Origin of the sequence: Citrobacter sp. HN-141 (assembly GCF_033341895.1) — a bacterium.
In the GTDB taxonomy this organism is placed as follows: Bacteria; Pseudomonadota; Gammaproteobacteria; order Enterobacterales; family Enterobacteriaceae; genus Citrobacter.
Window position 1 is genome coordinate 172,804 of record NZ_JAWPBF010000007.1, and the last position, 56,758, is coordinate 229,561.

Annotated in this window: 53 protein-coding genes and 1 riboswitch (2 of these 54 running past the window's edge); of the genes, 26 read left to right on the forward strand and 27 right to left on the reverse strand. The window is 53.7% G+C overall.

The features are described 5' to 3' along the window. Positions 1-954: the 5' portion of a putative acyl-CoA thioester hydrolase gene (locus RYZ59_RS10920; protein WP_318047765.1), read on the reverse strand. Its footprint begins 330 nt before the window's first position; the window shows 954 of its 1,284 coding nt (coding positions 1-954); it begins with the start codon at positions 952-954; its stop codon lies beyond the left edge, outside the window. A gap of 224 nt (positions 955-1,178) precedes the next feature. On the opposite strand from RYZ59_RS10920, the gene hutI reads away from it, so the two are divergent. From hutI to hutH, 5 genes are all read left to right on the forward strand, one after another. Beyond that, positions 1,179-2,402: an imidazolonepropionase gene (hutI, locus tag RYZ59_RS10925; RefSeq protein WP_318047763.1), complete on the forward strand. Its 1,224-nt coding sequence runs from the start codon at positions 1,179-1,181 to the stop codon at positions 2,400-2,402. Beyond that, on the forward strand, positions 2,399-3,340 hold the full coding sequence (hutG, locus tag RYZ59_RS10930; RefSeq protein ID WP_318047761.1) for a formimidoylglutamase: 942 nt from the start codon (positions 2,399-2,401) through the stop codon (positions 3,338-3,340). Before hutI ends, hutG begins: the two co-directional genes overlap by 4 nt. Before the next feature lie 87 nt (positions 3,341-3,427). Continuing rightward, positions 3,428-4,153: a histidine utilization repressor gene (locus tag RYZ59_RS10935; RefSeq protein WP_318047760.1), complete on the forward strand. Its 726-nt coding sequence runs from the start codon at positions 3,428-3,430 to the stop codon at positions 4,151-4,153. 136 nt (positions 4,154-4,289) lie between these two features. Beyond that, positions 4,290-5,975, forward strand: a complete 1,686-nt coding sequence (gene hutU / locus RYZ59_RS10940; protein WP_318047758.1) for a urocanate hydratase — start codon at positions 4,290-4,292, stop codon at positions 5,973-5,975. A gap of 1 nt (position 5,976) precedes the next feature. Continuing rightward, positions 5,977-7,497, forward strand: a complete 1,521-nt coding sequence (gene hutH / locus RYZ59_RS10945) for a histidine ammonia-lyase (RefSeq protein ID WP_318047756.1) — start codon at positions 5,977-5,979, stop codon at positions 7,495-7,497. Between the two features lie 90 nt (positions 7,498-7,587). Here the strand turns inward: hutH and RYZ59_RS10950 are convergent, their stop codons facing one another. Continuing rightward, on the reverse strand, positions 7,588-8,064 hold the full coding sequence (locus RYZ59_RS10950) for a kinase inhibitor (protein WP_318047754.1): 477 nt from the start codon (positions 8,062-8,064) through the stop codon (positions 7,588-7,590). 57 nt (positions 8,065-8,121) lie between these two features. Beyond that, positions 8,122-9,411, reverse strand: coding sequence for an adenosylmethionine--8-amino-7-oxononanoate transaminase (gene bioA / locus RYZ59_RS10955; protein ID WP_202039090.1), 1,290 nt, complete (start codon positions 9,409-9,411; stop codon positions 8,122-8,124). Positions 9,412-9,487: 76 nt separating this feature from the next. Between bioA and bioB the strand changes: the two genes are divergently transcribed. The 4 genes from bioB to bioD are packed head-to-tail and all read left to right on the forward strand — an operon-like array spanning position 9,488 to position 13,112. Beyond that, entirely contained in the window at positions 9,488-10,528 is a 1,041-nt protein-coding gene (gene bioB, locus RYZ59_RS10960) for a biotin synthase BioB (RefSeq protein WP_318047751.1), read from the forward strand. Further along, on the forward strand, positions 10,525-11,682 hold the full coding sequence (bioF, locus tag RYZ59_RS10965; RefSeq protein ID WP_202039088.1) for an 8-amino-7-oxononanoate synthase: 1,158 nt from the start codon (positions 10,525-10,527) through the stop codon (positions 11,680-11,682). Before bioB ends, bioF begins: the two co-directional genes overlap by 4 nt. Continuing rightward, complete coding sequence (gene bioC / locus RYZ59_RS10970; protein ID WP_318047748.1) at positions 11,666-12,451, forward strand: malonyl-ACP O-methyltransferase BioC; 786 nt, start codon at positions 11,666-11,668, stop codon at positions 12,449-12,451. Before bioF ends, bioC begins: the two co-directional genes overlap by 17 nt. Then, a complete protein-coding gene (bioD, locus tag RYZ59_RS10975) occupies positions 12,414-13,112 on the forward strand; it encodes a dethiobiotin synthase (RefSeq protein ID WP_137384346.1) in 699 nt (232 codons plus the stop codon). The genes bioC and bioD overlap by 38 nt, the downstream gene beginning before the upstream one ends. Here bioD and RYZ59_RS10980 read toward each other — a convergent pair. After that, positions 13,078-13,800 carry an ABC transporter ATP-binding protein gene (locus RYZ59_RS10980; protein WP_202039085.1) on the reverse strand — a complete coding sequence of 241 codons (723 nt, stop codon included), beginning with the start codon at positions 13,798-13,800 and terminating at the stop codon, positions 13,078-13,080. The genes bioD and RYZ59_RS10980 overlap by 35 nt on opposite strands. Positions 13,801-14,568: 768 nt before the next feature. Here RYZ59_RS10980 and uvrB point away from each other — a divergent pair. After that, positions 14,569-16,590: an excinuclease ABC subunit UvrB gene (uvrB, locus tag RYZ59_RS10985; RefSeq protein WP_318047744.1), complete on the forward strand. Its 2,022-nt coding sequence runs from the start codon at positions 14,569-14,571 to the stop codon at positions 16,588-16,590. 152 nt (positions 16,591-16,742) lie between these two features. On the opposite strand, the gene yvcK is transcribed toward uvrB, so the two are convergent. Then, positions 16,743-17,651 (reverse strand): uridine diphosphate-N-acetylglucosamine-binding protein YvcK, encoded by a 909-nt coding sequence (gene yvcK / locus RYZ59_RS10990; protein ID WP_101741867.1) that lies wholly within the window; start codon positions 17,649-17,651, stop codon positions 16,743-16,745. A 289-nt stretch (positions 17,652-17,940) separates the two neighbouring features. Further along, positions 17,941-18,086: riboswitch (molybdenum cofactor riboswitch) on the forward strand. Here yvcK and moaA point away from each other — a divergent pair. From moaA to RYZ59_RS11020, 6 genes are all read left to right on the forward strand, one after another. Then, positions 18,074-19,063: a GTP 3',8-cyclase MoaA gene (gene moaA, locus RYZ59_RS10995; protein WP_115602345.1), complete on the forward strand. Its 990-nt coding sequence runs from the start codon at positions 18,074-18,076 to the stop codon at positions 19,061-19,063. It overlaps the preceding riboswitch by 13 nt. A 19-nt stretch (positions 19,064-19,082) precedes the next feature. After that, positions 19,083-19,595 carry a molybdenum cofactor biosynthesis protein B gene (gene moaB, locus RYZ59_RS11000; protein ID WP_048212213.1) on the forward strand — a complete coding sequence of 171 codons (513 nt, stop codon included), beginning with the start codon at positions 19,083-19,085 and terminating at the stop codon, positions 19,593-19,595. A 2-nt stretch (positions 19,596-19,597) separates the two neighbouring features. Beyond that, a complete protein-coding gene (gene moaC, locus RYZ59_RS11005) occupies positions 19,598-20,083 on the forward strand; it encodes a cyclic pyranopterin monophosphate synthase MoaC (protein ID WP_137384341.1) in 486 nt (161 codons plus the stop codon). Next, complete coding sequence (gene moaD / locus RYZ59_RS11010) at positions 20,076-20,321, forward strand: molybdopterin synthase sulfur carrier subunit (protein WP_137384340.1); 246 nt, start codon at positions 20,076-20,078, stop codon at positions 20,319-20,321. Before moaC ends, moaD begins: the two co-directional genes overlap by 8 nt. A gap of 1 nt (position 20,322) precedes the next feature. Beyond that, on the forward strand, positions 20,323-20,775 hold the full coding sequence (gene moaE / locus RYZ59_RS11015; RefSeq protein ID WP_318047738.1) for a molybdopterin synthase catalytic subunit MoaE: 453 nt from the start codon (positions 20,323-20,325) through the stop codon (positions 20,773-20,775). A 41-nt stretch (positions 20,776-20,816) separates the two neighbouring features. Further along, positions 20,817-21,521, forward strand: coding sequence for a Bax inhibitor-1 family protein (locus RYZ59_RS11020; protein ID WP_137384338.1), 705 nt, complete (start codon positions 20,817-20,819; stop codon positions 21,519-21,521). A gap of 100 nt (positions 21,522-21,621) precedes the next feature. Here RYZ59_RS11020 and RYZ59_RS11025 read toward each other — a convergent pair whose 3' ends face one another. From RYZ59_RS11025 to RYZ59_RS11035, 3 genes are read right to left on the reverse strand one after another with little or no spacing between them, the layout of a single operon-like run. Further along, entirely contained in the window at positions 21,622-22,584 is a 963-nt protein-coding gene (locus RYZ59_RS11025; protein WP_318047737.1) for a YbhN family protein, read from the reverse strand. Then, positions 22,584-23,825: a cardiolipin synthase ClsB gene (gene clsB / locus RYZ59_RS11030; RefSeq protein ID WP_318047735.1), complete on the reverse strand. Its 1,242-nt coding sequence runs from the start codon at positions 23,823-23,825 to the stop codon at positions 22,584-22,586. Before clsB ends, RYZ59_RS11025 begins: the two co-directional genes overlap by 1 nt. After that, complete coding sequence (locus RYZ59_RS11035; RefSeq protein WP_318047733.1) at positions 23,822-24,583, reverse strand: endonuclease/exonuclease/phosphatase family protein; 762 nt, start codon at positions 24,581-24,583, stop codon at positions 23,822-23,824. The genes clsB and RYZ59_RS11035 overlap by 4 nt, the downstream gene beginning before the upstream one ends. A 191-nt stretch (positions 24,584-24,774) precedes the next feature. On the opposite strand from RYZ59_RS11035, the gene RYZ59_RS11040 reads away from it, so the two are divergent. Next, positions 24,775-25,185, forward strand: a complete 411-nt coding sequence (locus RYZ59_RS11040; protein ID WP_048212208.1) for a YbhQ family protein — start codon at positions 24,775-24,777, stop codon at positions 25,183-25,185. Here RYZ59_RS11040 and RYZ59_RS11045 read toward each other — a convergent pair. The 5 genes from RYZ59_RS11045 to cecR are packed head-to-tail and all read right to left on the reverse strand — an operon-like array spanning position 25,147 to position 30,788. Beyond that, positions 25,147-26,253 carry an ABC transporter permease gene (locus tag RYZ59_RS11045; RefSeq protein WP_202039080.1) on the reverse strand — a complete coding sequence of 369 codons (1,107 nt, stop codon included), beginning with the start codon at positions 26,251-26,253 and terminating at the stop codon, positions 25,147-25,149. The genes RYZ59_RS11040 and RYZ59_RS11045 overlap by 39 nt on opposite strands. Positions 26,254-26,263: 10 nt before the next feature. Continuing rightward, entirely contained in the window at positions 26,264-27,397 is a 1,134-nt protein-coding gene (locus RYZ59_RS11050) for an ABC transporter permease (protein ID WP_318047730.1), read from the reverse strand. After that, complete coding sequence (locus RYZ59_RS11055) at positions 27,390-29,126, reverse strand: ATP-binding cassette domain-containing protein (protein WP_318047728.1); 1,737 nt, start codon at positions 29,124-29,126, stop codon at positions 27,390-27,392. The genes RYZ59_RS11050 and RYZ59_RS11055 overlap by 8 nt, the downstream gene beginning before the upstream one ends. Then, positions 29,119-30,114 carry a secretion protein HlyD gene (hlyD, locus tag RYZ59_RS11060; RefSeq protein ID WP_318047726.1) on the reverse strand — a complete coding sequence of 332 codons (996 nt, stop codon included), beginning with the start codon at positions 30,112-30,114 and terminating at the stop codon, positions 29,119-29,121. The genes RYZ59_RS11055 and hlyD overlap by 8 nt, the downstream gene beginning before the upstream one ends. Then, on the reverse strand, positions 30,111-30,788 hold the full coding sequence (gene cecR / locus RYZ59_RS11065) for a transcriptional regulator CecR (RefSeq protein ID WP_202039077.1): 678 nt from the start codon (positions 30,786-30,788) through the stop codon (positions 30,111-30,113). Before cecR ends, hlyD begins: the two co-directional genes overlap by 4 nt. Before the next feature lie 220 nt (positions 30,789-31,008). On the opposite strand from cecR, the gene rhlE reads away from it, so the two are divergent. Continuing rightward, the gene (rhlE, locus tag RYZ59_RS11070) at positions 31,009-32,352 is read left to right on the forward strand and encodes an ATP-dependent RNA helicase RhlE (RefSeq protein WP_318047722.1); all 1,344 of its coding nucleotides are present in this window, start codon (positions 31,009-31,011) and stop codon (positions 32,350-32,352) included. Positions 32,353-32,423: 71 nt separating this feature from the next. Here rhlE and RYZ59_RS11075 read toward each other — a convergent pair whose 3' ends face one another. Next, positions 32,424-33,158 (reverse strand): GntR family transcriptional regulator, encoded by a 735-nt coding sequence (locus RYZ59_RS11075; protein ID WP_318047720.1) that lies wholly within the window; start codon positions 33,156-33,158, stop codon positions 32,424-32,426. 203 nt (positions 33,159-33,361) lie between these two features. Between RYZ59_RS11075 and RYZ59_RS11080 the strand changes: the two genes are divergently transcribed. From RYZ59_RS11080 to RYZ59_RS11100, 5 genes are all read left to right on the forward strand, one after another. Next, positions 33,362-34,714, forward strand: a complete 1,353-nt coding sequence (locus RYZ59_RS11080; protein ID WP_318047718.1) for an adenylosuccinate lyase family protein — start codon at positions 33,362-33,364, stop codon at positions 34,712-34,714. Positions 34,715-34,747: 33 nt separating this feature from the next. Continuing rightward, complete coding sequence (locus tag RYZ59_RS11085; protein ID WP_318047716.1) at positions 34,748-36,169, forward strand: DASS family sodium-coupled anion symporter; 1,422 nt, start codon at positions 34,748-34,750, stop codon at positions 36,167-36,169. A gap of 208 nt (positions 36,170-36,377) precedes the next feature. Continuing rightward, complete coding sequence (gene dinG, locus RYZ59_RS11090; protein WP_318047714.1) at positions 36,378-38,528, forward strand: ATP-dependent DNA helicase DinG; 2,151 nt, start codon at positions 36,378-36,380, stop codon at positions 38,526-38,528. 29 nt (positions 38,529-38,557) lie between these two features. Next, positions 38,558-39,526 (forward strand): DNA-binding protein YbiB, encoded by a 969-nt coding sequence (ybiB, locus tag RYZ59_RS11095; RefSeq protein WP_318047712.1) that lies wholly within the window; start codon positions 38,558-38,560, stop codon positions 39,524-39,526. A 171-nt stretch (positions 39,527-39,697) separates the two neighbouring features. Further along, positions 39,698-40,783: a malate/lactate/ureidoglycolate dehydrogenase gene (locus RYZ59_RS11100; protein WP_318047711.1), complete on the forward strand. Its 1,086-nt coding sequence runs from the start codon at positions 39,698-39,700 to the stop codon at positions 40,781-40,783. Positions 40,784-40,880: 97 nt separating this feature from the next. Here the strand turns inward: RYZ59_RS11100 and ybiJ are convergent, their stop codons facing one another. From ybiJ to mcbA, 5 genes are all read right to left on the reverse strand, one after another. Then, positions 40,881-41,141, reverse strand: a complete 261-nt coding sequence (ybiJ, locus tag RYZ59_RS11105; RefSeq protein WP_048212199.1) for a DUF1471 family protein YbiJ — start codon at positions 41,139-41,141, stop codon at positions 40,881-40,883. A 301-nt stretch (positions 41,142-41,442) separates the two neighbouring features. Further along, the gene (locus RYZ59_RS11110; RefSeq protein ID WP_318047709.1) at positions 41,443-41,709 is read right to left on the reverse strand and encodes a DksA/TraR family C4-type zinc finger protein; all 267 of its coding nucleotides are present in this window, start codon (positions 41,707-41,709) and stop codon (positions 41,443-41,445) included. An 89-nt stretch (positions 41,710-41,798) separates the two neighbouring features. Next, positions 41,799-42,476, reverse strand: coding sequence for a PKHD-type hydroxylase YbiX (gene ybiX, locus RYZ59_RS11115; protein ID WP_318047707.1), 678 nt, complete (start codon positions 42,474-42,476; stop codon positions 41,799-41,801). Between the two features lie 43 nt (positions 42,477-42,519). Beyond that, on the reverse strand, positions 42,520-44,805 hold the full coding sequence (locus RYZ59_RS11120; RefSeq protein WP_318047705.1) for a catecholate siderophore receptor Fiu: 2,286 nt from the start codon (positions 44,803-44,805) through the stop codon (positions 42,520-42,522). Positions 44,806-45,096: 291 nt separating this feature from the next. Continuing rightward, a complete protein-coding gene (gene mcbA / locus RYZ59_RS11125) occupies positions 45,097-45,357 on the reverse strand; it encodes a DUF1471 family periplasmic protein McbA (protein WP_318047703.1) in 261 nt (86 codons plus the stop codon). 200 nt (positions 45,358-45,557) lie between these two features. On the opposite strand from mcbA, the gene rlmF reads away from it, so the two are divergent. Then, entirely contained in the window at positions 45,558-46,484 is a 927-nt protein-coding gene (rlmF, locus tag RYZ59_RS11130; protein ID WP_318047701.1) for a 23S rRNA (adenine(1618)-N(6))-methyltransferase RlmF, read from the forward strand. On the opposite strand, the gene ybiO is transcribed toward rlmF, so the two are convergent. The 6 genes from ybiO to rhtA form a co-directional block, all read right to left on the reverse strand. Then, positions 46,481-48,718 (reverse strand): mechanosensitive channel protein, encoded by a 2,238-nt coding sequence (ybiO, locus tag RYZ59_RS11135; RefSeq protein WP_318047699.1) that lies wholly within the window; start codon positions 48,716-48,718, stop codon positions 46,481-46,483. The genes rlmF and ybiO overlap by 4 nt on opposite strands. A 120-nt stretch (positions 48,719-48,838) precedes the next feature. Continuing rightward, complete coding sequence (gene glnQ / locus RYZ59_RS11140; RefSeq protein ID WP_006685365.1) at positions 48,839-49,561, reverse strand: glutamine ABC transporter ATP-binding protein GlnQ; 723 nt, start codon at positions 49,559-49,561, stop codon at positions 48,839-48,841. Further along, positions 49,558-50,217, reverse strand: coding sequence for a glutamine ABC transporter permease GlnP (glnP, locus tag RYZ59_RS11145; protein ID WP_005123684.1), 660 nt, complete (start codon positions 50,215-50,217; stop codon positions 49,558-49,560). The genes glnQ and glnP overlap by 4 nt, the downstream gene beginning before the upstream one ends. Positions 50,218-50,350: 133 nt before the next feature. Beyond that, positions 50,351-51,097, reverse strand: coding sequence for a glutamine ABC transporter substrate-binding protein GlnH (gene glnH / locus RYZ59_RS11150; RefSeq protein WP_318047696.1), 747 nt, complete (start codon positions 51,095-51,097; stop codon positions 50,351-50,353). 364 nt (positions 51,098-51,461) lie between these two features. Beyond that, the gene (gene dps, locus RYZ59_RS11155) at positions 51,462-51,965 is read right to left on the reverse strand and encodes a DNA starvation/stationary phase protection protein Dps (protein ID WP_005123679.1); all 504 of its coding nucleotides are present in this window, start codon (positions 51,963-51,965) and stop codon (positions 51,462-51,464) included. A 303-nt stretch (positions 51,966-52,268) separates the two neighbouring features. After that, positions 52,269-53,156 carry a threonine/homoserine exporter RhtA gene (gene rhtA, locus RYZ59_RS11160; RefSeq protein WP_318047693.1) on the reverse strand — a complete coding sequence of 296 codons (888 nt, stop codon included), beginning with the start codon at positions 53,154-53,156 and terminating at the stop codon, positions 52,269-52,271. 411 nt (positions 53,157-53,567) lie between these two features. Here rhtA and ompX point away from each other — a divergent pair, with 411 nt between their 5' ends. Beyond that, on the forward strand, positions 53,568-54,083 hold the full coding sequence (gene ompX, locus RYZ59_RS11165) for an outer membrane protein OmpX (RefSeq protein ID WP_048212190.1): 516 nt from the start codon (positions 53,568-53,570) through the stop codon (positions 54,081-54,083). A 152-nt stretch (positions 54,084-54,235) separates the two neighbouring features. Here the strand turns inward: ompX and RYZ59_RS11170 are convergent, their stop codons facing one another. After that, on the reverse strand, positions 54,236-55,816 hold the full coding sequence (locus tag RYZ59_RS11170; protein WP_318047936.1) for a phosphoethanolamine transferase: 1,581 nt from the start codon (positions 55,814-55,816) through the stop codon (positions 54,236-54,238). A 275-nt stretch (positions 55,817-56,091) separates the two neighbouring features. After that, a complete protein-coding gene (mntS, locus tag RYZ59_RS11175) occupies positions 56,092-56,220 on the reverse strand; it encodes a manganase accumulation protein MntS (RefSeq protein ID WP_137384317.1) in 129 nt (42 codons plus the stop codon). 186 nt (positions 56,221-56,406) lie between these two features. Between mntS and mntR the strand changes: the two genes are divergently transcribed. Further along, a protein-coding gene (gene mntR / locus RYZ59_RS11180; protein WP_003831586.1) for a manganese-binding transcriptional regulator MntR crosses the window boundary here: on the forward strand, positions 56,407-56,758 show its 5' portion. 122 nt of this gene lie beyond the right edge of the window; 352 of the gene's 474 nt are visible here — the first part of the coding sequence; its start codon is at positions 56,407-56,409; its stop codon lies beyond the right edge, outside the window.

A 56,758-nucleotide genomic window follows, 5' to 3' on the forward strand; every position in this document is an offset into this window, starting at 1 on the left:
GGTTGCCGGTGCAAAAACGTAGGCTTCCTGCTGGGTGCGGGAGTTCACTACGCGGAAATCGGTGTTATCGAATACCACCGCGCCACGACCAGAAACCATATCCACATCACCTTCAATGTAGCTGTTCGTCACCAGCGTACGCGGCTGACGATCGTTTTCCAGACGGTTTTGTACGCCGCTGTTGGTCACGAAGAAGGTGTTCTGACGTCCCAGAATGTTCACCTTGTCGATCTGCACTTTATCGCCATCGGTACGCAGTGCGACGGCCGGGTGGTTACCCGCATCCACGCTGTCACCGAGGTTGTTTTCGATGGTCAGGTTCTGCAACTGCAGACCATTGTTTTGCGACCAGACAACCGCAGAACACATCACGCCGATGTTTGTGCCGCGTTTATTCTGGCAATTATCATACATATACCACGCAGGTTTACCCGGCATATATTTACCGCCCGGGTTCACCGTACGACGCCAGTCTGCGGTGCTCATTTCGCCATCAATAGCCTGGCCAATTTTCACATCCAGCGGTTTTTCGCCAGTACCGTAGAGCGTCAGGCTTCCTGTCGCCGCCGGGATATAGACCGTGCCCTGATACTCGCCAGGCATGATCGCGATGTACTGACGTTTATTGGTGCGTTTAATGATTGCCGCATCAACTGCTGCCTGAATACTGGTATGGGTAACGCCTTGAGTTCCTGCTGGGCCAACGACAAAGTCAGGCTGGGCGGGCAGAGAAATAGCGGAAGGACTCCATGGCGCAGTGTTTGGCGTCAGAGCTGAGAAATAGTGTGCAGCGACAAAATTTTTCGCTTCATTGGCCGACAGAATCGGGCGCATAGACGTGCCTGGCGCGGTCTGATCGGAAGGACGTTGATCGGGCGGTGTAGAGCTACAGGCGGTCAGCGTCACGCCAAAAGCCATTGCCAGCGCCAGACGGGAAACTGATGAAATGTTCACAGGTTGCTCCGGGCTTTGAAAATTATCCATTGAAGCCTGCTTTTTTATACTAAGTTGAGCGAAACGGGAAGGCGAAAAGGTAAAAAGTTGTTTTTTATAGCAGTAATGTCGGGTGTAGAGAGTTCTTATATCACAATTAGATAACAATTTTGGTCCTTCAGGTTGACAACATCCACAGGATGCAAAATAAATGTCTATACAACCTATGACAAGTGGTGAGTCAAATGCAGCAATTTTTTCCTGATGATGCTATCTGGCGTAATGTCCGCCTGGCGACCATGGATCCTGAACGTGATACTCCGTATGGGCTGGTGGATGGCCATGCGCTGATCGTCCGTCAGGGTAAGATTCGGGATATTGTGCCTGAGTCGTCGTTATACCTTACACACGATAATACCCTTGATATGCAAGGTCGATTGATTACGCCGGGTCTGATTGATTGCCATACGCACCTGGTGTTTGGAGGGAATCGTGCAGGTGAATGGGAACAGCGGCTAAACGGCGTTTCCTACCAACAGATCAGTGCCCAGGGAGGCGGTATTAATGCCACCGTGTCGGCGACCCGTAGCGCCACGGATGAACAACTTCTTCATATAGCGCATCAGCGAATGGAGCGGCTAATAAAAGAAGGCGTAACGTTGCTGGAAATCAAATCGGGCTACGGCCTGGATTTGACGACAGAAGAGAAAATTTTACGCGTCGTGGCTGCGCTGGCGGCAGAAAACACCGTCGAAATAAGCCCAACGCTGTTAGCTGCACATGCCACACCGGCGCAGTATCGCGATGATCCCGATAGCTATATTACGCTGGTGTGCGAGACGATTTTGCCGCAGTTGTGGGAACAGGGTTTGTTTGAAACCGTAGACCTGTTCTGTGAAACCGTGGGCTTTACGCTGGCGCAGAGCGAACGCGTATTTCAGGCCGCGCAGGCGTTGGGCATCCCGGTTAAAGGTCATGTCGAACAACTGTCATTACTGGGCGGGGCGCAACTGGTTAGCCGCTACCACGGATTATCAGCCGATCACATTGAATATCTGGATGAAGCGGGCGTAGCGGCGATGAGCCAAAACGGTACGGTCGGTGTGCTATTGCCCGGCGCTTTTTATTTCCTCAAAGAGAAACAGCGTCCGCCAGTCGAGTTACTACGTCAGTATCAGGTTCCGATGGCGGTGGCGACCGACTACAACCCAGGCACCAGCCCGTTTATTAGCCTGCACTGGGCGATGAATATGGCCTGTGTACAGTTTGGCTTAACGCCGGAAGAGGCATGGGCGGGCGTAACCCGTCATGCGGCCCGGGCGCTGGGGCGCCATGCCACTCACGGACAACTGAAAGCCGGGTTTGTGGCCGATTTTGTGGTGTGGGATGCCGAACTCCCGGTCGAGATCCTCTATGAGCCAGGGCGTAACCCGCTCTACCAACGTGTATTTAAAGGACAACCAGCATGACTAACTGGCAACCTGCTTCTCCTGCGCTCTGGCAGGGGCGTGATGACCGCGCCGAGTCGCCGACTGCGCTACGCCTGTTTCAGACCATTTCGCTTAGCCCGGCATTTACACCGGAAATGTACTCTGAGCAGATAGCACTGCTTGGTTTTGCCTGTGATGAAGGCGTTAAACGTAATCAGGGACGCACGGGAGCCGCCGGCGCACCGGACGCGCTGCGTAAAGCGCTGGCCAATTTAGCCAGTCACGCGGGCCATCAACGGCTGGTCGATTTGGGAAACATTGTGGCCCAGGCGCCCGACCTTGAAAGTGCTCAGCAGGCGCTGCGCACAGCGGTGCAGCGTTGCCTGCAGGCGGATATGCGTACCTTCGTGTTGGGCGGGGGACACGAAACGGCATTTGCGCATGGAGCAGGGGTGTTGGATGCCTTCCCGCAGGCAAAAGTGGGGATTGTTAACCTCGATGCGCACCTGGATCTACGCTACGCCGAACAACCCACATCCGGTACGCCGTTTCGTCAACTGGCGCGCCTCTGTGAGCAACAGCAGCGTGAATTTCATTACGCCTGCGTGGGCGTCAGTCGGGCAGCGAATACCCAGGCGCTGTGGGATGAGGCGCAACGGCTGGGGGTGACCGTGGTGGAAGATCTGCACTGTCATACGGCGCAGGCGCAGCTGGCGCAATTTGTTGCCAACATGGACGTCATCTATCTGACTATCGATCTTGACGTGCTACCTGTTTGGGAAATGCCGGCCGTATCCGCGCCTGCCGCGTTGGGTGTCCCGCTGGCGACGTTGTTGGGGCTGATTGAACCCCTTTGTCGCAGCGGTAAACTCCAGGCGGTGGATATGGTTGAGTTTAACCCGCGTTTTGATGACGATGGCAGGGCGGCACGCGTTGCGGCGCGATTAGGCTGGCAAATTGCACACTGGTGGCACTGACAGGCCTGAGGGAATTGCGCTTATCAGGTCCAGGTTATACCTGTAAACTGCACCTATTAAAATTCTCAGCTTAAGGAAGGCTCACGAATGCACCGAACCCGCCCCCAAACTGCTCCGGCTCCTTTTTACGAAAAGGTCAAACAGGAGATCAGTGAAAAGATTGCCAGCGGTATCTGGCAACCTCACGATCGTATCCCATCGGAGGCGGAGCTGGTGGCGCAGTATGGCTTTAGCCGTATGACCATCAACCGGGCGCTGCGTGAATTAGCGGATGAAGGTTTACTGGTGCGTTTACAGGGGGTGGGGACGTTTGTCGCCGAACCGAAAGGCCAGTCCGCGCTGTTTGAAATTCGTAGCATCGCGGATGAAATTAATGCGCGCCAGCATCAGCATCGATGTGAGGTCCTGACGCTGGAAAGAACCCGGGCAAACGTGCAGCAGGCTTTGGTGTTAAACGTCAAAGAAGGCACCCCCATTTTTCACTCCATCATGGTGCACTATGAGAACGAGCTGCCGGTGCAGATTGAAGATCGCTGCGTGAATGCGGAGATTGTGCCGGAGTATCTGGCGCAGGATTACAGCCAGACCACACCGCATGCTTATCTGTCGCTCATCGCCCCTTTGACGGAAGGAGAACATATTGTCGAAGCGGTACGCGCCAGCGCGGAAGAGTGTGCGCTGTTGCATATCAAAGAGCACGATCCCTGCCTGTTGATCCGCCGCAAAACCTGGTCGGCGTCTTCTATTGTCTCTCATGCCCGTTTGCTGTTCCCGGGTTCCCGCTATCGCCTGCAAGGGCGGTTTATGTCCTGATACAGGATATGAAAACCGTGATTGCTGACGCAATATAATAAAAATGTATCTTAATTGTTAAAATCACCCTTGCGGTAGCTTGTATAGACAAGTATATGTTACTTATCTATCCGACGTTCGCGAGGAGTTTTCTGTCATGTCTCACAGCAAGTATCGTCAGCAGGATGTTCGTGCCCCACGAGGTACCACCTTAACGGCCAAAAGCTGGCTGACCGAAGCGCCGCTGCGCATGTTAATGAACAATCTGGACCCTGATGTGGCGGAAAATCCGCATGAGTTGGTGGTGTACGGTGGGATTGGCCGCGCAGCGCGGGACTGGGAGTGCTATGACGCCATCGTCAAGGCACTGACCGAACTTGAATCCGATGAAACCCTGCTGGTTCAGTCCGGGAAACCGGTCGGCGTGTTCAAAACTCATGACAATGCGCCCCGCGTGCTGATTGCCAACTCCAACCTGGTGCCGCACTGGGCGACCTGGGAACACTTTAACGAGCTGGACGCCAAAGGTCTGGCGATGTATGGCCAGATGACCGCCGGGAGCTGGATCTACATCGGCAGTCAGGGCATCGTGCAGGGGACGTATGAAACCTTCGTTGAGGCCGGACGTCAGCATTATCAGGGCAACCTGAGTGGACGCTGGGTTCTGACCGCCGGGCTGGGCGGCATGGGCGGGGCGCAACCGCTCGCTGCAACGCTTGCGGGCGCGTGTTCTCTGAATATTGAATGCCAGCAAAGCCGCATTGATTTCCGCCTGCGTACCCGTTACGTGGACGAGCAGGCCACCTCACTGGACGACGCGCTGGCGCGTATCGACAAATACACCCGCGAAGGTAAAGCGGTGTCCATTGCGCTGTGCGCGAACGCCGCCGATGTTGTGCCGGAGCTGGTTAAGCGCGGCGTACGCCCGGATATGGTCACTGACCAAACCAGCGCCCACGATCCGCTGCACGGTTATCTGCCGTCCGGCTGGAGCTGGGAAGAGTATCAGGCGAAAGCGGTATCCGATCCGCAGGGCACGGTGCAGGCGGCGAAACGTTCAATGGCAACGCATGTCGAAGCGATGCTGGCGTTTAGCAAAATGGGCGTACCGACGTTTGATTACGGCAATAACATTCGCCAGATGGCCAAAGAGATGGGCGTGGAAAACGCCTTTGATTTCCCGGGCTTTGTGCCGGCTTATATTCGTCCGTTGTTCTGCCGCGGCATTGGTCCGTTCCGCTGGGTGGCGCTTTCCGGCGATCCGCAGGATATTTATAAAACCGATGCCAAAGTGAAAGAGATCGTGGCTGATGATAAGCATCTGCACCACTGGCTGGACATGGCTCGTGAGCGGATCAATTTCCAGGGCTTACCGGCGCGTATCTGTTGGGTTGGTCTGGAATGGCGACAAAAGCTGGGTCTGGCATTTAATGAGATGGTGCGCAGCGGTGAAGTGTCTGCACCTATCGTCATCGGTCGTGACCATCTGGATTCAGGCTCTGTTGCCAGCCCGAACCGTGAAACCGAAGCGATGCGCGACGGGTCTGACGCCGTATCCGACTGGCCGCTGCTGAATGCGCTGCTTAATACCGCCAGCGGTGCGACCTGGGTATCACTGCACCACGGTGGTGGCGTTGGGATGGGATTCTCTCAACACGCCGGAATGGTGATTGTTTGTGATGGCTCTGATGAAGCAGCTGCACGTATTGCCCGGGTATTACATAACGATCCGGCGACAGGCGTGATGCGCCATGCCGATGCCGGGTATGACATTGCTGTGGAATGCGCCGTCGAAGAAGGGCTGAATTTGCCGATGATTGCCGCCACGCAGGGGAAACGCTGATATGAACACGATTACCTTAACGCCTGGCCACCTAAGCTTTGCGCAGTTGCGCGATATCTGGCAACAGCCGGTTCAACTGAGCCTCGATGCCAGTGCGATTGATGCAATTAATGCCAGCGTCGCCTGCGTCAATAGCATTGTCGCGGAAGGCCGCACGGCGTATGGCATTAATACCGGGTTTGGGCTGCTGGCTCAGACACGTATCGCGACTGACGATCTGCAAAATTTACAGCGTTCGCTGGTATTGTCTCATGCTGCAGGCGTAGGCGAAGCGTTAGATGATGCGATGGTGCGCCTGATTATGGTGCTGAAAATTAACAGCCTGGCGCGTGGTTTTTCCGGTATTCGCCTGAGCGTCATTGAAGCGCTGATTGCGCTGGTCAACGCCGGGGTATATCCGCGCATTCCGGCGAAAGGATCGGTGGGGGCATCGGGCGACCTGGCGCCGCTGGCGCATATGTCCCTGACGCTGTTGGGAGAAGGCAAGGCGCGCTGGCAGGGAGAATGGCTCCCGGCGACAGACGCGCTGAAGAAGGCCGGACTGGAGCCAATTACTCTGGAAGCGAAGGAAGGGCTGGCGCTGCTCAACGGCACCCAGGCTTCCACCGCCTTTGCATTACGTGGGTTGATTGAGGCGCAGGAGCTGTTTGCTTCCGCGACGGTGTGCGGGGCGCTGACCACCGAAGCGGTATTAGGCTCGCGTCGTCCGTTTGATGCCCGTATTCATGCGGCACGAGGACAGCGCGGGCAGATTGATGCCGCGACGCTGTATCGCCATGTGCTGACCGATTCCAGCCCACTTGCTCAGTCGCATCATAACTGTGAAAAAGTGCAGGACCCCTATTCTCTGCGCTGTCAGCCTCAGGTCATGGGAGCCTGTCTGACACAAATGCGCCAGGTCATGGAGGTGTTGCTGGTGGAAGCCAATGCCGTTTCGGACAACCCGCTGGTGTTTGCCGAAGAAGGCGATGTGATTTCTGGTGGTAACTTCCATGCGGAACCGGTGGCAATGGCCGCGGATAATCTGGCGCTGGCGATTGCCGAAATCGGGGCGTTATCCGAGCGACGTATTGCGTTGATGATGGATAAACATATGTCGCAACTGCCGCCTTTCCTGGTGAAAAATGGCGGGGTTAACTCCGGCTTTATGATTGCCCAGGTGACCGCAGCTGCGCTGGCGAGCGAAAATAAAGCACTCGCGCACCCGCACAGCGTGGACAGTTTACCAACGTCGGCAAATCAGGAAGATCATGTCTCAATGGCACCGGCAGCAGGTCGTAGACTGTGGGAGATGGCGGCGAATACGCGTGGCGTGATTGCTGTGGAGTGGCTGGCGGCCTGTCAGGGGATCGACCTGCGTGAAGGCTTAACCTCAAGCCCGCTACTGGAGCAGGCGCGCCAGACGCTGCGTGAGCAGGTTGCGCACTATACGCAGGACCGTTTTTTCGCCCCGGATATTGAATGTGCGACCGAACTGTTAGCGCAGGGTGCGTTGTTAAAATTGTTGCCTGAGTTTTTGTAATATCCTGCCGGATGCGCTGACGTTTATCCGGCCTACAAAACCAGGAAACCCGTAGGCCGGATGAGGCGAAGCCGACATCCGGCACTGCGCTTAACTAAACATCGCAGTAATCGACGCGCTGGCGAGCGAATGAAAATGGACGTTAAATCCAACCATCGCGCCGCTGGCACCTTCATCGACGTCAATCCGTTCGACATCCAGCGCGTGAACCGTGAAGATATAGCGATGAGTTTCGCCTTTCGGTGGCGCCGCACCGCCATAGCCCGCTTTGCCGAAATCTGTTCGGGTTTGAATGACCCCATCCGGCAGTGCAACCTGTCCGGAGCCATACCCTTGCGGTAGCACGCGGGTATCCGCCGGCAGATTGACTACCACCCAATGCCACCAGCCGGAGCCGGTTGGCGCATCAGGATCAAAGCAGGTCACGACAAAGCTTTTAGCCCCGGCGGGCACATCGTCCCATGCCAGATGTGGCGAAAGATTATCCCCGTCATACCCCATACCGTTAAAGACGTGGCGATGTGGTAGCTTTTCCCCATCGCGCAGATCGTTGCTGATTAGTTTCATGCTGACTCCTCTCGTTAGCCAAAAAGTGTAGCCAGAAACCGTAGAGCTTACCGCTGATTATTCGCTAAAAAATGTTGCATCGCGCACAGCATCGTTCACAGCCTGTGTCAGACGTTGCAATTGATCGGGCTGGATGATGTACGGCGGCATCAGATAGATCAGCTTGCCAAACGGTCGTACCCATACGCCCCGTTCAACGAAGAACTTCTGTAGTGCCGCCATATTTACCGGCTGGGTGGTTTCTATCACGCCAATGGCGCCAAGTACGCGCACGTCGGCGACATAGTCGGAATCCGCCGCAGGTGCCAGTTCTTCACGCAACTGCGCTTCAATGGCCGCGACCTGCGAGCGCCACTCGCCGGTGTTGAGTAGCGACAGACTGGCCGAGGCGACGGCGCAGGCCAGCGGATTACCCATAAAGGTCGGGCCGTGCATAAAGCAGCCAGCATCACCGTTGCTGATGGTTTCTGCGACCAGGCGGGTGGTCAGGGTCGCGGAAAGGGTCATCGTGCCGCCGGTTAACGCTTTGCCGAGGCACAGTATATCCGGCGTAATACCCGCATGTTCACAGGCAAACAGTTTACCTGTACGACCAAATCCGGTGGCAATTTCATCGGCAATTAACAGGATACCTTCACGGTCACACATCTTACGAATACGCTTCAGCCATTCGGGATGATACATGCGCATACCGCCAGCGCCCTGTACGATTGGCTCAAGGATCACCGCCGCTATCTCGTGACGATGCGCGGCCATCAGGCGGGCGAACGGTACCATATCCAGTTCGTCCCACTCGCCGCCCATGCGGCTTTGCGGGGCGGGCGCAAACAGGTTTTCTGGCAGATAACCCTTCCACAGGCTGTGCATTGAGTTGTCGGGATCGCAGACCGACATGGCGCCGAAAGTGTCACCGTGATAGCCGTTACGAAACGTCAGGAAACGCTGACGCGCTTCGCCTTTTGCCTGCCAGTATTGCAGTGCCATTTTCATTGCCACTTCGACGGCAACCGAACCTGAATCCGCGAGAAAAACGCACTCCAGCGCCTTGGGTGTCATGTCCACCAACTGGCGACACAATGTAATGGCCGGGGCATGGGTAATACCGCCAAACATCACATGCGACATGGCATCAATCTGCGTTTTCATCGCGGCGTTCAACTGCGGGTGATTGTAGCCGTGGATCGCCGCCCACCAGGATGACATGCCGTCAATCAGTCTCTCACCGCTGGCTAAAATCAGTTCGCAACCTTCGGCGCGTGCCACCGGGTAAACCGGCAAAGGAGAGGTCATCGAGGTGTATGGATGCCAGATATGGCGTTGGTCAAAAGCAAGATCGTCCGTTGTCATAATCGACTTGTAAACCAAATTAAAAAGATTTAGGTTTACGAGTCTACACCAAACTTACAACGAAACGTATATCAATATGGCTCACACTTCTCGCTGGACAATGTCGCAAGTCACCGAATTATTTGAAAAACCCCTGCTGGATCTGCTGTTTGAAGCGCAACAAGTGCACCGTCAGTATTTTGATCCGCGGCAGGTACAGGTGAGTACGCTGCTGTCGATTAAAACCGGTGCCTGTCCGGAAGACTGCAAATACTGCCCGCAAAGTTCACGCTATAAAACCGGTCTGGAAACCGAGCGTCTGATGGAAGTTGAGCAGGTTCTTGATTCTGCGCGTAAGGCGAAACAGGCCGGTTCAACGCGGTTTTGCATGGGGGCGGCGTGGAAGAATCCGCATGAGCGTGATATGCCTTATCTGGAACAGATGGTCCAGGGTGTAAAAGCGCTGGGGCTGGAAGCCTGTATGACGCTGGGCACGCTGGATGAAACGCAGGCTCAGCGTCTGGCCAGTGCGGGACTCGACTACTACAACCATAACCTCGACACCTCGCCGGAGTTCTACGGCAATATCATCACCACCCGTTCCTACCAGGAGCGACTTGATACGCTGGACAAAGTGCGCGAGGCGGGGATTAAAGTCTGCTCTGGCGGTATCGTCGGGTTAGGTGAAACGGTGACCGATCGCGCTGGTTTATTGCTGCAGTTGGCGAATCTGCCAACGCCGCCGGAAAGCGTGCCGATCAACATGCTGGTGAAAGTAAAAGGCACGCCGCTGGCGGATAACGACGATGTCGATGCGTTTGATTTTATTCGCACCATCGCCGTGGCCCGCATCATGATGCCGACCTCGTACGTGCGTCTGTCCGCCGGGCGCGAGCAGATGAACGAACAGACCCAAGCAATGTGTTTTATGGCCGGGGCCAACTCGATTTTCTACGGCTGCAAACTGCTGACCACGCCGAACCCGAACGAAGATAAAGATCTGCTTTTATTCCGCAAACTCGGTCTGAATCCGCAGCAAACGGCGGTGCTGGCGGGGGATAACGAACAGCAGCAACGTCTGGAGCAGGCGTTGCGCACCCCGGATACCGACGACTACTACAACGCGGCAACCGTATGACCTGGCAGCAAAAAATTGACGATGCGCTAACGGCGCGTCGTTGTGCTGATGCCCTGCGCCGCCGTTATGCGGTGACGCAGGGGGCAGGGCGTTGGTTGTTGGCCGAGGGGCGTCAGTATCTGAATTTTTCCAGCAATGATTATCTGGGGTTGAGTCACCATCCGCAGATAGTCTGCGCCTGGCAGCAGGGGGCTGAACGTTTTGGCGTCGGTAGCGGGGGATCTGGCCATGTTAGCGGCTATTCCATCGCGCATCAGGCGCTGGAAGACGAACTGGCGCAATGGCTGGGTTATTCACGAGCATTGCTGTTCATCTCCGGCTTTGCGGCCAACCAGGCGGTGATCACCGCGTTGATGGGAAAAGAGGATCGGATTGTCGCCGACCGCCTCAGCCATGCGTCGTTGCTGGAAGCGGCCAGCCTGAGTCCCGCCGTGTTACGCCGTTTTACCCATAACGACCCGCAACATCTGGCTCGTCTGCTGTCTGCCCCCTGTCCGGGGCAGCAGTTAGTGGTTACCGAAGGCGTGTTCAGCATGGATGGCGACAGCGCGCCGCTGGCGGATATCCATGCCGCAGCGCAACGTCAGGGAGCCTGGTTGCTGGTGGATGATGCGCACGGTATCGGTGTCACTGGTGAAGAAGGTCGCGGGTCGTGCTGGCACTCGCAGGTCAAACCTGAACTGCTGGTGGTGACGTTTGGCAAAGGATTTGGCGTCAGCGGTGCGGCAATCCTGTGTTCTGACAGCGTGGCCGATTATTTGCTGCAGTTTGCCCGCCATCTGATTTACAGCACCAGTATGCCGCCGGCGCAGGCGCAGGCATTGCGTGCCGCGCTGGCAGTGATCCGCAGTCGTGAGGGCGATGAACGCCGGGAAAAACTGGCCATGTTGATCCAACGTTTTCGTGCTGGCCTGGATATTCCGGATTTCACGCTGGCAAATTCAGACAGTGCCATCCAGCCATTGATCGTGGGCGATAACCATAAAGCGCTGCAACTGGCGGAGGCTTTACGCGCCCAGGGTTGTTGGGTGACCGCCATCCGGCCTCCTACGGTACCGGTCGGCACAGCCAGATTGCGGCTGACGCTGACGCAGGCGCATGAATGCCAGGATATCGACCGTTTACTGGAGGTGCTGCATGGCGCAGGTCAATAAACAGGCCATTGCTGCCGCATTTGGACGCGCCGCTTCCCACTATGAACAACATGCCGGGCTACAGTGGCAAAGCGCCGACGCTTTGCTGGCGCTGCTTGGTGAACGGGATTATGCACGGGTACTGGATGCGGGGTGCGGCCCTGGGCGCATGAGTCGCTACTGGCGTGAGCAGGGAAGTGAAGTCAGCGCACTGGATCTTTCTGAACAAATGCTGGCAGAGGCACAGCGGCAAAATGCCGCCCACCACTATCTGCTGGCGGATATTGAAGCTATTCCGCAGGCAACCAGCACATTCGACCTGGCCTGGAGCAATCTGGCCGTACAGTGGTGCAGCGATCTCCGTGGTGCGTTAAACGAACTTTACCGGGTGGTGCGTCCTGGCGGGGCGGTGGCGTTTAGTACGCTGGCGCAAGGGTCGATGCCGGAACTTCGTCAGGCGTGGCAAGCGGTAGATGACCGGGAGCACACCAACCGTTTCTTGTCCGTGGAGCAACTTGAAAAGGCTCTGCATGGCTGGGACGTCGAGTATCAGCTTCATACGGTGACACTGTGGTTTAACGACGCGCTGAGCGCCATGCGCTCGCTCAAAGGGATCGGTGCGACGCATCTTCATGATGGACGCGAGCAGCGCGTACTGACCCGTTCACAGCTGCAGCAGTTACAGTTAGCCTGGCCCTCCGTGCAGGGAAAATACCCGCTAACGTATCAACTTTTTTTAGGAGTAATTCAACGTGACCAGAACGTATTTTGTCACCGGGACGGACACTGAGGTCGGTAAAACCATTGCCAGCTGTGCGCTCCTGCAGGCTGCGGGGCAATTGGGCTATCGAACGGTCGGCTATAAGCCCGTCGCCTCTGGGAGTGAAATGACAGCAGATGGTCTGCGAAACTCCGACGCCCTTGCCCTGCAGCGCAACAGCGCGGTGGCAGTGAGCTATACGGCAATTAATCCCTATACCTTTGCCGAACCCACGTCACCGCATATCATCAGCGCTGATGAAGGGCGACCGATTCTGGCTTCAGTGATGTCTGCGGGTTTACAGGCGCTGCGAATGCAGGCCGACTGGGTGCTGGTGGAAGGTGCTGGCGGTTGGTTTACGCCGCTTTCTCCCACGCTGAGTTTTTCTGACTGGGTACAAACGGAACAACTGCCGGTGATTCTGGTGGTTGGCGTCAAGCTTGGCTGCATCAACCATGCCATTCTGACTGCGCAAGCGGTACAACAGGCTGGGTTGACGCTGGCGGGGTGGGTCGCCAATGATGTGACCCCGCCAGGAAAACGCCATGCTGAATATATGGCAACGCTGAAGCGTGCGATTCCGGCCCCGCTACTGGGGGAGATCCCCTGGCTGGAAGACGAGCCAGAACGCGCAACGACAGGGCACTATCTCGACCTTAGCGTTTTGCCTCTGGCGCCATCCAGTCGTTAAGAAACGGGTCGTTGCGCTGCGCCAGTTGTCCCTGAGCCACATTGCGTCCGCGATGTAACAGGCAATAGCAATCAGCGACCCGACGAATAAACGGCAGGCTTTGCTCTGCGAGCATAATGGCGATACCCAACTCCTGGCTTAGCCTCACAATCAGGTTCCCCAGCTTGTGGATATACGCCTGGCCCGTGCCTCGCGTAGGCTCATCGAGGATCAGCAGGCGTGGGCGTGTCACCAGCGCGCTGGCGAGCGCGAGCTGGTGCTGATCATCCTCTGATAAGACGCCCCCTTTAGTCTGACGCAGACTGTATAACTGTGGGAAGAGGCGGTATATATCGCTGCTGTTCATCGTTTCGCTTTCTTCAACCGCCTGGCGCGCAATATGCAGATTTTCCTCGACCGTCAGCTGCGAAAAAATCCGTCTCTCTTGTGAAACGGCGTTAATACCCAGCGCAATGCGATTTGCCGCCGGGATCGGACCCAGATCGCACGGTGGCGCGCCAGCCTGATGCCAGACCATCGTACCGCTTTCGATAGGCAAATTGCCGATGATGCAATTGGCCAGCGTCGTTTTCCCCATCCCCGGAAGTCCCAGCACGCCGGTACATTTGCCGGGCTGCAGGTCGAGATCCACATCCCATAGCGTGTGCTGGTTACCGTAATAGTGATTCACTGCGCGAAGACTCAACATAGATTTTCTCCATCATGAAGTTATTCGCCCGACTGGCCGGGGAGCAGAAGAAAATTGCAAATCTCTTGCCAGAAAAGGGAAGTACGCGAAAAACAGCGGGATAGCGTGATCCACCGGCAACGATGCCTGGATTTTAACGATCCGGGTTAATTTTGCGCACACTGCCAGTGCCTGGTCGCGTCGGGATGGTGCAGGCAGGTAAATGGTGAAAATGCGAGCAAGATCTCGACCGCCTCCCGGGCTTCGTTGGCTGATAAATATAAAAAAATGGCGATAATTTTTTTTTATCCCACCTGAAAAGGGCAAGTCGGTGTTTTTGCCATGCGGCAGTCAGCACGGGCTGGAGGCAGTTATCCACTATTCCTGTGGATAACCTTGTGTATTAGAGTTAGAAAACACAATGTAAGCGAGAGAAGACGCGGCCTGCGACTAAATTGATGCGAAAGACGGCTCGAGAGAATAGTTATTGAAATACAGAATGTTAGATAAAAGCAATGGCTGTCGCGGAAGCGTCATGCGTTGCCATAAAACTTTCATCTGCCGTCTTGACAAATGTTAAAAAAGTCATTGGTTTGGGGATAACACATTTTTACTGGTGTTTTATCTCGCCAGTGCCAAAATTTTAGCCTGCTCTGACGGGCATTCTGAGGGCGTAACAGAAATATTCTGGTGCGTTACTGTTTTTTCATCCAGTATATTTTACTGGCAAAATATACTGCTGCGAGTAAAATTACACACCTGCCCGCCCATTGCTTCAGGTAGCTGCTCATGAGTAAACCGTTCAAACTGAATTCCGCTTTTAAACCCTCTGGCGATCAGCCTGAGGCGATTCGTCGCCTGGAAGAAGGGCTGGAGGATGGTCTGGCGCATCAGACGCTGCTCGGGGTGACGGGGTCGGGGAAGACATTCACTATCGCCAACGTGATTGCGGATTTACAGCGTCCGACGATGGTGCTGGCCCCTAACAAGACCCTCGCAGCCCAGTTGTACGGCGAGATGAAAGAGTTCTTCCCGGATAACGCGGTTGAGTATTTCGTCTCCTACTATGACTATTATCAGCCAGAGGCTTATGTCCCGAGCTCTGATACCTTCATCGAGAAAGATGCCTCGGTCAACGAACACATTGAGCAGATGCGTTTGTCGGCGACCAAAGCCCTGCTTGAACGGCGGGATGTGGTGGTGGTGGCCTCGGTTTCCGCGATCTACGGTCTGGGCGATCCAGATCTGTATCTGAAGATGATGTTGCACCTGACGGTGGGGATGATTATCGACCAGCGCGCGATCCTGCGCCGGCTGGCTGAACTGCAGTACACGCGTAACGATCAGGCATTCCAGCGCGGGACGTTCCGCGTGCGTGGTGAGGTGATCGACATCTTTCCGGCCGAATCTGACGATATCGCGCTGCGCGTCGAGTTGTTTGATGAAGAAGTTGAGCGCTTGTCGCTGTTCGACCCGCTAACCGGGCAGGTTGAATCCACTATTTCGCGCTTCACCATTTACCCGAAAACCCACTACGTGACGCCGCGCGAACGTATTGTGCAGGCAATGGAAGAAATTAAAGTCGAGCTGGCGGAGCGCCGCAAAATCCTGCTGACGAACAACAAGTTGGTGGAAGAACAACGTTTAAGCCAGCGTACGCAGTTCGATCTGGAAATGATGAACGAGCTGGGTTACTGCTCGGGTATTGAAAACTATTCACGCTATCTGTCCGGACGCGGTCCGGGCGAACCGCCGCCGACGCTGTTTGATTACCTGCCCGCCGATGGCCTGTTGGTGGTGGATGAATCCCACGTAACGATTCCGCAAATTGGTGGGATGTACCGCGGCGACCGCGCACGAAAAGAGACGCTGGTTGAGTATGGATTCCGTCTGCCGTCGGCGCTGGATAACCGTCCGTTGAAGTTTGAAGAGTTCGAGGCGCTGGCGCCGCAAACCATTTATGTTTCAGCGACACCGGGTAATTATGAGCTGGAGAAATCCGGTGATGACGTGGTCGATCAGGTGGTTCGACCGACGGGGCTGCTGGACCCGGTCATTGAAGTGCGTCCGGTGGCGACACAGGTTGATGACCTGCTGTCTGAGATCCGCATCCGCGCGGCGATTAACGAACGCGTGCTGGTGACGACGCTGACCAAACGTATGGCGGAAGACCTCACCGAATACCTCGAAGAACACGGCGAGCGGGTGCGCTATCTGCACTCCGACATTGATACCGTGGAACGCATGGAGATCATCCGTGATTTGCGCCTGGGCGAGTTTGACGTGCTGGTGGGTATCAACCTGTTACGAGAAGGCCTGGACATGCCAGAGGTCTCTCTGGTGGCGATTCTGGATGCAGACAAAGAAGGGTTCCTGCGTTCGGAACGATCGCTTATCCAGACCATCGGTCGAGCGGCGCGTAACATCAACGGTAAAGCGATTCTCTACGGCGATAAAATTACCGCATCGATGGCGAAGGCCATTGGTGAAACCGAACGTCGTCGCGAGAAGCAGCAACTGTATAACGAAGAGCACGGTATTACGCCACAGGGGCTGAACAAGAAAGTCGTTGATATTCTGGCGTTGGGTCAGAATATTGCGAAGACCAAAGCGAAAGGTAAAGGGAAGTCGCGTGCCGGGGCGAAATCCGAGGTTGTTGAGCTGGACATGACGCCGAAAGCGCTGCAGCAGAAGATTCACGAGCTGGAAGGTCAGATGATGCAGCATGCGCAGAACCTTGAGTTCGAAGAGGCCGCGCAGATCCGTGACCAGTTGCATCAGTTGCGTGAATTGTTTATCGCGGCATCGTAAGTGGGTGCCGGATGCGGGATAAATCCCTTATCCGGCCTACAGGTGCGCTTGTAGGCCTGATAGGCTCAGCGCATCAGGCAGTGTGTGGTGCCGGATGGCGACGCAGCGCGTTTTTGTAGGCCTGATAAGCGCAGCGCATCAGGCAAATACGTTCAACCTAACGCCTGCACCGCTTTCTCCAGCGCGCTATGCAGCAACTGACGGTCATGACGGTAGGGGATATCGCTGGCCTCCAGTTCATCCTGAATCACAATGCGGTCGGTCACGGCCGAAACATCGACTTTTGGTCCGACAATCACCGCATCAATCACCTTCTTACCAACATATTGCTCAATGATAGCCAGCTTATCGGCAAGCGTCAGGCTGGCGGCAGGCAGGCTGAGTTCGCGTCCCAGATTGCCGATATAAACCATTGGCGCTGGTGTGCGACGCAATGCCTGCGCCATTTCGTCAAGCAGCAGTAGCGGCATCAGGCTGGTATAAAAACTCCCCGGACCTATCAGGATCAGGTCCGCTTCCGCGATGGTTTCAATCGCCTCTCGCGTGGCGGGAACTTTAGGTGAGAGCATTAATTCTTGCGGCAGGGTAGTGAGCTGGTCGATATTTACTTCGCCATACACTTCATGTCCCTGATCGTCGAGCGCCATCAGGTCTACCGGCAGTTCTGACATGGGAATTAAATGCGCATCAACTTTCAGCAGGCTGCGAATTAAATTGATGGCTTCCAGAGGCCGCACGCTGAGGTGATCGAGCGCCTTTAACATCAGATTTCCGAGGTTATGACCGGAAAGTTCGCCATTACCGCCAAAACGGTACTCAAACATCGCCGATGCAACGCTTGGTTGGGTAATTAATTGGTTAAGACAGTTCCGCATGTCTCCCCAGGCAATGCCGCCTTCTGAACGGCGAATTCGCCCCGTGGAACCGCCGTTATCGGTGGTCGTGACGATGCCCGTCAGGCGTGAACCTAAAGAGGAAAGTGACGACAGAACGCGTCCTAATCCATGCCCTCCGCCGAGAGCGACAACGCGATCCAGATCTGCCAGCGTACGAGTGCGCATAGTTATTCCTGATATCAATTGATCGGCGCTACAGTAACGTAATTAGCGTGTTTTCAGCAATTATCCAGTCGCCATCGGCAGAAAATAATTTTCTGCGATCTACCCCTTTCTGACGACATCCACCTGATAGCAAGATGATGTATATCAATGCAAAACCATGAGTTTTGCTTATTCTGTAGCGAAATTGCACGATCATGTCGCTATATACATATTTATACAGCGAAAGTGTACATGGCAAAAGTGTCATTTACACGCTAGTATCGGCATAACCAAAATGTACTCGAAGCATGACGAGTATAAACACTCTAGCCTCTGCACCTGGGTCAAATGATACGGTGCTTTGGCCGTGACAATACGTGAATACGATTGTCACCAGGGCGCAGGAAGAAATGACTTCGTCTCCCGTATTTGGAAAGGTGTACATGGGCTCTCAACTTACCGATGCATTCGCGCGTAAGTTTTACTACTTGCGTTTGTCGATTACCGATGTGTGTAACTTTCGTTGCACCTACTGTCTGCCAGATGGCTATAAGCCAGGTGGCGTGACTAATAACGGCTTTCTGACCGTTGATGAAATTCGCCGCGTCACGCGTGCGTTCGCCAGCCTGGGAACGGAAAAAGTGCGTCTGACAGGAGGTGAACCGTCACTGCGTCGCGATTTTACTGACATTATTGCTGCTGTACGTGAAAACGACGCTATCCGTCAAATTGCGGTAACCACCAATGGTTATCGTCTGGCGCGCGATGCTGCTGCATGGCGCGATGCTGGGCTGACGGCACTTAACGTCAGCGTCGACAGTCTCGATGCCCGTCAGTTTCACGCCATTACCGGGCAGGATAAGTTTCAGCAGGTGATGGCGGGGATTGACGCCGCCTTTGATGCCGGTTTTGAAAAAGTGAAAGTCAACACCGTGCTGATGCGCGATGTAAACCATCATCAACTGGACACCTTCCTGGCCTGGGTTCAACCACGGCCGATTCAGCTACGTTTTATTGAACTGATGGAAACGGGGGAAGGCAGTTCTCTCTTCCGCAAACACCATATCTCCGGGCAGGTACTGCGCGATGAACTGCTTAAGCGCGGCTGGATCCACCAGTTACGCCAGCGCAGCGACGGTCCGGCTCAGGTTTTCTGTCATCCTGATTATGCCGGTGAAATTGGTCTGATCATGCCTTATGAGAAAGACTTCTGCGCCACCTGCAATCGCCTGCGTGTGTCATCCGTCGGTAAACTTCATCTGTGTTTATTTGGTGAAGGCGGGGTGAACTTGCGTGATTTGCTGACCGACGACGCCCAGCAGGCTGCGCTTGAAGAACGTATCTCTGCCGCGTTGCTGGAGAAAAAGCAGACCCATTTCCTGCATCAGAACAATACCGGTATTACGCAAAACTTATCTTACATTGGCGGCTGATCGCTAAAAGGAGTTTCTCATGAGTCAGGTAAGCGCTGAATTTATCCCGACACGCATTGCTATTCTTACTGTTTCCAACCGTCGTGGCGAAGAAGATGACACCTCCGGCCATTATCTGCGCGACTCTGCGCTGGAAGCGGGTCATCAGATTGTTGATAAGGCGATTGTCAAAGAGAACCGTTATGCGATTCGCGCCCAGGTTTCTGCGTGGATTGCCAGTGACGATGTGCAAGTGGTGCTCATTACCGGCGGTACCGGTTTAACCGAAGGCGATCAGGCGCCGGAAGCGCTGCTGCCGCTGTTTGACCGAGAAGTCGAAGGCTTCGGCGAAGTGTTCCGTATGCTCTCCTTTGAGGAGATTGGTACGGCGACGCTGCAGTCTCGTGCGGTTGCCGGGGTGGCAAATAAGACGCTGATTTTCGCCATGCCGGGGTCGACCAAAGCGTGTCGTACTGCCTGGGAAAATATTATTGCGCCGCAGCTCGATGCCCGTACACGTCCGTGTAACTTCCACCCACATTTGAAGAAATAAGTATGTCGCAATTAACCCATATTAATGCCGCTGGTGAAGCGCACATGGTGGATGTTTCTGCCAAAGCAGAGACGGTACGCGAGGCGCGAGCTGAAGCATTCGTGACCATGCGCAGTGAAACGCTGGCGATGATTATCGATGGCAGCCATCATAAAGGTGATGTTTTCGCTACGGCCCGCATTGCGGGTATTCAGGCGGCCAAACGTACCTGGGATCTGATCCCGCTGTGCCATCCGCTGATGCTCAGCAAGGTTGAAGTCAACCTGCAGGCCGAACCGGAACACAACCGTGTCCGCATTGAAACGCTATGTCGGCTGACGGGAAAAACCGGCGTTGAAATGGAAGCGTTAACGGCGGCTTCCGTTGCGGCGTTGACCATTTACGACATGTGCAAAGCAGTACAAAAGGATATGGTGATTGGTCCGGTACGTTTGCTGGCAAAAAGCGGCGGCAAGTCGGGGGATTTTAAGGTGGATGCACATGATTAAGGTTCTTTTCTTTGCCCAGGTGCGCGAACTGGTTAACACCGATGCGCTAGAGGTGACGGCTGAGTTTCCAACGGTAGAAGCACTGCGCCAGCATCTGGCGGGCAAAAGCGATCGTTGGGCACTGGCGCTGGAAGATGGCAAGCTGCTGGCGGCGGTAAACCAGACGCTGGTCAGCTTTGATCATCCTCTCAGGGCGGGTGATGAAGTGGCTTTCTTCCCGCCAGTGACCGGAGGCTAAAATGGCTGAAACGCGAATTGTTGTTGGCCATGCGCCATTCAGCGTCGGTGACGAATACCCCTGGCTTGCCGGGCGCGATGAAGACGGCGCGGTGGTCACCTTCACCGGTAAAGTCCGCAATCATAATCTGGGTGACATCGTGCAGGCATTAACGCTGGAACACTATCCGGGGATGACTGAAAAAGCGCTGGCGGAAATCGTCGACGAAGCGCGTACGCGCTGGCCGCTGGGCCGGGTAACGGTGATCCATCGCATTGGCGAACTGTGGCCGGGCGATGAAATTGTTTTTGTCGGTGTGACCAGTGCGCATCGTAGTAGCGCGTTTGATGCCGGGCAGTTCATTATGGATTACCTGAAAACGCGTGCGCCGTTCTGGAAACGCGAAGCCACGCCGGAAGGTGAACGTTGGGTCGACGCCCGCGACAGCGATAAGCAAGCAGCAAACCGCTGGTAGAGTACAATTGGTTTAGACACATACTGACTCAGGAGATTGTCATGGACCGATTCCCACGATCCGATTCTATTGTGCAGGCCCGTTCTGGCCTGCAAACCTACATGGCGCAGGTCTACGGCTGGATGACCTGTGGGTTGTTACTGACGGCGTTTATTGCATGGTACGCGGCGAATACGCCTGCGGTGATGATGTTTGTCTTTTCCAGCAAAATCACCTTCTTTGGGCTGATCATTGCGCAACTGGCACTGGTATTTGTCCTGTCGGGAATGGTGCAAAAGCTCAGTGCCGGAATGGCAACGACGCTGTTTATGCTCTATTCGGCGTTAACCGGGCTGACGCTATCGAGTATTTTTATCGTTTATACCTACTCGTCTATCGCCAGCACCTTCGTGGTGACCGGCGGGATGTTCGGTATCATGAGCCTGTACGGATACACCACTAAACGCGATCTCAGCGGCTTGGGTAACATGCTGTTTATGGCGTTAATTGGTATCGTTCTGGCCTCGTTGGTTAACTTCTGGCTGAAGAGCGAAGCGCTGATGTGGGCGGTGACCTACATTGGGGTGATCGTGTTTGTCGGCCTGACGGCCTACGATACGCAAAAGCTGAAAAACATCGGTGAGCAGATCGACCTGCGTGATAGTTCGAATCTGCGTAAGTATGCGATCCTCGGCGCGTTAACGCTGTATCTGGACTTCATCAACCTGTTCCTGATGTTGCTGCGCATCTTCGGCAATCGTCGATAATTCTCTGTTGCCGGATGGCGCTGCGCTTATCCGGCCTACAGTTGCGTATCGAAAGTAGGCCGGATAAGGCGTTAAGCCGCATCCGGCACTATAAGCACCATCATTTCGCCATCGCCTTCTCGTTCTTTGTCCGTAGCTTTTTCGCCCGACTTTCCAGCAGCAAATAACACATCAGCGCCAGCAGTAGCGGAATAAAATAGTACAGCACGCGATACGCGAGCAGGGCAGCAATGATTGTCCCCTGAGATGTATTCTCTCCCGCCAGCAGCGCTATAAACACCGCCTCCAGCACGCCGATCCCCGCCGGAATATGCACAATAACCCCGGCAATACTGCTTACCAGCAGCACGCCCAGCACGAAGAAATAGTTAATATTCTGACCCAGTAACAACCAGATAATCGCCCCCATAACCATCCAGTTAGTCCCGGATATCGCCATCTGCGCGAGGGCAAATTTCCACGAGGGTAGCACCAGCTTTTGGCCCTTGATGGAGATGTGGCGATGTTTAGCGAAGGCGCAAAACCACAGATAAACGCCAATTATCAACAGCAGCGCAATGCCTAAGATACGCAGCGTACCTTTATCGATATACCAGTGCGCGGGCAGTTCGACGACGCCGAAAGTAAAAATAAAACCGCCCAGCAGAATATAGCCCAGCCAGTTGGTGGTAATGCTCAGTGAAAAAATCCGCGTTATTGTGCCCCCCGGCAACCCGAGCCGTGAGTAAAGCCGGTAGCGCATCCCAATACCGCCCACCCAGGTGCTCAGCGTCAGGTTGAAGGCGTAACAGATAAACGATACCAACATGACCTGGCGTTTTGCCAATTTGTGACCGCAGTAGTAACGCCCGAGCAGGTCATAACAGCCGTAAAGTAAATAACTGACGATCACCAACCCCACGGCGCTGAACAGGGCGATCCGATTGTAATCGCGAATTACCGTCCACACTTCCTGCCAGTTGACCTTGCTGGCATAAACGACCAGCAACACGATCACCGCAATAAAAAATAACCATGTGAGGATCTTTTTCGCTAACCGCCAGCGCCGGTGATTTTTTGCCATCAGGTTTTCCCTCCTGCATCCTCAGTTTGTATACGGTCCTGAGTTTCCAGAGTGGGCTGCGCGCGCGGCTCTACCTCGGCCAGGTGCGGGGTATGCGCCGGCAGCCAACCGACCAGTGCCGGGAAGTGGCGTAAAAAGTGAAATGCCAATACGCTTTTGGTCAGGTTCCACCAGGTACGTTTTGGCAGCATGGATTCGTCAACCCGCTTGCAGTCCTGCGCAATAATAGGGTTCAGGTTGTCGCGCAGGGTCTGGTTAAATGTGCGGTCATAAATAATGAGATTGGCTTCCAGATTCAGCGACAGACTGAGCGGGTCAAGATTACTGGAGCCGACGGTAGCCCAGTGATCGTCCATCAGCGCCACTTTGCCATGCAGCGGCTTGCGGTGATATTCGTAGACGTGGACGCCCCCTTTGACCAGATAGTTATACAGCAGCCGGGCGCCCACTTTCACAATAGGCATATCAGGCTCGCCCTGGACGATGAGTTTTACCCGTACGCCGCGTCGTGCCGCTTTACGTAGTGCATGCAACAGACGATAACCGGGGAAGAAATAGGCATTGGCAATAATCACTTCCCGTTTTGCCTGCGCGAGCATTTTCAAATAATGGCGTTCAATATCATCGCGATGTTCCTCGTTATCACGCCAGACGAACAGTGCCTGCGCTTCGCCGGGGCGATGATTGTCGACTGCCCGGTGATGCCGTCGCCACCAGCGGCGTACGGCGCTTTGTCCCGGCAGGCTCGCCAGCACGAAGGTAAGAATATCGACCACAATTGGGCCTTCAACACGCACAGCGTAATCTTGCTTGGCTTCCGGTCCGTAGTCAGACATGTGTTCGGCGGAGTAATTAATGCCGCCGACGAAGGCGATGCGATCGTCAATGACCACAATTTTGCGATGCATCCGGCGAAACAGATTGGTGCGCATCCCGAACAGGCGTGGGCGCGGATCGTAATAACGGAAAACAATACCCGCCGCGGTTAACTCTTCGACAAAGCTGTCGCTAAGATCCGGCGAGCCGTAGCCGTCCAGCAACACCTCCGCTTTGATTCCTCGCTGGGCAGCGCCGAGTAACGCGGCATGTAGCTGTTTCCCTACCGCATCTTCAAACCAGATAAAGGTCTCCAGAATGATTTTTTGCTCCGCCTGTTCAATCGCGTGAAATACGGCGGGATAGTACTGATCGCCGTTTTCCAGTAGCTGAATTTGATTGCCTTCACGCCAGCCAGTTTTCATACACGAATCTCCGCGCTCAAGGGGGCATGATCGGACAAATGTCGCCAGTGTCGCAGCGCCAGCGCGGTTGGCATACTGGCGTTAGCATTTTTTACATAGATCCTGTCGAGGCGCAGTAGAGGACATCGCACCGGGAACGTTCGTGCCGGGCGACCGTGAGCGCGAGTAAAAATCTCGTCAAGACTGGCCTGGCTCTTCAACGGATAATTTGCCTGTTGTCGCCAGTCGTTAAAATCGCCAGCAACCACCACGGGGTCCGCGTCGGGCAGGGCATTGACCCAATTTGCCAGCATGCTGAGCTGTGCCAGGCGATGGGCTTCACGCAAACCGAGGTGGACGCACATTACATGAATCGGGCGGGAAAGCATCGGCGGCACAATGCGGCAGTAAAGCACACCACGCTTTTCACTCGTGCCAACGGATACATCACGGTTTTCATAATGTTCAATGGGGTAGCGCGATAGCACGGCGTTGCCGTGATGCCCCTGTGGATACACGGCATTGCGCCCGTAGGCGAAATCGCTCCACATGCTGTCGGCCAGAAACTCGTAGTGGCTGGTATCCGGCCAGTTTTCTATCTGCAGTGCGTGTACGTCGTGAGCGCCCAGCACTTCCTGCAGGCACACAATATCTGCGCCAACTGCCCTGACGGCATCCCGCAGCTCGGGCAAAATAAAGCGTCTGTTAAAGGCGGTGAAACCCTTGTGAGTATTAATGGTGAGCACATTGAATGAAAATCGGTCTGCTGATTCGCTCATGATTCTCCCGTTGGCGTCACTTTCCTGACTCTCTCCGTCATCCTTCGGGATGCGGGGGTTTTGACCGTATCGCGAATTCTGTGGCGAAATAAATAGTGTAGTCGCCGTCACAAAAAGATGCGGTGTTGCGGAATTTTCCGTAAAGTCCGGTACTCTGAATAATTAGTTAAAAATCCTTCAGGAGAAAAGCCATGAGGTGGCAACAACGTGTTCGTGTCGCAACGGGTCTAAGTTGCTGGCAGATTGTGTTGCATTTACTGGTAGTGGCGTTGCTGGTAATGGGCTGGATGAGCGGCAAGCTGGTGCACGTCGGCCTGGGATTATGCGTCGTGTATGGCGTAACGGTTATCTTAATGCTGGCATTGCAACGTCACCATGAACAGCGCTGGCGCGATGTGGCTGATGTGCTGGAAGAGCTGACGACCACGTGGTATTTCGGTGCGGCAATGATCGTACTGTGGCTGCTGTCGCGTGTGCTGCAAAACAACGTGTTACTGGCGCTGGCGGGGCTGGCGATCCTTGCCGGACCCGCAGTGGTCTCGCTGTTGGCGAAAGACAAAAAGTTACATCACTTTGCGTCTAAACATCGCATACGCCGCTGAGCCTGTAGTGGCCGCTATTACCAATAGCGGCCACAAACTTCCCCAGACAATCTTCAGACTCGCATCCTTCAGGTAAATCTGTTTTGTGATGTCCGTAAAGTGACGGATCGGGTTTATCCATGTCAGATTCTGCAACCATACCGGCATATTTTCGACCGGAGAGACATATCCGGACAGCAAAATCGCCGGCATCATAAAGACAAAGACGCCGATAAATGCCTGCTGCTGTGTCGCGCACAGTGATGAAATCAGCAAGCCAAATCCCACCAGCGACAACCCGTAAATCACCATCGTGAAGTAGAACAACCCCAAAGAACCGGCAAACGGGATGTGATAGGCCCAGATGCCGATGGCCAGTACGATGGTGGCCTGAAAGGTGGCAACAATCAGTGCGGGCACCGCTTTACCGATGAAAATCTGCCAGGTCGTCAGTGGGGAAACCAGCAGCTGATCAAGTGTGCCCTGTTCGCGTTCGCGGGCGACCGACAGTGAGGTGACGATCATCACGCCGATGGTGGTGATCATGGCGATCAGCGACGGAACCACGAACCATTTGTAATCCAGATTAGGGTTATACCAGTTACGCACGACCAGCTCGCTGTTGTTCGGTTTCGGCTTGCCGTCCATCAGCTCCTGCTGATACGCCTTAACGATCTGCTGCAGATAATTCGCGGCAATCTGCGCGCTGTTGGAGTTGCGCCCATCGAGAATGAGCTGCATGGGCGCCTGCTGGAAAGTATCCAGATTACGCGAGAAGTCTGCCGGGAAGCGCACCAGCAGCAGTGCTTTTTGCGTGTCGATGGTGGGTTGGATTTCCTGTGGGCTTTTTAGCAGCAGAACATGGGTAAAGGCGCTGGCGCGGGCAAAACGCTGGGTTAATTCCACCGAATGTTTACCGTTATCTTCGTTATAGATAGCGATAGTGGCGTTAGTGACTTCCAGCGTTGCGGCGAACGGGAACAGAATGACCTGAATCAGTACCGGTAAAATCAAAATGGCCCGCGTCTGCGGCTCACGCAGCAGCGATTGCAGCTCTTTGCGAATTAATGTCCATAAGCGATGAAACATGCCAGTCCCCTTAATCCAGCCGACGTTTAGTTTTAAGCCACGTCAGGCCAATAAACATCACCGCCGAAGCGATTAAAAACAGCACGTTGATAATCAGCACCACCGGAATATTTCCCGCCAGAAACAGGCTTTGCAACGTGCTGACGAAGTAGCGTGCGGGAATAATGTAAGTCACCGCGCGGATAATCGCCGGCATGCTGTCTATCTGGAAGATAAATCCCGACAACATAATTGAGGGCAGGAAGGCGGCGTTCAGCGCCACCTGTGCGGCGTTAAACTGATTGCGGGTGATGGTGGAAATCAGTAAACCCATACCGAGCGTGCTGAGCAGAAACAAGCTGGTAATGAAAAACAGGATCAGCAACGAACCGCGATACGGCACGCCCAGAATAAATACCGACACCAGCATACACAGCAACATCGCCAGCATGCCAAGAAAGTAATAGGGGATAAGCTTACACAGCAGCAGTTCGACGCGGGTGACTTCGGTAGACAGCAGCGCTTCCATGGTGCCACGTTCCCACTCACGCGCCACCACAAGCGAAGTGAGGATCGCGCCAATGACCGTCATAATGATAGTGACCGCCCCGGGAATAATAAAATGCTGGCTGATGGCCGCCGGGTTAAACCAGTACCGGGTCTGCACATCGATCAGTGGCTCGAACGATTCACCCCGGTCTTCCGCCCGTTGCTTTTGCCAAATCTGCCAGATACCTTCGACATAACCCTGCACAAAGTTAGCCGTGTTTGGCTCACTGCCGTCGGTGATGACCTGAATGGGCGCCACGTCGTTGGGTCGCGCCATCTGCTGGGCAAAATCTACCGGGATCACCACCAGCCCGCGAATGCGTCCGGCCTGCATTTTCTCAATCAATTCCTGACGGTTATCGCTGATGGTGGCATCAATATAGGGCGAGCCGGTCATGGTATGGGTAAAGTCCAGCGCCTCTTTGCTTTGCTGTTCAAGCAAAACCCCCACCCGTAGCTTGCTGGAGTCGAGGTTGATCCCGTAGCCGAAGATAAACAGCAGCAGCAGCGGGATCACGACGGCAATCAGCCAGCTACTGGGATCGCGGACGATCTGGCGTGTTTCTTTCACGCACAACGCCCGCACGCGCCGCCAGGAGAGAGAGTGGCTACTCATGCGTATGCTCCTTATCCCAGTCATTGATAAGCGTAATAAACGCCTGCTCCATCGTTGGGTCCGGCGTGTCGCTATCGGCTGCTTGTGCTTTCAGGTCATCAGGCGTGCCGCTGGCAATCAGCTTGCCGCGATACACCAGCCCGATACGATCACAGTATTCCGCCTCGTCCATAAAGTGGGTGGTGACCATCACCGTAACCCCTTTCTCTACCATGCTGTTGATATGCAGCCAGAATTCCCGACGGGTGAGGGGATCGACCCCGGAAGTGGGTTCATCGAGGAACAGGATATCGGGTTCATGCATCAGCGAGCAGGCCAGGGCCAGGCGCTGCTTAAAGCCCAGCGGCAGATCGTCGGTGGCATGAGACGCGATGCTTTTCAGGCCGAATGCCTCGCTCATACGATCGATTTTCTCTTTCTGCGCCCGACCGCGCAGGCCGTAGACGCCAGAGAAAAAGCGCAGATTCTGTTCAACCGTCAGGTTACCGTACAGGGAGAATTTCTGTGCCATATAGCCCAGATGCTGACGTGCTTTGCCGGAGCTGACTTTCAGATCCATATCCAGCACCAGCGCTTTGCCGGAGGTGGGGACCAGCAGACCGCACATCATTTTAAAGGTGGTGGATTTACCGGCACCGTTCGGCCCAAGCAGGCCAAAAATCTCACCACGTTGTACGGCAAAATCCACATGATCGGTGGCCGCAAAATCACCAAATTTCTTGGTTAGTGCTTTGGCTTCGATCACCGTTTCACCAGGCGTTCCCTCAACCGTATGCAGGATCGCGCCCAGCGGTGATTCCGACGTACCGGCACCACCCAGTAAATCAATGAAGGCATCCTCGAAGCGGGGCGTCGTTTCGCTGATGTTAATCTCCGGCATCCCGTCCGCCCGACGAATATCATCCGCAGTGGCTGTTTTTTTCAGGATCAAACGTACCGATTTACCCTGAATCATCCCGTCGCTGACCTGCGGTAGTTTTAATGCCCGCTGCAGCAACCGACGGTTGTTTTCCTGCGGACTGCTCATCAGGAAACTGCGGCCCGCCATGGTTTGCGTCAGTTGAGTTGGTTCGCCTTGGTACAACAGTTCGCCTTCGTTCATCAGCAGCACATCGCGGCACTGCTCTGCCTCATCCAGATATGAGGTACTCCAGAGGATCAGCATGCCGTCCCCGGCCAGTTCGTGCACCATTTGCCACAGTTCACGACGGGAGATGGGGTCGACGCCGACACCCGGCTCATCAAGCAACAATACTTTGGGCTCGCCGACCAGCGTACAGGCCAGCCCCAGCTTCTGTTTCATCCCACCGGAAAGTTTGCCAGCCAGACGCCCGGTAAATGGCCCCAACGAGGTAAATTCCAGCAGGCGGGCAAACGTTTTTTCTCGCGCTTCGCCGGTGACACTGCGCAAATCGGCATAGAGATTGAGGTTCTCCATGACGGTTAAATCTTCATACAGGCCAAATTTCTGCGGCATATAGCCCAGTACCGCATGCAGCGCACTGTCGTCCTTGATGGGGTCAAAGCCGATCACGGTGGCGCTACCGTCATCGGGTTTTAACAGACCCGCCAGCATCCGCATTAGCGTGGTTTTTCCGGCGCCATCAGGCCCGACAAGCCCGGTGACGTAGCCTGCATGAATGGTGCAGTCGAGTGGGGCAACCGCCGGTTTTTCCATCCCGGCAAAGCGTTTCGTCAGACCATTCAGCGTAATGACGGCGTCATTCATGCCGCGCCTCGGTACCGAATTTTACCGTCACCGGCATTCCCTGGCGTAGCACATCGTCTGCGTCGGTCACGACAATACGCAGACGGTAAACCAGGTCAGTACGCAGGTCCGGGGTTTCCACCGTTTTCGGGGTAAATTCTGCGGTAGGTGACACGAAGCCAATTTTACCGTGATACGGTTTGTCCGGCCGACCGTCGGTGTAGAGCAAAATTTCACGTCCCGGCTGCGCCTGGCTCAGATTACGTTCGTCTACATAGGCGCGAACCCAGACCGGGTGGGTGAGCGACAGCGTCAGTACCGTACCGCCTGCGCTGAGCATACTGCCGGGTTCGACCGCACGGGTAAGCAGCGTGCCGTCTGACGGTGAGGTCAGCGTGGTGTCATGCAAATTAAGCTCAGCCTGTGCCAGCTCAGCCTGAGCCTGTTCGAGCGTGGCTTTTGCCTGCGCAATATCCTGCACACGGTTACCGCTGCGATATTGCGCGAGTTTATCTTGCGCGGATTTTAACGAGGCCAGCGCCTGGTCACGCGATGAACGGGCATTTTCCAGATCGTTGGCGGAGATGGTGCGACTTTTCCACAATCCTACCTGGCGATTATAAAAATTCTGCGCGTAATCATAAGCCGCCTGCGCCTGTTTTACCGCCGCGGCAGTTTGCGCGATCTCTTCTTCCCGATAACCTGCCAGCATCAGGTCGTACTGCGCCTGGGCGGCGGCAACATTGGCTTTCGCCTGCATCAGCGCGTTTTCATACGGGGCGCGATCCAGCTCGCCCAGCACCTGGCCTGCGGTAATGGCATCGCCTTCGTCAACCGCCAGCGAGGCCAGCCGGCCACCGACGCGAAAACTCAGGTTGACGCTACGGATATCGACGTTGCCGTACAGCGTCAGGCCGTTATCTTGCCGACTTTGATACCACCACGTTCCACCGGCAATCACGGCAACGAGGACCGCGATAACCAGCCCAAGAACGACAGGTTTTTTCATGACTCCAGACTCCTTTGCGTTAAACCTTGCAGAATAAGATCGATATGACAGGTGACCGTTTGGTAAATCAGCGCGGTTTTATCCTCATCAAATTGTGACCAGCCCGTACGTAACAGAATCGTTTCTTTACCCAGGCGAAAGGCCAGCACCTCGCCAAGTATGGCGTGGGTGTGCAGGATCATTTGGGTATCATGGGCATCGCAGCCAGTATAGGCAGCGATCAGACGTGTCAGGTGGGTATGCAGTGGATTGATAACCTGGTCATGCACCAGTTGATACGCGGCGGTAGGGGAAAGCTGCTCGCGTGAAATAAACTTGCTCAGGTTAACCGTGTCGTCCTGGGTTAACAGCATGATCATATTTTTGCAGGCGCGCAGGATAAGTTCGCGCATCGCGGCCCGGTCTGGCTTTGGCTGAGCAAACAGTCGCTCTGCTTCCTCCGCGTGAGGACGAAACTGTGAGCCGATAAAATCTGCAATCCACTGGGCGCAGGCGAGATATAAATCTTCTTTTGAGCCAAAATAGTAGGTGATGGCCGCAATGTTTTGTCCGGCCTGAGCCGCAATATCACGCGTAGTGGCGTGCAGGCCGTACTCGCCAAATTGCGCCAGTGCGGCGGCAATGAGCTGATTTTTCGCCTGTTCACCTTTGGTTGTCATGGTGGGTGTATTCATTGCGCGACTCTGAACTTAATCAATCGATTGATTAAGATTATGACTCATACGTCACCTTGTCCAGTCTGTCGACGTATTTTCCGTGGGCGGGAAATTTATGCGGTATATCACAAAAACTGCTACACTCCGCCCCTTCATGACATTGTGGTTTTTGTCATCTCTATTATATGTATCTCCCTGAAAACGACACCGGTAACGGTCAGGGTGGTTCGGAGTTGTTATGTCTTTTGATTCCCTTGGTTTAAACCCTGATATTTTACGTGCCGTTGCCGAGCAGGGTTACCGTGAACCTACCCCTATTCAGCAGCAGGCGATCCCTGCCGTGCTGGAAGGCCGCGATCTGATGGCCAGCGCCCAGACCGGCACGGGTAAAACGGCAGGTTTTACCCTGCCGCTGTTACAACATCTCATTACCCATCAGCCGCATGGCAAAAGCCGTCGTCCGGTACGTGCGTTGATCCTTACGCCAACCCGCGAACTGGCGGCTCAGATTGGCGAAAACGTCCGTGATTACAGTAAGTATCTGAATATTCGCTCGCTGGTGGTCTTCGGCGGCGTCAGCATCAACCCGCAGATGATGAAGCTGCGTGGCGGCGTAGATGTGCTGATCGCCACTCCGGGTCGTTTGCTCGATCTGGAACACCAGAATGCGGTGAAACTGGATCAGGTTGAGATCCTGGTGCTGGATGAAGCCGACCGCATGCTGGATATGGGTTTTATCCATGATATTCGTCGCGTACTGGCTAAACTGCCGGCAAAACGTCAGAACCTGCTGTTCTCGGCTACGTTCTCTGACGACATTAAATCGCTGGCCGAAAAACTGTTGCACAACCCGCTGGAAATCGAAGTGGCGCGTCGTAATACCGCGTCAGAGCAGGTGACTCAGCATGTGCATTTCGTTGATAAAAAACGTAAACGTGAACTGCTGTCGCAGATGATTGGTCAGGGTAACTGGCAGCAGGTGCTGGTATTTACCCGTACTAAACACGGCGCGAACCATCTGGCAGAACAGTTGAACAAAGACGGTATTCGCAGTGCGGCGATCCACGGCAATAAATCTCAGGGGGCGCGTACGCGTGCGCTGGCTGATTTTAAATCCGGGGATATTCGTGTGCTGGTGGCGACCGACATTGCAGCGCGCGGGCTGGATATCGAAGAGCTGCCGCATGTTGTGAACTACGAGTTGCCAAACGTACCGGAAGATTACGTGCACCGTATTGGCCGTACCGGTCGTGCGGCGGCAACCGGTGAAGCGTTGTCGCTGGTGTGCGTTGATGAACACAAGTTGCTGCGTGATATCGAGAAGCTGCTGAAAAAAGAGATCCCGCGTATTGCGATCCCGGGCTATGAGCCAGACCCGTCAATCAAAGCTGAGCCGATCCAGAACGGACGTCAGCAGCGTGGCGGCAGTGGTCGTGGTCAGAGTGGTGCTGGTCGTGGGCAGCAGCCGCGTCGTCAGGATGGCAGTGCGCCAAAAGCGAAACCGCGTAGCAGCGAAGGCAAACCGGCGGGCGATAAGCCTCGTCCGCCGCGCCGTCCGCGCAAACCTTCATCTGCACAGTAAGTTACGTTACCGAATGGCAGCGTAAACGTGTTATCCGGCCTGCCTGTCGCGTAGGTCGGATACGCAATGCATCATTCCCCGGAACTTTGCGATTTCAGTACGATTGAGCAGGTATAGCGTCCTGCCGGATGAATCGAAATCGTCGTTTCAAATACCTTTCCTTCTCTGTCCAGATAGCGACGCACAATTCTCATCGCCGGAGAATCAGGTGCGACGTTAAGGATTTTTGCTATTTTCCTGGGCACGCCGACGGCCGTGATCGTCTGGTGAACTTCATGGCTTTTAATGCCGTAATGCGTTTCGATCAGATCGCTAATTAACGAGTGCGGATCGTCGCGGATGTACGTGCGCAGCTTGGCGTAATCCGTACTGGCGTAACTGTCGGTCCAGCAGATTGGCGCATCCGGGTTTTGCGCATCTTCACGGGTACTGGCAATGTGCAGCCAGCGGGAGCCTGGCGGGCAGCCAATCATCTGGGAAAGCTCAATATCCGCCACAATCTCGTCGATTTTCTTAATCACGCGTAGGTTGTTTTTTGCCAGCAGCAACAGATCCTCAAGATGCGATAGCGGGTGATTGACGCCGTTAGCCTTAGGTTCGCAAACGCGGGTTCCCGCGCCTTTACGCCGTGATATCAGACCTTGCTCTGTTAATTCCCTTAGCGCCTCACGCATGGTGTGGCGGCTGACCTGCCATGTTTCGCACAGTTCCATTTCCGTAGGAAACAGCGAGCCGGGAGCAAAGGTACCCACCGCAATTTGCTGCGCCAGTTCACGTGCTATTCGCTTGTACAGAGATTCTTTCATCGCAGTTTCATCAAAAAATTAATGATCTTCATCACAAAAATATGTACGGACTATTCCATACATTCCTCATGAATACTATAAATGTCCGTACATTTAAATGTACGGACATTTGAATTATGTCTGGACATTGAAGCGGTCTTTGTTCATCCAACAAACGACCCGAAACACGCATCTTATCATTATCAGATTTTCCAGGGGGATTTATGGCTTCGAATGTACTTGATTCTGTTCTGTTCAGGGATTCTTTCGGCACACCGGCGATGCGCGCGGTGTTTGACGATCGCGAGCTGGTACGCAAATACGTGGAAGTGGAAGTGGCCTTAGCCAAAGCCCAGGCACGCTGCGGTGTGATACCCGAGGCTGCGGCGCAGGAAATTGCCGAGAAATGTAATGCCGATACGCTGGATTTCGATTTGCTGCGCCATGAAACCGAGATTGTGGGTTATCCCATCCTGCCGTTGGTACACCAGATTTCGAAACAAGCCGGGGAATCTGGTGGTTATGTGCACTGGGGGGCAACCACTCAGGACATTATGGACACCGCAGTGGTCCTGCAAATTCGTGATGCTTTTGCGCTCATTGAATCCGATATGGACAAACTCCGTGCAACGCTGGCCGATCTTTCACGCCGCTACCGTGATACGCCGATGGCAGGGAGAACCCATTTACAACAGGCTTTGCCCGTGACCTTCGGTTACAAAACGGCCATCTGGCTGGATATGTTTGAACGCCACGCGGAACGTCTTACCCAGGCGCGTCCGCGTGTGCTGGTTGGCGAGTTTGCGGGTGCGGCCGGTACGCTGGCATCGCTGGGGGATAAAGGGCTGGCGGTACAAAAAGCGATGATGGAAGAGTTGGGACTCAATGTACCGACCTCCACCTGGCACGTCGCGCGTGATGGTTTTGCCGAAGCCGTAAACCTGTTAGCGGTGATTACCGGGTCGCTGGGCAAGATTGCCTACGACGTAATGCTGCTGGCAGCAAACGAGTTTGGCGAACTGTATGAGCCGTTTGTTAAAGGACGTGGCGCCAGCAGCACTATGCCGCAGAAACGTAACCCTATTTCCAGCGAGTTGATGCTGGCCTGTGCGAAAGGCGTACGTCAGCAAGCGGGACTGATGCTGGATGCGATGGTGCAGGATCTGGAGCGGGCGACCGGACCGTGGCATGCGGAATGGATTGCTATCCCGGAAAGTTTTGTCCTCAGCGCCGGGGCATTGCATCAGGCCAACTTTATGTTAGCGGGGCTGGTGGTTGATGAGGCTGCGATGAAACGTAACCTCGGCATGACCAACGGGCTGATTGTGGCGGAAGCGGTCATGATGGGGTTGGCTCCGTATATTGGTCGTCAGGATGCACATGACGTCGTGTATGACGCCTGTCGTATCGTCAATGAACAAGGGGGACGACTGGCGGATGTGCTGAATGCGATGCCATCCGTCTGTGAACGACTGGACCCACAGTTGATTGAAGAACTGACCGACCCGGCGAATTACCTGGGAATGGCGCCCGCGATGGTCGATCAGGTGCTGGCCAAATATCTGTCGCAGAAATGACGGTTCTCGGGTTAACGGAATAAGGATATTTTTATGTCAACGAATTCTGTCGCGGGAAAATCCATTCTGTCGTTCCTGATACCGCTGGCCATTGGGGGGATCATTTGGTTTTATCCCGTACCTGATGGTCTGACGCCTCAGGCCTGGCATATGTTTGCCATTTTTGCCGCGACCATTGCCGCTATTCTTACCCAACCGCTCCCGTCGGGGGCGGTGATGTTAATTGCACTTTGCGTGGTTATTTTCACCAAAACGTTGCCAGAGGCAAAGGCGCTGTCAGGGTTTGCGTCCGGTACGGTATGGCTTATCTTCTGCGCTTATGTCCTATCTCTGGGGTTTGTTACCTCAGGGCTTGGGAAACGTATCGCGTACAAAATGCTGTCGCTTTTTGGCGGCAGCAGCCTGGGTATCGCCTACTCGCTGGGGGTGTCCGATCTGATTATGGCCCCGGCAATGCCGTCGGTTACTGCCCGCTCCGGGGGGATAATTTTTCCCATCACCCGTTCAATCAATGACGTTCTGGGCTCGGCGCCTGGGGTAACTGGCAAGCGCATCGGTGATTTCTTAACCATGGTGTGCTTTCAGTTTACGCCGATTACCGGGGCGATATTCCTCACCGGGATGGCGGCGAACCCGCTGGTGGCCAGTCTGGCAAAATCCTCGTTAGGCGTTGAGATAACCTGGGGCGGATGGTTTATTTCCGCGGTGGTTCCGGCGATGGTCTGTTTCTGCCTGATGCCGCTTCTGGTCTATAAATTGCTGGACCCTGAGCTTAAGCGGACGCCAGAAGCAAAAGCGATGGGCAAGCAGGCGTTGGGTGAACTCGGTGCGATGAGCAGCAACGAGAAAAAGGTCGCTTTTGGCTTTGTGCTGGCGTTGGTCGGCTGGGGCACCAGCTTGATCACGGGATTATCGGCGACCTCTGTCGGGCTGGGGCTGGCCGCCTATCTGTTCGCCTCTGGCGCAGTCAGTTGGAAAAGCCTGCTCAATGACCACGCGGCCTGGGATACGGTGATTTGGTTTAGCGTCATTATTAGTCTGGCGACCGGACTTGCCGATCTGGGCTTTATTAAATGGATGACGATAAAACTGGGCAGCGGTATTCAGGGATTTGGCGCGATAGAATCCTTTGTTATGCTGGGGATTCTTTATATTTACGTTCATTATCTCTTTGCCACGGCGACCGGGCATGTCGCTGCACTGTATGCCCCTTTTGCGGCCACGGCGATCGCAGCAGGCGCGCCGCCGATGATGGTCGCTATCTGTTTTGGTATCTTCAGCAACCTGATGTGGGGCAATACGGAGTACGGTGGTGGGCCAGGCCCGATCTATTTTGCCCAAGGGTATTTTGAACGTCCGCGCTTTTACAGAATCAACCTCTGCGTGGTGACGGCGAATGTGATTATCATTTTTGCCGTGGGCATGCTGTGGTGGAAGTTGTTGGGATACTATTAGCCGACACCCTTATTCGGCTTGCAATGTACCTCACTGTAGGCCGAATAAGGCGCGAACCCGGATTGTAGGCCGGATAAGGCGTGTAAGCCGCCATCCGGCAATTTAAGCCAGTGCTGCGAGCCGCTTTCCAGAATGGGGGAAAAAGGTACATTGAGCGTCTGAAATGTGCCACAATGGTGGCTGTTTATACAGTATTTCAGGTTTTCTCATGGCATTAACCGCGGCGCTAAAAGCGCAAATAGCCGCCTGGTACAAGGCGCTTCAGGAACAGATCCCCGACTTTATTCCCCGTGCACCGCAGCGACAGATGATTGCCGATGTCGCGAAAACGCTGGCAGGGGAAGAGGGACGGCATCTGGCGATTGAAGCACCGACCGGAGTAGGGAAAACGTTATCTTACCTGATCCCCGGTATCGCCATTGCGCGTGAAGAACAGAAAACGTTAGTGGTCAGTACCGCTAACGTCGCGTTGCAGGATCAGATCTACAGCAAAGACCTGCCGTTGCTGCGTAAAATCATCCCCGATCTGCGTTTTACCGCTGCTTTTGGTCGTGGTCGTTATGTCTGCCCGCGCAATTTGGCTGCGCTGGCGAGCACCGAACCTAATCAACAGGATCTGCTGGCCTTTCTCGACGATGACCTGACGCCCAATAACCAGGAAGAACAAAAGCGCTGCGCCAGGCTGAAAGGCGATCTCGACAGCTATAAATGGGACGGGTTGCGCGATCACACGGATATCGCCATTGATGACGGACTCTGGCAGCGTCTGAGCACCGATAAAGCGAGCTGTCTGAACCGCAACTGCCACTACTATCGTGAATGTCCTTTCTTTGTCGCTCGCCGCGAGATTCAGGAAGCCGAAGTGGTGGTGGCGAACCACGCGTTGGTGATGGCGGCAATGGAAAGCGAAGCCGTACTGCCAGAGCCGAAAAACCTGCTGTTAGTCCTTGATGAAGGCCACCATTTGCCGGATGTCGCCCGCGATGCGCTGGAGATGAGTGCGGAAATCAGTGCCCCCTGGTATCGACTTCAGCTGGATCTGTTCTGCAAATTAGTAGCAACCTGCATGGAGCAGTTCCGCCCGAAAACCACGCCGCCGCTGGCGAACGCCGAGCGGTTGAACAGCCACTGTGAAGAGCTATATGAGCTGATTGCTTCACTTAATAACATCCTTAATCTCTATATGCCCGCCACGCAGGAAGCGGAACACCGCTTTGCAATGGGAGAACTGCCTGATGAAGTGATGGAAATCTGCCAGCGACTGGCGAAACTGACGGAAATGCTGCGCGGCCTGGCAGAACTGTTCCTCAACGATCTCAGTGAAAAAACCGGTACCCACGATATTGTGCGTCTGCATCGGGTTATTTTGCAGATGAACCGGGCATTGGGCATGTTCGAGGCGCAAAGCAAATTGTGGCGTCTGGCGTCGCTGGCGCAGTCGTCAGGGGCGCCGGTGAGTAAATGGGTGACACGCGAGGTGCGCGATGGGCAGATCCACGTCTGGTTCCATTGTGTCGGGATCCGCGTGAGCGATCAGCTCGAACGACTACTGTGGCGTAGCGTACCGCATATTATTGTGACCTCTGCCACGCTCCGTTCTCTCAATAGCTTCTCGCGTCTGCAGGAGATGAGCGGTCTGAAAGAAAAAGCGGGAGACCGCTTTGTCGCGCTGGATTCACCGTTTAACCACGTTGAACAGGGCAAAATCGTCATTCCAAAGATGCGCTACGAACCGTTGATGGAGAACGAAGAGCAGCACATCGCGGAAATGGCGGCCTATTTCCGCGAGCAACTGGAAAGTAAAAAGCATCAGGGCATGCTGGTGCTTTTTGCCAGCGGGCGGGCGATGCAGCGTTTTCTGGAGCACGTTACCGATCTGCGCTTGCTGCTGCTGGTACAGGGTGACCAGCCGCGCTATCGTCTGGTGGAGTTACACCGAAAGCGGGTAGAAAACGGCGAACGCAGCGTACTGGTCGGACTGCAATCTTTTGCCGAAGGTCTGGATTTGAAAGGCGAATTGCTGACCCAGGTACATATTCACAAAATCGCCTTTCCGCCCATCGACAGTCCGGTAGTGCTCACTGAGGGCGAGTGGCTGAAAAGCCTGAACCGCTACCCTTTTGAGGTGCAAAGCTTACCGGCAGCGTCGTTCAATTTGATCCAGCAAGTTGGGCGACTCATTCGTAGCCATGGCTGCTGGGGTGAAGTCGTGATCTACGATAAGCGGTTGTTGACCAAAAACTATGGCAAGCGTTTACTGAATGCGTTACCCATTTTTCCGATAGAGCAACCTGCTGTGCCAGACGTTATAGTAAAACCAAAAGAAAAAGCGAAACCCACGCGCCGTCGTCGGCGTTAACGATGCGAGCAACAGGAAAGGAGTTATCGATGGATTACCGCAAAATCATCAAAGAGATTGGGCGAGGTAAAAATCACGCGCGTGACCTGGACCAGGATACTGCTCGCGGACTGTATACCCATATGTTGAATGGCGATGTCCCTGACCTTGAGATGGGCGGCGTGCTGATTGCGCTGCGTATTAAAGGCGAGGGAGAAGCGGAGATGCTGGGCTTTTATGAAGCGATGCAAAACCATACCATTCGCCTGACGCCGCCTGTTGCCAAACCCATGCCCATTGTGATCCCCAGTTACAATGGCGCGCGCAAGCAAGCCAATCTGACGCCGCTGCTGGCTATCTTACTGCATAAACTGGGATTCCCGGTGCTGGTACACGGCGTCAGCGAAGATCCAACCCGCGTGCTGACAGAAACCATTTTTGAACTGATGGGGATCATGCCCACGCTGCATGCCGGCCAGGCACAGGCAAAACTGGATGGCCATGAACCGGTGTTTATTCCGGTGCGCGCGCTGTGTCCGCCGCTGGAGAAGCAACTGGCGATGCGCTGGAGAATGGGCGTGCGCAACAGTGCACATACGCTGGCGAAGTTGGCCACGCCGTTTGCAGAAGATGCCGCGCTGCGTCTTGCCAGTGTTTCTCATCCTGAATATGTCTCGCGAGTGGCGAAATTTTTCGGCGACATTGGCGGCCGTGGTTTGCTGATGCACGGCACGGAAGGCGAAGTGTATGCCAACCCGCAACGCTGTCCGCAGATTAGCCTGATAGACCCGACGGGAGTGCGTGTGCTACAGGACCGCCAGAGTGAAATGCCTGATGAGCCCGTCCCACTGCCGGTAGCAAAAGATCCGGAGACGACCGCCCGCTGGATTGAACGCTGTCTGGCCGGAAGCGAGCCGATACCGGCCTCATTGAAAATTCAGATGGCTTGCTGTCTGGTGGCCACCGGAGAATCCACCACGCTGGCAGACGGGCTTGCTCGCGTCGATCAAAGCTTCTGACCCTTTCTTCATCCCGACGGGCCTGTCATTTGGCCCGTCAGTCGTTCCTGTCCTGCACCCTCTGCAACGTGAAATTTCTGCACGTTTATTGACCTCCTGGCTACCGTAGCGCAGCATAGTTTGTTGAAAAATAAGAAACACAACAAACACGCAACACAACAGGAGATTACAATGAACAGTGGACATCGCTTTCACGCGCCAACGCTGCATGCGTTTATTCAGGCCGTTTTCCGCCAGATGGGGAGTGACGAGCAGGAAGCGCAGTTGGTGGCCGATCATCTGATTGCCTCAAACCTCGCCGGCCATGATTCACATGGTATCGGGATGATCCCAAGCTACATTCGCTCATTCTCGCAGGGGCATTTGCAGATCAATCGTCATGCGAAAGTGGTGAAAGAGGCGGGGGCAGTGGTTACGCTGGATGGGGATTGCGCATTTGGTCAGGTAGCCGCGCATGAAGCTATCGCGCTGGGGATTGAGAAAGCTCAGCAGTACGGAATTGCTGCGGTAGCACTGCATAATTCTCATCATATTGGGCGCATTGGCTACTGGGCGGAGCAGTGTGCGGCGGCGGGCTTTGTCTCTATACACTTTGTGAATGTGGTGGGGATCCCGATGGTTGCCCCGTTCCATGGCCGTGATAGCCGTTTTGGCACCAACCCTTTCTGCGTCGTGTTTCCACGTAAAAATGATTTCCCGTTGCTGTTGGACTACGCGACCAGCGCCATCGCTTTTGGTAAAACGCGCGTGGCGTGGCACAAAGGTGAGCCGGTTGCGCCGGGTTGTCTGATTGATGCCCTGGGGGCTCCTACCACCGATCCTGCCGTTATGCAGGAATCGCCATTGGGCTCGCTGCTCACCTTCGCCCAACATAAAGGCTACGCGCTGGCGGCAATGTGTGAAATCCTGGGCGGTGCGCTCTCTGGCGGTAAAACGACCCACGAAGCCAGTTTGCAGAACAGCGCAGACGCCATTATTAACTGCATGACCACGATCATCATTAACCCAACGCTATTCGGTGCCCCGGACTGTGACAATCAGGTTTCGGCATTTGCTGAATGGGTCAAAGCGTCGCCGCATGCTGAGGATGCGCCTATCCTGTTACCGGGCGAGTGGGAAGTGAATACCCGTGAAGAGCGGCTGGCGCAGGGTATTCCGCTTGATGCCGGAAGCTGGCAAGCGATATGTGAGGCGGCACGGCAAATCGGTATGCCGGATGCGGTATTGCAGGCGTTTCGCCAACGGCTTGAACACTAGATAAAAAAAAGCCCGTCCAGTGGCGGACGGGCAAACAAAGGGTAACAAACAGGGTCAATGAGGGTTGGAGCATTGGGTCGTACAGGAATTCTGTTGGTTATTTGTAGATAACCGCGGTGCCGCTCATTTTGTCGTTGCCGACAGCGGAGGTGATGCTGTAACCACTTGCACCAGCAGCAGCCGCTTTTTCAGCCAGTTTTGCTTCCAGGCCGTCCAGCGTGGTGGCGCCATCAGCAGATACCACACCCATTTTATTCATGCTTTGCGCCTGAGTGGAGGTAACCGGCTCAGCAGCGAAAACACCAAATGACAGGGTAGACAGGGCGATAGCAGCAACAGCAAATTTAATGTTTTTCATGATTTTTCTCTCGCAGGTTTATTCGGTTAGTCGATGTTCTGTTCAGTAGACGTTGTTCTGTCGATGTGAGAAGTATCACGTTTTTTTCGGTGAGAGAAAATCGAATAGAATTGACGACATCAATCAAAAAAATTGAATGACAAATAACTTATTGAATATTAATAAATTCAGAAGAGGGATTTACAGTTCTTGTCATTGCGCTTTACAGAGAAAGTGACAACGGCACATTTTGCTACACCGTGGGTGAAAAAGCGTGCTCGTAAAGGAAATCGTATGCGCTGAAACTTTTGGTAAAGATGAGTCAACGTAGCTGGCTGTCTTTCGAACCTCTGCGATTATATCCTGAAAATGCAGAGTTATGTGAATCTTTATCCTGTTGGCAGGAGATGCACAAACGCACGCCAGGTACCGCTTCACGGCGCGCCTGCGGGATAGGATTGCCACATTCTTCACATTCATGCAGACTTTCTCCCGTGGGTAACTCACCACGGGCACGGGCAACAGCATCTTCAATCGTATTGTTGATCTGTTCGTTCACAGCGTCGTCACTTGCCCAGCCGGATGCCATGTGTGCCTCCTGTCATTCGTTTTATAAAACTCGTTTATAGAATAATTATAGCGAATGAGGCGGGGGAAAAATGAGCGCCTACGGGCGTATCAGATTTCGGACCACTCGCGCAGCAGGTTATGATAAAGATTAAGCAACGACAGGATCTCTGCACTTTCTCCGTGGCGCGCTTTCAGTGATTGAATGTTCTTATCCAGTTCAAACAGCATGGCGCGTTTTTTGTCATCACGGATCATCGACTGGACCCACATAAACGATGCCACACGGGTTCCTCGGGTAACCGGCGTGACGCAGTGCAGACTGCTGGAGGGGTAAAGTACCAGATCGCCAGCCGGAAGCTTCACCGTATGTTGTCCGTAAGTATCATTTACCCGAAGTTCCCCGCCGTCATAGCTGTCGGGATGGCTTAAAAACAAGGTCGCGGAAAGGTCAGTTCGCATCCAGCCGTTTTCCGGGTGACTACGCACCGCGCCATCAACGTGAAAACCGTAGGTTTCGTTGTTCTGATAACGATTGAACAGCGGTGTAGAGAGGGTTTTCGGCAGTGCGGCAGCGAAAAACAACGCGCTGTTGTTCACGGCGTTCTGCACCGCTTGTTGCAATGCCATATAGCGCTCGCTTCGCGTGTCAACCTGCTGGTTATTTTTAACCTGTGCTCCCTGAGCGCCCGTTGTGACACGGCCATCAACCCAGTCTATGGTTTCCAGTTGTTCGCGAAACCAGGCTACATCATGCGCCGACAGGACGCCGGGAATGTGGTACATCATCAGAGTTTCTCCTGAAAGTGGGGCTTGCGCCCCACGCGATGGATTAGAAATGCATATTCGCGGTGAGCAGGAAGGTTCTTGGCTCGCCCGGATGGTAACGGTATCCACTTTTGTTAATGGAGGATACGTATTGGGTGTCAAACAGGTTGTAGACGTTCAACTGGAAATCGAGATTGCGGTTTACGCGATAGCCTAACTTGGCATCCGCCACCCAGTAGCCTTCGGTATAGGATGGCGTCCCAACGGCGCCGTCCGAACCGCGATGCATGCTGCCTACGTAGCGAGCACCGGCACCAACGGAAACATCATCAGTGGCCTGGTACTGACTCCACAGCGTGAAGGCATGTTCCGGCGTATACGGCAGGGAAGATGAACCATCCTGCGCGACGTCTTGACCGCTATGCACCGTGGCGCGCTGTTGGGTATAACCGCCAATCACCTGCCATGCCGGGGTAATATTTCCTGCCACGGAGAGCTCGTAGCCTTCAACACGTTTTTCGCCATACTGGGAGTATGTCCCGTCATCGTTCTGTTCAACTTCGTTCTCGATATCCGTGCGGAAAACGGCGGCGGTCAACAGCAGGCGTTTATCCAGCACCTCCCATTTCGTCCCGATTTCGCTGGTCTTTGCCTTTTGCGGTTTAAAATCGGTACGGTTGGCGCTGTTACCGGTCCCACTTTGAGCAAGGGCAAAATTACTGCCGCCCGGCGGTTGCTGAGAAACCGCGTAGTTGATGTAAACGTTGCCGTTCTCGGTCAAATGGTACAGCGCACCCGCTTTCCAGTTCACCAGATTACCGGATTTCGCGGTGTCGACAGTGGTGACCGGAGAACCTTTGGCTGAGCCCGTTGGGCACGCGACGGCACCGCGACCAGAAGCGCCGCACGCGGTTGCACTGTCATACTCGGTTCGGTAATTATCCAGACGAATACCACCGTTCAGTTCAATATCACGCGTAATTTGCAGAGTATCGAAGGCATAAATACCGAAAGTATCGGTCTGTCCGTTGGCGTTAGCGCCATTACGGGATAATCCGCCAATGTTCACGTTGCTGTTCGGTGAGTAAATATTGACCGGTGGCGGGGTGAGTGGCGCTACGCCATAGTTGGTCTGTGTTTCACGGGTCAACTCCACGCCGGTACTGATGTCATGTCCGACAGCACCGGTATAAAATTTTGACGTCAGGTTGGTCTGGTTGGTGAGGATTTTGTTGCTGACATCTTTGGTATTCGCCACCCGTGACCAGCTCCAGGTATCGACGTTGCGGGTTGGCTGCGTGATGTTTGATGCGCCGCCCATGACCGCGGTCATCAGATAATCCTGTTTAATGCGCGACCAGCGCGTGGTGTTACGAAGGGTCGTGCTGTCACTCAGGTCATGCTCGAAACGCATTGTCGCGGTATCGGTCGTCGAGTCGTCGTAATCGGAGTCGGTACCATAGAAATTATGTGTATCTACTTTTCCGGAATGGTTCAGGGCCGACGTTCCAGCAGACGGCGCTGAGTAGCCAGGCAGACCAATAGTCGGAATTCCTCCGTCCGGTGTGTTGTGCTGGGTGACGTGTAGATAGTTCAGATACAGTCGGTTTTCGGTGCCTAAGCCAAAGGCAATAGAGGGGGCCACGCCGTAGCGTTCATTTTTAATATTATCGCGTCCGGCATCATGCGTTTTTTCACCCATCAGGTTTAAGCGCACTGCGGTGGTGTCACCGATGACCTGATTGATATCCAGCGTTCCCCGGCGGAACCAGGCGCTACCGACGCTGGCTGAGGCATCAATACCTGAATCGGTGCGCGGCTGCTTGCTGATCATATTGATGGAGCCTGTGGGGGCACTGCGACCATAGTCGGTGCCGGAAGGCCCTTTAATCACTTCAACCTGTTCCGTATTGAAGGTGTCACGCGTGACGCTACCAATATCACGAATACCGTCGATATAAATGCTGTTTGAGGTGTCAGCACCTCGCATATACACCGCATCGCCGGTGGTGGAGTTACCATTTTCACCCGCAAAAAATGCGCCAACTCCCGGCACGTTTTTCAACGCATCAGTAAGATTGGTTGCTCCCTGATCTTTAATAACCTGCTCAGAAATGACCGTCATGGTGCGAGTGGTATCAGCCACCGGACGAGAGAACTTCGGGTCGGCAGAGTGCGTTGGGGCATACAGCGAGGGCTTAGCTGCTTCAACGACCAGCGTATCTTCCTGCTTTGTCTCTTGTGAGCCTGCGGCGACGGCCTGGGCTACAGGAGACAGGCCAATACACAGGCCGGCAAAGAAGGTGAGCGAGTGAAAACTACTAGACGGCAGATTGCGATTTTTATCCATGTTAATGAATGACTTATTATTATTGATTAGAAGGTTTCACTCAAACGAAGGGACATCTCTGTGGACGTTATACCCTGCAGGTCTCGCCTGAATGAAATGCGTAATTGATAATAATTTTGATAAGCATTATCAATAAGAGCGACGTTTTAGCATTCATTACTTAAAAAATAAATACATTTATTTACATTGAACTCAAAATTCCAACATGGTGGTTACAGTTCATGCAGGGGATTTCAGAAAGAAAGGACAGCAAACTGCATTCAGGGCGAATGCAGTTGAGCTGAGGGAGAGTTACTTATAGATAGTTGCTGTACCGTACATCTGATTTTTACCGCCAGCGGAATTAACCACAAAGTCTTTCGCGCCTTGCTCTTTCGCTTTTTCTGCCAGCTTACCTTCAAGGTCATCCAGGCTTGATGCTCCGCTCACGGAAATCGTACCGGAGGCTTGTAGTGGACCGGTGGCAGGACTGGTATTGGGCTGTGCAGCAAAAGTCGCAAATGTCATGCCGGTAAGTACGGTAGCGGCAAGGAATGTGAGGCATTTCTTCATGATGATATCCTCTGAGAAACAACAGATCGTGCCTGATAAGTTTAGGTCGTCATTGCAGGGCATTTGCCGCAAAAAATCGACCAACAACAGGCTGTTTTTTGAACGATACAATTCGCATAAAAAATGAAATTTCCCTGCAGTGTATGTTTACCCCGTGGCGTTATGCGGGTATCTTACGCCGCTGTTAAAAGGAGAATGCTATGCCCCCCCAGAAACCGGGATTACATCCACGCAACCGCCACAATGGCCGTTATGATCTTGCGACGTTATGCCAGGTTACTCCTGAGCTGACGCAATTTCTCATCCTCACGCCAGGCGGCGAGCAGAGTGTTGATTTCGCGAATCCGCAGGCAGTGAAGGCGCTCAATAAAGCACTGCTGGCGCATTATTATGCGGTGGCAAACTGGGATATCCCGGAAGGTTTCCTGTGCCCGCCGGTTCCGGGTCGTGCGGACTACATTCACCATCTGGCCGACCTGTTGGGTGAAACCACCGGAACCATCCCTGCAAATGCCAGCGTGCTGGATGTTGGGGTAGGGGCGAACTGCATTTATCCACTGATCGGCGTGCATGAATACGGCTGGCGTTTTACCGGCAGCGAAACCAGTAGTGAAGCGTTTAGCAGCGCTCAGGCAATCATCAATGGCAACCCTGGCTTAACCCGGGCGATTCGTCTGCGTCGTCAGAAAGATGCTTCAGCTATCTTCAACGGCATTATTCACAAGAATGAGCAGTACGAAGCCACGTTGTGTAATCCGCCATTCCATGATTCTGCTGCCTCTGCCCGTGCCGGAAGCGAGCGCAAACGCCGCAATCTGGGGCAAGACAAAGATGACGCGCTGAACTTTGGCGGCCAGCAGCAGGAGCTGTGGTGCGAAGGAGGTGAAGTGGCGTTCATCAGGAAAATGATCGCAGAAAGTCAGGCCTTTGGTCGTCAGGTGATGTGGTTTACCACTCTGGTATCACGGGGTGAGAATCTGCCTCCGTTGTACCATGCGTTAACCGATGCTGGCGCGGTGAAAGTGGTTAAAAAAGAGATGGCCCAGGGGCAAAAGCAGAGTCGCTTTATTGCCTGGACCTTTATGGATAACGATCAGCGTCGTCGTTTTATGGCGCGTCAACGCTAAATCGTGGGCTCGCTCGGCGGCAGCGGTTCTGCTGCCGTTGATTGCGGGCCTGACACCGGTGCGGGCAGTACCTGATAGGTCTGTACCGGGGGGCGCACGTTGGCCAGATCGAAGTGTTTTTTCACCTCGCTGTCGAGCGCAAAACGTACCGTCCACTGCTTCAGCGGCAGGGTGGTAAACGAGACCCTTAAGGTGAATGCCGTATTGGTCAAACCGACAATCCCGGCAAACGACGGCTCGCCAATGATAAGCCCACGAATATCATCCTTTTCCATCACCGCAGCGACCGCATCCTTCAGCGCCTGATTGGCTTTATCCGCATCTTCATGACGGTCGACGTCGTAATTCGCAACGACCGATCCGATCCCACGGACGAAGTTGGCGAAGGTTGTTATCGAGGACCACGGGATGATGTGGTATGCCCCTGTGTCCTGGCGTACCCCAACAGAACGGATCGACATGCGTTCGACCGTGCCGGTTAACGGGCCGATAGTGACCAGATCGCCGGTATTCATGCCGTTTTCAAACTGGATAAATATCCCAGTAATAATATCCTTCACCAGTGTCTGTGATCCGAAAGAGATCGCCAGCCCCAGCGCGCCGGCCCCGGCCAGTAATGGGGCGATATTGACGCCAATCTCTGACAACACAATCATGATCGTGATGGTACTGATGATCACTGCCAGCGCGTTGCGAAATAACGTCAACAGCGTGCGAGTCCGCGCACTGGGCAGCGGACGACCGTGAATATCTGAAGCCAGGCGGTTTTCTATCAGGCTGGCAAGGATCGTCCAGCCGATAGCAGAGAAGAAGAGAATCAGTGCGATGCGGATCAGAATATCGACCGTTTTTTCGCCTGCGCCGTAATGCAGCCAGTTCCAGAAGTCAAACAGTCCCCAGGCGTTGAGTAGCAGCATAACGGCGACACACACTGTCAGGATCCTGGCCACGCTTAACGCCGTTGACAGCCAGCCATTTAGCCGCTTTTGTAATTCCGGATAGCTGCGCTGGGTGTGCGGTGAAAGGGTAATGGTTTTGGCAATCCAGCGGGATAGCATGCCGGATACAAAGGCGGCGATCCCGATGATCACCAGGCTGCGTAACGTTGCGCCCATCATGAATTTCAGACTATTTCCCGGATCAAAGAGTGAGAAGAAGAACAACACAATGAAATAGGCGCTGGCCAGCCAATGCCAGACCAGCGCAAAAGCACGGATAAACAGGCTAAAGAAGGCTAAAGAGCGTGCGGCAAGATTCTGTAAGTGCTGGGTAATCTCATTCTTGTTTCTGAAAATCAGGTACAGCGCCCACAGCGTGATGCACAGCATGATGATGACGTTAGCCATTGCGCCGACCTGTACATTGACCTGGTTCGAAATAATGGGGACCGCCACAATAAGCCCGTAACCAATCAGACTGCTTAATGAACTCAGACGCCGGTTCCAGTAGCGTGCGCCTGCATCCTGAATGTTAAATGGTCGCAGCTCTGTCACCGCCGGGCAAAAAATCAGGCGCAAAATGGCCTTAAAAAATTCAATCAGTGCGAAGGCATTGAGAAACAAGCTCTGCTGGAATGCAATCGTGCGGCTACCGGCATTCATTCGATCACTCAATATCTGCCCGACAAACAGGGTGAGCGCCAGCAGCAGTAAATCGACAATGAACGCGCCAACGATCATGGCGGGAAGCTGTAACCAGTTACTGCGCTCGCGGTTTTTCCGTCGCGCCCACTGCCCCATTTTGCGATACAGCGGCAGTGCGCAAAGCCGTATCAGCCAGTAAAAGCCAAAAACAGATACCGCCAGCATAAGGAAATGGGTCAGGGCATTCGAGAATGTTTGTGGATTAAAGGTTTTGTGGGGGGCGTCAGTAATGTTGCGATACAGCTGGGCAAAGCGGCTTGAGAGAGCCTCGCCATAATGACGGCTGATATCCGTGACATTCTCCAGCACCGTTTTTTCTTCCGTTAACGTTGGTGGGACAATGGTGGGCACCGGTTCGGGAGGTGGCGTGGCCGCCACTTTGCGCAATTGACCGATCAGCTCCTGGCGTGAACTCTCATTTTCCAGCACATCCGCCAGTGCGCCATAGGCCGCCTTTTTTTGTTCGATATCGGGTTCTGTCGTGGGGCCAGCTTGCGGGCTGGTTGAGGCCGGGGAGGGAACGCCGGGTATCGTTACCGCGTGAGTCGGCATGCTCAGAAGACAAAAGAAGATGAACAGGAACAAGCGCATCACTCCTCCCATGAGAAAACAAATTCAAAAGGATAAGTATAGATGTCAGGGCGGGAGAGGATTGAAATGAGAGGATTCTGGTGAAAAACCTCCCTTCCGGCTGAAGGGAGGTATCAGGCATCATGAAACGTGCTGCAAAAATTCCTGCAAACGCTGGCTGGGTGGATTTTCAATCAGGGCTTGCGGATTACCATCTTCGGCAATACGTCCTTTATCGATGAAAATCAGGCGTGAGGCTACTTTTTCGGCGAAGCCAATTTCGTGAGTCACAATCACCATGGTCATCCCTTCTTCTGCCAGGTCCTGCATGACTTTCAGAACCTCATGACGCAGTTCCGGGTCCAGCGCCGAGGTTGGCTCGTCAAACAGCATCATTTTCGGCTTCACCGCCAGCGCACGGGCAATGGCAACACGCTGCTGCTGACCGCCGGAAAGCTCAGAAGGGTAGTGGTGGGCACGCTCGGCCAGACCGACTTTTGCCAGCAGCTCTTTAGCCAGTTTTTCCGCCTGTTCTTTATTCGCCCCACGTACGCGTAGCGGGCCAAACATGACGTTTTCCAGCGCCGTCAGATGGGGGAACAGATAGAACTGCTGAAACACCATTCCGGCTTCCTGGCGGATTAACCGTTCATCGACCTTGGGATCGTTGACCTTCAGACCGTCAACAATCAGGTCACCGGAGGTGATTTCTTCCAGCTTGTTAATGCAGCGCAGCAGCGTAGATTTACCGGAGCCAGATGGCCCGATAATCACCACGACTTCACCTTGTTTAATATTCAGATCGATGTTGTGTAGCACCTGGGTTGGACCAAAGTGCTTAGAAACGTTTTTAAATTCAATCACAGGATTTTCATCCTTCTTTCCAGACGACGCAGAATGAAGCTCAGCACCAGCGTAATGATCAGATAGAACACCGCAACGGCGCTCCAGATTTCCAGGGCGCGGAAGTTACCCGCAATGATTTCCTGACCCTGGCGCGTCAGTTCAGCGACGCCAATGACGATAAACAGCGAGGTATCTTTGATGCTGATGATCCACTGGTTGCCCAGTGGTGGCAGCATACGACGCAGCGCAAGAGGTAAAATAACGTGGCGGATGGTTTCCGTGCGTGAAAGTCCAAGCGCCAGGCCAGCCTCGCTGAATCCTTTGTGGATTGAGAGTACCGCGCCACGCGTGATTTCCGCGATATAGGCACCGGAGTTGATCATGATGGTGACAACAGCGGCGCTGAAGGGGTCAATACGTAAATCGTTAAACGCCATTGGCAGGGCGAAGTAGATAAACATGACCTGTACAACGATTGGCGTACCGCGGATGACTTCGATAAAGACCAGCGCTACATGGTTGGCTATCCAACCGCCGAAGGTACGCGCAAAACCCGCTGCAAGCCCGATAATCAGCCCGCCGGCCAGACCGAGGATTGAAATCCACAGGGTCATTTTGGCGCCTTCTATCAAAAGCGGGATGGCGGGCCAGATGGCACTCCAGTCAAACTGCATATGTCGTTCCTGTTACCGTGGTGAAAAGAGTCAAATGCCCGTTTTACCGGATGTACTTATCCGGCCTACAGGTCTCAAAAATGCTGGCGCAGACCCGGTAAGCATCACGTTACCGGGCCTGTGCTGTAGATTATTATTTAGGTTCAGTACCGAACCATTTTTTGTAGATTTCGTTGTAAGTACCGTTCTCTTTCAGCCTTTTTAGCGCGCCGTTCACTTTCTCACGCAGTGCATCGCTGCCTTTCGGGAAGGCGATACCGTACTGCTGGGCTTCCAGGGAATCGCCTACAGCTTTGAACTGACCGTTGCCGGCAGTTTTGATGAAGTACAGAATGTTTGGTGTATCGTGCAGTACCGCGTCTGCGCGGTTGGTACCCAGTTCCATATACGCGTTATCAATGTTCGGGAACTGACGCAGGTCTTTGGTTTTGATGTTCGCTTTGGCGTAATCCACTGAGCCGGTACCGCCCTTCACTGCGACGACTTTACCGTCCAGATCTTTTACGCTTTTGACATCGTTATTGTTCGCTTTAACCATCACTAACAGGCCGCTTTTGTAGTAGCCGTCAGAGAAGTCGATGGCTTTTTTACGCTCTTCGGTAATGGTGATACCTGCCAGCGCCAAATCGACGTTTTTAGTTTGCAGGGCCGGGATGATGCCGCTGAAATCCATTGGTTTCAGTTCATAATCCAGATTCAGTTCTTTGGCCACGGCAGCCCACAGATCCACATCAAAACCAACGTATTTGTCGCCCTGTTTGAATTCAAAGGGAACAAAGGCGGTGTCGGTTGCGACAACGAGTTTCTTATCTGCGGCATGGGAGGACACCGCAAAAGCCAGGGTAAGTGCAGCCAGTGAAACTTTTAATGCAGACTTCATAGGATTTCCTTTTATATCCACGGGGCGATCCCCTGCGAGAACATATGGCTTAATGAAAAAATCGTGCCAATTTTGCAACTCATTGTTTTAAAAAGAGGGCGTCTCATTTTGTTGCACAATAAGTAGGGCAAAGTGGGCTGTTTGCACCGTTTCAGGGCACTCATTTGGTGCATGACGGGCGCGGTGCAAACGGTATGACTATTTAGCGTAAAAATTGTTGATAAAACAATCTTTCGTTAACGATTGTGTGAAGTGATTATTACAAATAATTTACTTTGAAGTGGCGAATGATCAATGTTATGCACCATAGAAGTGCAAAACCCCCGCAAATGCGAGGGTAATATAGGTATTTCTTATATGTCTGTTATTCGATATTCGCTTCGATAAACCACAAGAATTTGTCGAGGTCACGGGAAGCCGCAGTGAAGATATCTGCTGTATCCTCATCTTTTGCTTCACTTATCGCTTTACGTACGCTGTTAGCAACCACGGCATAACGTTCGGCCAGCTCTTTTAAGTGGTCCTGTACGTTATGGATATCCAGCGGGTAGCTTTTCAGCGGCGTTTTGCTGTTAATAACCTGCGTTGTCCCCAGTGCCACACCACCTAACTGTACGGCACGCTCAGCCATGGTATCGAGGTGATCGGTCAGTGCAGTCCGGAAACCATCCAGCATTTCATGTACGGCAATAAAGTTTGCGCCGCGCATATTCCAGTGTGCCTGTTTGGTGATCAGTGACAGGTCGATGAATTGGATCACCTGCTGATTCAGCAGTTCAACAGTCGCTTTCTTATCGCTGTCTGTTACATCGTTGCGGGTATAAAGGAGGGCAGATGCTTTTGTTTTTACCAGTTTTGCGGTACTCATAATTTCATATCCTCTTGATGTTTACGTCCCAAATCTTCAACGAGGATAAGTATAGCGCTAATTTCAGTTTTATTTTTCCGGTGTTACCTATCACTTTAATAGCGAGGTGAGTGGAAATATAAAATATCGATAATAATCAATATTATAAGTTATTTTAGTACAGAGAATTGTTATTATTGTGTTAATGCTATGCCTCAGCATAAATAGCGTGCTTCAACGCAGAGGTAGAGGGCGATAATAATAGTAGGGATAGATAACAAGATATTCTGCATGATTATGCAAACCATGCAGAATATTGGCAGGTTAATTCACGTCAACTTGCTTAATTTGCGGGTCTTTACGGATGGTGAGCGTAGAGCCCATTGACGCAGCAATAATCGCGCCCAGAGCCAGCGTCTGGATAAACGTCAGCGTTTCCCCGAGGAAAATCATCCCGGACACCGCCGCCAGTGCAGGCTCCATACTCATCAGTGTTCCAAAGGTACGTGTAGGCAGTCGCGTTAATGCGATCATTTCCAGCGAATAGGGGAGCGCAGTAGAGAGGACCGCTACCGCTAAGCCCAATGGAAGAATCGACCAATGCCACAGGGCATCACCTGCCTGAATGACGCCAATCGGCACGAAAACCAGCGCGGCGATTAATGAGCCAACGGCGACCGTTGCCGGGCCATGTTCTGCGCCTGCGCGTTGCCCGGTAAGAATATAGATAGCCCAGCAGGCACCGGCCCCCAATGCCAGCGCGGCACCGGTTAAATCAACGTGAGAAACGTCCTGACCTAACGGCAGCAGGAACCACAGTCCGAGCACGGCCAGCGCAACCCAGATAAAATCCACCGGGCGTCGGGAGGAAAACAACGCCACCGCAAGCGGGCCGGTAAATTCCAGCGCTACGGCAATACCCAGCGGTACAGTCTGAATTGACAGGTAAAAGAGATAGTTCATCCCACCCAGAGACAAACCATAAAACAGCAGGGGAAGACGTTGCTCTTTGGCAAAACGTAAACGCCAGGGTTTAAAGAATGCGATAAGGATGAGCGTTCCCAGCGCGAGGCGCAGGGCGGTAACGCCTGGTGCACCGACGAGAGGGAACAGCGATTTCGCCAGCGATGCGCCGCTTTGAATAGAGGACATAGCTATCAGCAAAACCAAAATAGGCAACCAGACTGGCGCTTTACGTGACGACCCCGGCATCCTTTCTCCTGTCAAATGATGGTTACACACCTTCCCCCGCGGGACGCCGCAGATTTACTGCGATGCGCGTGAGTTTGTGTATAGAAAAGTAAAACAGCGAGTGTAATGGAAATACGCTCGGCTGGTTGAGTATTCGTTGAAAAAAAAATTACTGAGATCCGTACAATGGCATGAAAACGATGGATTAATAATCTGCGCGATTAGGAATCATCTGGATGAATGTGCCGTGTTGTGCGCGCAATAATGGCATAAATCATTAGAAAAGTGATGTTAATTGAAAGAGATAACGGGTTTCTGAAACGTTCTGTTACATGAAAAGCTCCGTTAGACATCACGAATCGCAAAGAGTTTCCCATCAGTTTTTGGTATATTTAAAACTTAAGATTTACTTGAAGCACATTTGAGGTGGTTATGAAAAAAATTGCATGTCTTTCAGCACTGGCCGCTGTTCTGGCTTTCTCCGCAGGTACCGCTGTAGCTGCTACTTCTACCGTTACGGGTGGTTACGCTCAGAGCGATGCTCAGGGCGCAGCGAACAAAATGAACGGTTTCAACCTGAAGTATCGTTACGAGCAGGACAACAGCCCGCTGGGCGTGATCGGTTCCTTCACTTACACTGAAAAAGATCGTACCGACTCGTTTGGCGATTACAACAAAACCCAATACTACGGCATCACTGCAGGTCCGGCTTACCGTCTGAATGACTGGGCAAGCGTCTACGGTGTTGTAGGTGTTGGCTACGGTAAATTCCAGGATGCAGCAACGCCTGCTGACAAACACGACACCAGCGACTACGGTTTCTCTTACGGTGCCGGTGTGCAGTTCAACCCGATCGAAAACGTTGCTCTGGACTTCTCTTACGAGCAGAGCCGTATTCGTAGCGTTGACGTAGGTACCTGGATCGCGGGTGTTGGTTACCGCTTCTAATCACTTCGGTGATATAAAAAATCCGCCTTCTGGGCGGATTTTTTTTGCCTGCAATACAGGAAGGCGTGTCGTTGAATGCCTGATAAGCACAGCGCATCAGGCATTGTTACGTGCCGGATAGCGGCAAAATACCTTATCCGGCCTGGAAGGGGCTATTTGGTCTCGAAGATATCGGTGCCCAAATGGTTGTAGTCCACCTTCTGCAATTTAAAGTTGGTGATATACACTGGCCCGGCTTTTTTCTCAGAGATAAAGCGGTAGCTGTTGGTAATTTCCTTTGCGCTGATCCCCGTCCACTGTGAGAAAAAACTCAGGAAATCATTCGCCGAGCGGCGGGCTTTAATCACCCGATGCGCTTTGTCATCGCTGGACAGTACCATAAAGGGCACCTGGAAGTTCTGCTGGAACTGGTCGTCATGGGCCAGGTACTGCACCTCTTTTCCGCGCTCTTTAAAGGCGAGGCCATGATCGGAGAAATAGACCATGGAGAAGCTACTGCCGCTGTTACGCAACTGCTCGTAAAGCTGGCGCAGCAGATCGTCGGTTTGCGTCATGGTGTACAGATAACAGGAGGTCTCTTTCGACTGGACGAACGTGTCGTACTTTCCTTGAGTACGATCGCAGGCCTGCGGGTGAGAACCCATTAAATGCAGCACAATCAGTTGCGGCTGGGTGCGTTCGGTGGCCAGCACCTGAGCGGTCATTTTCAACAAGGCTTCATCACGGGTGTTTTTATCGGCTTCGAAGTCACCGTTTTTCAGGAAGTGCACTTCATCGGCCCGTTTCGCGATGCTGGCTATTGCCGTATCGTATTCACCGATCTGCCCCTGATTGGAAAACCACCACGTCTGGAACCCAGCGCGGTTGGCCAGCGTGACAAAGTTATCCTGGAACTGAGGCTTATTATCGACGACCCGGTTTAGCGTTAAGCCGAGCGATTTTTGCGTGGAGCCACTGGCGGCAATGTAATCAGCAAAAATGTAGCCATTAACGGTGCTGGAAAATGGCGTGTTATCCCAGTGGCCGCCAAACGCGCCTAGCGCATCACGACGGGCGCTTTCACCAATCACCACGACATAGGTATGGTATTTGGGTTTCACTGCTGTCACCGTCCAGCTGTCTTTCACGCTCGCCAGCTTCGCCATGCGCTCTTGCTCGTCGAGCACTTCGTTATTGTTGACGATAACGTCCTTGGCAAAGCGGAAAACCGGGTAACCGGTATCTTTTAACTTGAAAACGCCGCCCCATGCCAGGTTTTGTACCGGAGTAACAAAGAATGCAACGATGCTAAACAGCAGGCACAGGCTGTCGTACTTGTTCCAGCGACGTTTTTGCTCGTCTTTTTTACGCCGTACGGCGATAACGCCGAGCGCAAAAATAAACACGCCAACCAGGTAATTGTACCAGGGGAAGATGGTCAGGATTTCGGTCGACTCTTCCATGTTAGTCGAGTGCAGCGCCAACAACGTATTAAAGTTTGGCGAGCCGTAAGCCTGGCCGAATGGGAAATACATCGCTGCAATCAGCGAACAGATGCCAATCAGCGTTTTTTGCGTGCGCGGCGCAGTACGCCACAACAGCATCAATACACAGGTAAAGGCAACGCTATAAAGAAGGCTTAGTGGGTAGCCCAGCGCGAGGTTGATCAGCAGAGACTGTAAAAAATAAAAGCCAGTCCACGGACTCATAGCCCGGCTACGAGCAATAAGTGAATCTTTGAGGGTTAAATTCATATGCCACTGTTGCAAAAACGCCATGTGCTACCCCTGGCGCAAAGGGTCATGCCTGCCTGAGAGAGCGAGAAGAGGGAATGGGTCCGCATCCGCGAGCCGCAATATATGCAGGGCTGCGAAAAGATAGAGTGTGTGCATGAGAAGGTCAACTACTACAAAGAAATTGTTTTGAGAGGGCAGCTGCAAAACAGGCAAAAAGAAGGGTTATTCGGACGAAACCTATCACCGTAATCAGGTTACGGCAACAAAATGAAGCGGCGTACCGCGACGCCGCATTATTTTGCTGAGGGTTTATCCTGCTCTGGTTTGCCGTTAATCATGTCACACAGCATAGAGATCAGCATCAACCGTACTTTAAAGGGAGAGTGGCTAAACACGCGTATACACCTCTTAAATTCATTCATATAAACCTCCTGACTTCACGATCCCATCAGTCCTTGAGGGATGTCTTTATTATATACAGATATAGCACAGGCTATATTATATAGCTATTGCTAAAACGTTAATTTTTTGTGCCCGCGCAACTCTGGTTTACAATGAGCGTTCTCTAATCAGATGCTGTTAACGCGTCACAGGAACGAGGAAGCAGAATGAGTCGTCGCGCAGGTATGCCAACAACAAAAAAAGTGACGCAATTGGTGAATGTCGAAGAACACGTTGAAGGATTTCGTCAGGTCCGCGAGGCGCATCGCCGTGAGCTGATTGATGACTACGTAGAGCTGATTTCCGATCTCATTATCGAGGTGGGTGAGGCGCGTCAGGTGGATATGGCCGCCCGTCTTGGGGTTTCCCAGCCGACGGTTGCCAAAATGCTTAAGCGCCTTGCCTCCGTTGGGTTGATTGAAATGATCCCCTGGCGTGGGGTGTTTTTAACCGCTGAAGGTGAGCGTCTGGCGCAGGAGAGCCGGGAACGCCATCAGATTGTGGAAAATTTCCTGCTGA

What these genes read in the sequence shown, in the direction of transcription:
- dinG (WP_318047714.1), top strand. Translation starts at nt 36,378, where the DNA reads ATGGCATTAACCGCGGCGCTAAAAGCGCAAATAGCCGCCTGGTACAAG.
- RYZ59_RS11080 (WP_318047718.1), top strand. Translation starts at nt 33,362, where the DNA reads ATGGCTTCGAATGTACTTGATTCTGTTCTGTTCAGGGATTCTTTCGGC.
- bioC (WP_318047748.1), top strand. Translation starts at nt 11,666, where the DNA reads ATGGCGCAGGTCAATAAACAGGCCATTGCTGCCGCATTTGGACGCGCC.
- moaB (WP_048212213.1), top strand. Translation starts at nt 19,083, where the DNA reads ATGAGTCAGGTAAGCGCTGAATTTATCCCGACACGCATTGCTATTCTT.
- hutH (WP_318047756.1), top strand. Translation starts at nt 5,977, where the DNA reads ATGAACACGATTACCTTAACGCCTGGCCACCTAAGCTTTGCGCAGTTG.
- RYZ59_RS11075 (WP_318047720.1), bottom strand. Translation starts at nt 33,158, where the DNA reads ATGAAAGAATCTCTGTACAAGCGAATAGCACGTGAACTGGCGCAGCAA.
- rhtA (WP_318047693.1), bottom strand. Translation starts at nt 53,156, where the DNA reads ATGCCGGGGTCGTCACGTAAAGCGCCAGTCTGGTTGCCTATTTTGGTT.
- RYZ59_RS11055 (WP_318047728.1), bottom strand. Translation starts at nt 29,126, where the DNA reads ATGAATGACGCCGTCATTACGCTGAATGGTCTGACGAAACGCTTTGCC.
- RYZ59_RS11050 (WP_318047730.1), bottom strand. Translation starts at nt 27,397, where the DNA reads ATGAGTAGCCACTCTCTCTCCTGGCGGCGCGTGCGGGCGTTGTGCGTG.
- RYZ59_RS10950 (WP_318047754.1), bottom strand. Translation starts at nt 8,064, where the DNA reads ATGAAACTAATCAGCAACGATCTGCGCGATGGGGAAAAGCTACCACAT.
- hutU (WP_318047758.1), top strand. Translation starts at nt 4,290, where the DNA reads ATGTCTCACAGCAAGTATCGTCAGCAGGATGTTCGTGCCCCACGAGGT.
- glnP (WP_005123684.1), bottom strand. Translation starts at nt 50,217, where the DNA reads ATGCAGTTTGACTGGAGTGCCATCTGGCCCGCCATCCCGCTTTTGATA.
- RYZ59_RS11045 (WP_202039080.1), bottom strand. Translation starts at nt 26,253, where the DNA reads ATGTTTCATCGCTTATGGACATTAATTCGCAAAGAGCTGCAATCGCTG.
- cecR (WP_202039077.1), bottom strand. Translation starts at nt 30,788, where the DNA reads ATGAATACACCCACCATGACAACCAAAGGTGAACAGGCGAAAAATCAG.
- RYZ59_RS10980 (WP_202039085.1), bottom strand. Translation starts at nt 13,800, where the DNA reads ATGTTGAGTCTTCGCGCAGTGAATCACTATTACGGTAACCAGCACACG.
- clsB (WP_318047735.1), bottom strand. Translation starts at nt 23,825, where the DNA reads ATGAAAACTGGCTGGCGTGAAGGCAATCAAATTCAGCTACTGGAAAAC.
- RYZ59_RS11035 (WP_318047733.1), bottom strand. Translation starts at nt 24,583, where the DNA reads ATGAGCGAATCAGCAGACCGATTTTCATTCAATGTGCTCACCATTAAT.
- RYZ59_RS11120 (WP_318047705.1), bottom strand. Translation starts at nt 44,805, where the DNA reads ATGGATAAAAATCGCAATCTGCCGTCTAGTAGTTTTCACTCGCTCACC.
- RYZ59_RS11110 (WP_318047709.1), bottom strand. Translation starts at nt 41,709, where the DNA reads ATGGCATCCGGCTGGGCAAGTGACGACGCTGTGAACGAACAGATCAAC.
- uvrB (WP_318047744.1), top strand. Translation starts at nt 14,569, where the DNA reads ATGAGTAAACCGTTCAAACTGAATTCCGCTTTTAAACCCTCTGGCGAT.
- glnH (WP_318047696.1), bottom strand. Translation starts at nt 51,097, where the DNA reads ATGAAGTCTGCATTAAAAGTTTCACTGGCTGCACTTACCCTGGCTTTT.
- bioF (WP_202039088.1), top strand. Translation starts at nt 10,525, where the DNA reads ATGACCTGGCAGCAAAAAATTGACGATGCGCTAACGGCGCGTCGTTGT.
- rlmF (WP_318047701.1), top strand. Translation starts at nt 45,558, where the DNA reads ATGCCCCCCCAGAAACCGGGATTACATCCACGCAACCGCCACAATGGC.
- hlyD (WP_318047726.1), bottom strand. Translation starts at nt 30,114, where the DNA reads ATGAAAAAACCTGTCGTTCTTGGGCTGGTTATCGCGGTCCTCGTTGCC.
- RYZ59_RS11020 (WP_137384338.1), top strand. Translation starts at nt 20,817, where the DNA reads ATGGACCGATTCCCACGATCCGATTCTATTGTGCAGGCCCGTTCTGGC.
- ybiO (WP_318047699.1), bottom strand. Translation starts at nt 48,718, where the DNA reads ATGCGCTTGTTCCTGTTCATCTTCTTTTGTCTTCTGAGCATGCCGACT.
- RYZ59_RS11085 (WP_318047716.1), top strand. Translation starts at nt 34,748, where the DNA reads ATGTCAACGAATTCTGTCGCGGGAAAATCCATTCTGTCGTTCCTGATA.
- RYZ59_RS11170 (WP_318047936.1), bottom strand. Translation starts at nt 55,816, where the DNA reads ATGAATTTAACCCTCAAAGATTCACTTATTGCTCGTAGCCGGGCTATG.
- mcbA (WP_318047703.1), bottom strand. Translation starts at nt 45,357, where the DNA reads ATGAAGAAATGCCTCACATTCCTTGCCGCTACCGTACTTACCGGCATG.
- bioA (WP_202039090.1), bottom strand. Translation starts at nt 9,411, where the DNA reads ATGACAACGGACGATCTTGCTTTTGACCAACGCCATATCTGGCATCCA.
- hutI (WP_318047763.1), top strand. Translation starts at nt 1,179, where the DNA reads ATGCAGCAATTTTTTCCTGATGATGCTATCTGGCGTAATGTCCGCCTG.
- ompX (WP_048212190.1), top strand. Translation starts at nt 53,568, where the DNA reads ATGAAAAAAATTGCATGTCTTTCAGCACTGGCCGCTGTTCTGGCTTTC.
- mntS (WP_137384317.1), bottom strand. Translation starts at nt 56,220, where the DNA reads ATGAATGAATTTAAGAGGTGTATACGCGTGTTTAGCCACTCTCCCTTT.
- RYZ59_RS10935 (WP_318047760.1), top strand. Translation starts at nt 3,428, where the DNA reads ATGCACCGAACCCGCCCCCAAACTGCTCCGGCTCCTTTTTACGAAAAG.
- moaC (WP_137384341.1), top strand. Translation starts at nt 19,598, where the DNA reads ATGTCGCAATTAACCCATATTAATGCCGCTGGTGAAGCGCACATGGTG.
- RYZ59_RS11100 (WP_318047711.1), top strand. Translation starts at nt 39,698, where the DNA reads ATGAACAGTGGACATCGCTTTCACGCGCCAACGCTGCATGCGTTTATT.
- RYZ59_RS11025 (WP_318047737.1), bottom strand. Translation starts at nt 22,584, where the DNA reads ATGGCAAAAAATCACCGGCGCTGGCGGTTAGCGAAAAAGATCCTCACA.
- yvcK (WP_101741867.1), bottom strand. Translation starts at nt 17,651, where the DNA reads ATGCGCACTCGTACGCTGGCAGATCTGGATCGCGTTGTCGCTCTCGGC.
- moaD (WP_137384340.1), top strand. Translation starts at nt 20,076, where the DNA reads ATGATTAAGGTTCTTTTCTTTGCCCAGGTGCGCGAACTGGTTAACACC.
- moaE (WP_318047738.1), top strand. Translation starts at nt 20,323, where the DNA reads ATGGCTGAAACGCGAATTGTTGTTGGCCATGCGCCATTCAGCGTCGGT.
- dps (WP_005123679.1), bottom strand. Translation starts at nt 51,965, where the DNA reads ATGAGTACCGCAAAACTGGTAAAAACAAAAGCATCTGCCCTCCTTTAT.
- ybiX (WP_318047707.1), bottom strand. Translation starts at nt 42,476, where the DNA reads ATGATGTACCACATTCCCGGCGTCCTGTCGGCGCATGATGTAGCCTGG.
- ybiJ (WP_048212199.1), bottom strand. Translation starts at nt 41,141, where the DNA reads ATGAAAAACATTAAATTTGCTGTTGCTGCTATCGCCCTGTCTACCCTG.
- ybiB (WP_318047712.1), top strand. Translation starts at nt 38,558, where the DNA reads ATGGATTACCGCAAAATCATCAAAGAGATTGGGCGAGGTAAAAATCAC.
- RYZ59_RS11040 (WP_048212208.1), top strand. Translation starts at nt 24,775, where the DNA reads ATGAGGTGGCAACAACGTGTTCGTGTCGCAACGGGTCTAAGTTGCTGG.
- moaA (WP_115602345.1), top strand. Translation starts at nt 18,074, where the DNA reads ATGGGCTCTCAACTTACCGATGCATTCGCGCGTAAGTTTTACTACTTG.
- bioB (WP_318047751.1), top strand. Translation starts at nt 9,488, where the DNA reads ATGGCTCACACTTCTCGCTGGACAATGTCGCAAGTCACCGAATTATTT.
- hutG (WP_318047761.1), top strand. Translation starts at nt 2,399, where the DNA reads ATGACTAACTGGCAACCTGCTTCTCCTGCGCTCTGGCAGGGGCGTGAT.
- rhlE (WP_318047722.1), top strand. Translation starts at nt 31,009, where the DNA reads ATGTCTTTTGATTCCCTTGGTTTAAACCCTGATATTTTACGTGCCGTT.